Below are 55,840 nucleotides of genomic sequence, written 5' to 3' on the forward strand. Positions count from 1 at the left end.
GGTCCTGGCCAACATCGGGCGAGCGACGCCCACGTTCACCGACACCACGCGTCCAAGGCTCACCACCGCAACATAGCGTCACCACCGCGCGAGGACTTGGCATGCCGATCGGTCCCGATCGGCATGCCAAGCGCTCGGCGCCACGTCACCTCGGCTCGGAACCAGCGCACCGGGCAGGCAACCCGAGGTGTGACCGGGCGGTCGGCGTCGTCCCGGACAGCCGAGTCCGGAACGCGGGCCCCCGCTCAGTGCTCGTCGCCGGCGGTGTGCACGTTGAGGTTCTAGCAGTCCAAGCCCACGCCGGTGTCGATCACAGCGACGCTATACGCTCTCTACGGCGGCCTGGAGTTGGCCGGATCGCCGTTGGTGGCCAGCCGGATCACCCATGCCGTGGGAGGTCCGGACGCACCGGCCGACACCACGGCGGCGTCCGTCGTGGACGGCCGGCAGACCGTGGTGATGCACCACCGGCACTGACCTGCCCGAACGGGCCTCGACCACGTTCTCGTCGATCGCCGTACTCCCGCTTTCCTCCGACTCCTGCGGGCCCACAATCGCCTGCCACGAGGGGTGGAGGGAAGACCTCGGTGGTCAACGCCGAACGGTCACGCCCAACCCATCCGCGACCCGGGCCACGGCGGCACGCGCGGTGGGGCCCACACCGATCAGCGTGGCCGAGGCGGGGCCGGTCCAGTGGCCGTAGCCGAGCAGGTGCAAGAGCGGTTCGTCCACGGCTTGGGTGCCGGTGGTGGGGATGCGGCCGTCCGGGGCGCGCAGGCCGAGGCCGGCCAGATGGGCCAGCGACGGGCGGAAGCCGGTGGACCAGATGACCGTGTCCGCGGAGCGCAGGGTGTCGTGGTCGATCGGGTGGGCGGTGAGCAGGCCGCGGTCCCGGGCCTCCCGGACGGGTGGGACGGCGACGATGTCGCCCAGGGCGGCGACGCCGCCGGGGTTGTGGGTGGCGATGTCGAACAGGGCCTTGCCGTCGATCTCGTCGGGCAGGTAGTGGGGTGGGCGTTGGGTGAGCCAGGTGAGGTCGACGTGGCCGGCCAGGTCGGCGGCGATCTGGGCGCCGGAGTTGCCGCCACCGACCACGACCACCCGTTGGCCGGTGAACTGCGCGGGGTTGCGGTAGTCGACGGTGTGGAGTTGGCGGCCGGGCAGGCGCCAGGCCAGGGCGGGGATGAAGGGTCGCCACCAGGTGCCGGTGGCGCTGATGACCGCGTCGGCGTGGCGGCCGTCCACGTCGAAGCCGTCGGCGGTGCGCAGGACGGAGCGGACCCGGACGCCGTGTTCGACCGGGAGTTCGTAGCGCTTCTCGTAGGTCGCCAGGTAGTCCACGACGTGATCGGGGGTCGGGTAGCCCTCGCCGGGGAAGCGGGGCATGGGCCAACCGGGCAGCGAGCTGTGGCGGGTCGGGGAGAACAGGCGCAGCGAGTCCCAGCCGTGCCGCCAGGCGCCGCCGGGTTCGGGTTGCGCGTCGAGGATGGTGAAGTCGAGGCCGGCGCGACGCAGGTAGTAGCCGGCGGCGAGACCTGCCTGGCCGCCGCCGATGACGATGACGTTCAGCGGAAACCTCCACCCGACAGGGCGACGGCTTCAGGACCGGAGTGTCCGACCATGCGCTGTGCGGCCTCCCCCTTCGTCTGCCGGTCCGTTCCCCGGCATGGTCGCATCTCCATCGACGTCTGCCGGACGACGGGTTTCAGGCGACCGGGACGTCCAGTTCGGCGAGCAGGGCGCGGACCCGGCGTTCGAACTCGTCGCGCACCGCCCGGACGTCCTCGACACTCTTGCCCGCCGGGTCGTTCGATCCGCACCGGGGCCTGGTCAACGGGGTGCCGTTGGAGGAGGGGATCCGGGCCAAGGTGGTCGACGCCTCCGAGGACACCGCCGCGTCGCTGCCCGAGCTGTACCCGCCCAACCCGGTCGCCTGGGCCATGCTCACCGTCCTCGGGCACCCGGCCCGCCGCTGGTTCGGCACGACCGCCCCGGTCGGCACCGAGGACGAGGACGGGATCACCGCCTCGCTCACCCCCATCAGCTCGATCTGATCGAGCAGGCCCACCGCAAGGCACTCACCCCACGACGGTGACGCCACGCCTTCCCGGGCACGACATCGTCCGTGGTTCCCGGCCGTCCGTGGTCCTGACGTGTGGTGGGCGCGGTACGGGGCGGGCGACGAGGCATCCGTCCCGCACCGCGCAGCCAGACCGGCGCGAGCGCTGGTTGTTTCAACGTCACCGCGTCGAACCTGGCCGGGCCACCAGGTGGCCCTGCCGTGCTCCGCGCGGGTGCCGGCATCCCACGGTTACCCCGATGGGGCGACACCTACACGGTGCGTCACATCGCCGGATCATTTCGCCGGGACGACCGGTGCGGACCGCAGCGGGGTGGACCGCGGTGGGGCCGACAGCGGCCAGCGCCTCGGACAACGTCGGGAACAGCGCGAGGAACATCGTGACGCCCGTGACCTCCAACGGCCGCACCACCGGGCGGTGAACGGCGACGACGGCGAACGCGACCTGCCGGCGTCGGGCGCCCTGGTGCGCTTCCACCACCGTCGCGATGCCGCCGGAACCGAAGAACCGCACTCCGGACAGGTCCAGGATCACCGCGACACCGCGCTCGTCCAGGCTTCTGCGGATCTCGTCACGGATCGGTATGCAGGTGTGCATGTCGACCTCGCCACGGCGAAGAACTCACGTTGAGGTAGAGCGTTGCGCGGGCACGACCACCGGCCGTGACGACCGACCGTCCCACCACACCCCGGTCCACAGTGGACCCGACGCGGCCAGGTTCACCGGTTTTGGTGAACGCGGACGGGACCGCGGTCGCCGTGCGCCTGGGATGCTGTGGGGGCGCCTCACCGAAAGGGGCGGGTTCCGGACAGGGCGAGCGGGATGCCCGCATCACGGGACCCGCCCGGCGTTGGTTCGGCGGCACCCGGCCGGTCTGCGTAACCCGGCGGGCGCGCGCACGCCCGTGGCCCACAACGGACCCGGACGGGTTACCGCGGCGGTGCCGCCGAACCAGGACACAGCGCCGTGGCCGGGCCGGACAAGCACCGATGCCGGGCCGATGTCGGCCAGCCCCGGTCGGCACCACGCCCACCGACCACGACACCGACGCCCGGCGACAGCCCCACCCGCGAAGAACCCGATGCCCGGCTGCGTACCGGACGGCAGCGCCCGGACACCCCGGCCGGCAGTGAGCCGACCCATCCCCGGACGGGTGGAGTCGGGTGATTCGAATGCACCCTGTGCAGCGCGGGCCGCTAGCCTGGAAGGGCCGGATGCTCACAGATTCCGGTCCCGACAGGACATGGTGCGCCGTGGGCAACCGGCCCTTCGCCCGAGTCGCTCAGGTTCGTGTGACGACGGGCCGTTCAGGGAAGCCGGATCTCGCCCCAGACCGTCTTGTGGTCGCGGCGGGGTCGATGTCCCCGGTTCACCGCGAGCCGGTTGACCACCAGCAGACCGTGGCGGCGGGCGAAGGCACGGACGTCGTCGACGATCGCAGTGACGAGATCGGCCAGGTCCTCGGTATTGTGCTCGGTCGCCGAACTGCTGCCCTGCGGCGCCCATTCCGCCGACCAGCTCACCGGATCCTCCGGATCGGCGGCGAAGTAGCCCCGGTGCAACCCGACCTCGTACACCCGCTCCTGCCCGACCGTGACCGTGACCGTGCCGCACGGTCGTGGTCGGGTCCCGCAGGTGGAGTCGCGGCGCCGGATGCGGTGGTATGTCCGGGGTCTGCTCGGTGAGTTGGAGCGCAAGAACGGCTGGACGCTGGCGGAGGCGGCCGGTGACACGGGCCCGGAGGGCATGCAGCGCCTGCTGAACTTTTATGCCTGGGACACCGACGGGCTGCGTGACGTCCGGAAAGTGGTCGGCCTGGTTGTGCAGTTGGCCTCCAAGCGGTTGCGCCGCCACCGCGGCCTTCCCTTCCGGCGCCGCTCTCAGGCACCGCAGACAGGTCACCTCCGTCCCGCTTCGGCTGTAGATCCTCGCTGGCCCAACCCGCCACTCCGACGTGGCAGGCCGGGGCGGGCAATTCCACGCCGTCCCGCGGCGCTTCGACGCGGCCGCAACAGCGAACCGCCTGACGTCGTGTCAGGAGGGGTTCACTGCCGGGTCGGTGTCGGGGGCTTCGCCAGCCGGACCTGTGTGCTGAGCCTGCTGTCCCGGGGCATCCGGTGGTGCGGGTGCCCGGCTGCGACGCCAAGAGAGGGCGAGCCAGGTCGCGGCGGCCAATGCGATGACGGCGGAGCCGACCCAGATGACGGGGGACCAGGAGAACGGGGTGGAGATCTTGCCCGGTTGGATCACGATCTTGAGTTGGTCGCTGGTGTGGTCGGCGTAGTAGAGATCACCGTGGTGGTCCAGGGCCAATGAGTCGATGGTGCCGCGGCGGTTGTCGATGAAAGGGTTGTCCACGAGCCGGAGGATGGTGCCCTCGGGTGTGACACGGTGGATGCCCGCGGAACTGCTGATGAACACGGTCCCGGCCCCGGTGGCAGCGACGTCGGTGGGTGACAAGGTCGTCTCAAGGGCTTCGTCGGTGTCGTTGTCCTGCGGCGAGGACGAGTCACCGGTGCCCGCGATAGTGGTGCGCTCCCCGGTGGGGGTGACCCGGTAGACCTGACCTGCTTCCATCGCGGCGATGTAGACGTTGTCCGCCTCGTCTACGGCCAGGGCGTTCACCGCTCCGGCGCTCGTGTGGCGGTAGGTCAGGGCCAGCGTGCCATCTCCGGCGAGACGGTAGGCGCCGTCGTCGGTGGCGATGTGCAGGGTGCCGGTGGGGCTGAGCGCCAGGTCATTGATGACCTGCAGGTGAGCGATGGTCGCGGGCTGGCCGGGGTCGACCCGGTCGCCGCCGTCGTTGCCCGCGGGGCCGCCGCCCGCGACGCGGACCGGTGGTTCGTCCCCGGTGGCCCGGTAGACGATCCTGTCCCTGGCGAAATAGCGCGTGCCGTCAGGGCCTACGGCCACGGAGGTCACCCGGCTGAGGGCGGGATCGGTGGCATAGTGCCACTTCGATGTGCCGTCGACCTCGAGCGCGCGCAGTCCCCTGCCCTGCTGGGCCAGCAACAGCGCGCCGTCGTGGTCGACAGCGAGGTCCTGCACGCTCCACTCGTTCCCGGTCTCGTTCCCGGTCTCGTTCCCGGTCTCGGTCGCGGCAGGTTGCGGCGCCGGTGCGGCAACAATGCCTGCGGTCGTGGTGATGCCCCGCTCGATGCGGCGGATCCGGTCGCCGGTCAGGTTGACGGTGTGCAAGGCGCCACTCGCACCGACGCTCACCGCCTGCGGCTCGTCGACTCCGGTGGTCGTGGCGGGGCCGCCGTCGCCGGAGTCCGCGGCCTGACCGGTGCCCGCGACGGAGCTGATCACCCCCGCCGGGTCCACTGCCCGGATGCGGGCGTTGTAGGTGTCGGCGATGTAGAGGGTGCCGTCCGGGCCGACGGCGATGTCGTGCGGGTTGTTCAGCTCGGCCGCAGGCCCAGGGCCGCCGTCGCCGCCGAACCCGGCTTCCTCCGCGTCCCGGAAGCTGTCGCCCGCGACCCCACGGACGGTGCCCCGGGGGTCGATCATCCGCACGGACGGCCGGACCCCGTAGGGGCTTGCGTCGAGCACGTAGAGGGCTCCGTCGCGGCTGACCGCGACCGCCACCGGCTGGTAGAAGTCCGCCTCGGCGGCAGGGTGCCCATCGGCCTTCCACAGGTACCGCGCGCCAGCACCCGCGACCACCGTGATCGTTCCGTCGGGGGCCACCCGACTGACCCGTGAGTTCCTGCCTTCGGCGAGGTAGAGGCTGCCGTCCGGGCCGACGGCGATGTCGTCGGGCGACACGATCGCGGCGGTTGCGGGGCCACTGGCCGAGGTGTTGTTCGGGTGCCCAGGCTGACCGTTGCCCGCGACCGTGGTGATGACGCCCGTGGGATCCACCTTGCGTACCCGGTTGTTGCCGGTGTCGGCGATGTAGACGCTGCCGTCCGGGCCGACATCCAGCCCGGACGGGAAGCTCAGGGAGGCCCCGGTGGCCGCCGCGCCGTCGCCGCCGTAACCGCCCTCGCCGGTGCCCGCGAAGACTGAGCTGGTCCCGTCGGAGGCGAGCCTCAGCACGCGGTTGCCGGCGGCGTCGGAGTAGTACCGCGTTCCGTCAGGCCCCTCTGCGATCCGTAGCCTCGGCGGCGACATCGACTGCCCGGGTGCGGGAACCGGCGAGGACGAGATGTCTTTTGCTTCGGCCACCACGCGCACCGCGCCCGGTTCGGCGTCGGGGAATCGGGCGGGGTGGGCGGGCGCCCGGTCCTGGCGCGACGCGGGCGCGTCGCGTACCAACTTCTGGATGCGGGCGCCGCCTTGCACGTAGATCTCGCCGCCCGGACCGACAGCCAGATCGCTGCGGTAGGACGCGGCGCCCTCGACTGGGGCCACGGACCTGATGACGCCGTCGGTGCCGATGGCGCGGACCACGCCGTTGGCGCTGTCGTGGACGTAGACCGTGCCCGCCCCGTCCACGGCTACCCCGCCGAGCACGCGTCCCACCCGCGCCTCGGTCGCAGGACCGCCGTCACCGGTGAAGCCGGGCTCGCCCCCTCCCACCACGGTGCGCACCACGCCGTCGGTGCCGATCGTGAACAGGGTCGAAGTCTTCGTGTGCGAGAGCGAATCCGGATGCGTGACGACGTAGACGGTTCCGCGCGGGTCGACCGCGATCGAAAGCGTCGACGACTTGGTCCCCACCTCGGTCGCCGGTTTGCCCTCGGCGTTCGCCGGGTCGAGAGCCCCGTCGCCGGTGATGGTCGTGACCTGCCCGGCGGGATCGATTTTGCGGACCCGGCCGCGGGTGCTGACGTAGACGTTGCCGCCCGCGTCGACCGCGATGTCCTCGCCTTCGCGGACGGCATCGGTGAGCGTGGTCGAGGAACCGTCGGGCGCGACCCGTCGGACGGCCTCGCTGCCCGAGACGTAGAGGACGCCGTCCTTGCCCGCGGCGGCCGCCCACGGCCGGTCTACCGAGCCGTTCGCCGCCGGCCCGGCATTGTCCGGTGGCCGCACCGCCCGGGTGCCGGGCACGGTGTCGATCACCCCCTCGGGAGTGACTGCCCGGACCCGGCGGGAGAACCTGTCGGCGAGGTAGAGGGTGCCGTCCGCGGCGACGTCGATCGTGCCGTCCCCGCCGATCCGGGCATTCACGGCCGATTGGCCGTCGCCTGAGTAGCCCTTCTCGCCGGTGCCCACCACGGTGACGGCTTGGCCATACGTCGGATTCGCCGCAGATGCCTCCGCGGCGGCCAACGACCCCGCTAGAGCGCCGACACCACCCACAACGACCAGGCGACGCACCCACGTACTGAACGAACGCATTGCTCCCCCTCGACGATTCGCACCTGCTGTGCGACGAACACCGACGCGTGTCGGTTCCCCCAGGGTGAGCAGATCGCACTCATCCGGTTGCTCACGCTTCGATGCCGACCGACGTGGCCCAAGGATGTGGCGGGCAACGGGCACGGTGTGGGGTGCCAGAACTCTGCACTGGGGCACTGAGCTGCGGCAATCATGCACCATGGGCCCGTAGGGGCATGATCGTGAAGCGTGGCGTTGCGACTGCTGTACCTGATCTTCGTTCGGTTCGTCGGCTGGTTGGCTCTGCTCGGCCGGTCATCGGCGGCCGAGGACATGGAGTTGCCGGTGCTGCGACACGAGGTTGCCGTGCTGCGCCGGACCAATCCCCGCCCTCGGCTGGAGTGGACCGATCGCGCTGTGCTCGCCGCGTTGGCCACCACGACCAGACCGACCGATCGCAGAGCCGGACCGCACTTCCATACGTCGCCGACCACTTCTTGGCGGCCTGATCCACGACTACGAGCCAGCAGCGGCTTAACGCGCAGGTCAGGGCCACAGCGCCGACTTTCGGCACCCCACAGGCCCGGACACGCCGCGCACGCCGGTCTCGCACGAGGACTCCTCCGGTCCACGAGGTGCGCAGGCATGAACCCGACGGGGCCGGGCCACCACCGCCGTCACCGTGCTGCGCCGGCCTGTAGCGAGGCGTCAGGGCCAAGGGGCCTGCGGGGCGTCAGCACGGTGTCGAACAGGAAGAACGACCCGAAGCAGACCAGTGCCGGTCTGACCGGAGCCTCACGGGGCGGAAGGGTGTCAGGCATCAAGATCCACACCGGGCCGTTCCGGTGTCATTAGAAGGGTGTTCAGGTCTGTCGTCACAAACGGATCTTGAACACCCTTCGTCCGTCTCCGGCCACCGCCCCCGACTTCGGAATTACTCGTCTAGCACGATTCTGGACATCTCATCTCCCTGTCGGTCGATGATCGAACGCCGCTCAGCGTCGGGCTGGCGGAGTCCGCCACGCCAGACGTTTGCACCGAGGTCGAAACCTCACCCGATAGCAGGCAGCCTCCGCGGTCGACCCCCTCTGACATCGCCTCCGAGGCGCGCACGGAATAGCTTGTCCAGGTGACGAGCCACTACCGCGACGAACGGGCGGCGAAGCGTCGGCCGCCTCTGGTGCCCGTGTTGTCACAGCACGTGGACGAGGGATATCGGCTGGTTACTCCAGCCGGTGCGCTCACGCCGGTCGTGGAGCACGTGCAGTGGGTGGACAACCACACGGCCGGGCCGAACACCCACGCGGTGATCTCGTTCGCGGACGGCACCGATGTCGAGTTCCCGTTCGACGTGCCGCTGACCGCCGTCTGGCACGCCGAGCAACGCCCGGTCGATCAGGACCAGCTCGACTCCGCCGCCCCTGCCGCATGGGGCGCGGAACTGTAGTCGCGCGGCCGAAGGCCGCAGAGTGCTCGAATCATCCGCGAAGGACGTGAAGCCGGTTCAGCAGCAGGCTGGTCATGGCACGGACGCCGACCCCGATCGCCCGTTTCGTCGGCGGCGAAGTCCGGCGCGTGCGGCACGCCGTTGACGCCAGGGTCCGGATCGGCCACACCGTGCGAGGTGCCAGAAGTCGGTATTGATGCTCCGACCTGCGCGTTGGGCTGCTGCGGGTTTCGTACTCGTTGATCAGGCCGCATGGCCGACTTTAGGCACCCCACAGGGCGTGACAGGCTCTCCTCACGAGGAGCGTTGCCAGCTCTCGTACTTCGCGATCGCGGCGGCCAGGTCGTCGAGCGGCTTGCGGTCCTCTTCCACCTCGGCGGAACCCAGCGCGTGCAGGTCGCGGGCGCCGTCCAGGGCGGCAGCCCGGAAATCGTCCGCTGTGGACACGTCGACGACCTGCCCGTCGTGCCTGGTCTCGACCTTGGCCTTCTTGAGGGCGAAGGCCAGGGTGAAGGTCGAGTCCGCTTGCTTCCAGCCCTGCTTGGACGTGCCGTCCTCCATGCGCGGGGTGGCGCGGCACAGGGCGAGGCCGAACGGGTCGGCCCAGCTGAAGGGGTTGGGCACGTACCAGTTCGGGTTGAGGCCGCCGGCCAGGCCGAGCGGGTCGATCGAGGCGTACCGCCCGGCTTCCGGGTCGTAGTGGCGGAAGTAGTTGTGGTGCAGGCCCGTTTCGACGTCGTGGTACTGGCCGGGGAACCGCAGCGGGCAGCTCGCGCCCGGCGCGGGGCCGTCCGGCGCCTGACCCCACAGGGTGGTGCGGGCGCGCCACACCAGGTCGCCGTTCGGGTCGATCATCTCCGCCGGGGTGCCGGCGATGTCGGTGATCAGCGCGTAGAACTGCTCGTGTAGGCCTCGGCCTGCGTGCGGTACAGGTCGGCGTAACGTCCGCCGCGGGCCAGCAGTTCGTCGTGGCGACCGGCCTGGACGAGCTCGCCGTGGTCCAGCACGAGGATCTGGTCCGCGTCGGCCACGGTGGAGAACCGGTGCGACACCACGACGGTCACCGCACCGGTTCTGGCCGCCAGTTCGCGGGCGCGGGCCATGTAACGGGTGAAGATGGCGTGCTCGCTGGGGGCGTCCAGGGACGCGGTCGGTTCGTCGAGGACGAACAGCAGCGGCGCGGGGCGCATCGAGGAACGGGCGAGGGCCGTCTTCTGCCACTGGCCTTCGGACAGCTCGACGCCGCCGAAGTCCTGGCCCAGCTGGGTGTCGAGGCCGTGTGGCAGGCGGCCGAGGAGGACGTCCGCGTCGGCGGCGCGCACCGCCTCGCCGATGCGTGCGCGGTCGTCGATGTGCGGCAGGTCGCCCAGTCCGACGGTGGTGGCGAACGTCGTCTGGAAACGCCCGAAGTCCTGGAAGGCCGCGCTGGTGCGCTTCCGCCACTCGTCGGCGGGCAGGTCGTCGAGGTTCGTGTCGTCGACCCTGATCGTGCCCGAGCCGGGCGAGTAGAACTTGCACAGCAGCTTGACCAGGGTCGTCTTGCCCGAGCCGTACTCACCCACGATCGCCACCACCGAGCCCGCCGTCAGGTGGCAGCTCACGTCGGTGAGGGTCGGGCGATCGGCACCGGGGTAGGTGAAGCCGACCCGGTCGAAAGTGATCCCGCGCCGCAGTGCCGCCGGAACGGGCCGGGTGCCGCGCTGCGCCCGCGTGGCGGCCACGTGGTCCCGCAGCCACAGGTAGGGCTCGATCACACGGCCGCTCGCCGTCGAGTTGTTCACGTCGCGCAGGGTGTCCTGCACGGACTGCCGCAGGGTGAGCGCGACCGTGACGGCCAGGACGATGTCTCCGACGGTGCCCGTGCCCGTGGTGGCCTGCCGGATCACCAGGGCGAGGCCCGCCGTGAAGCCCGCCGTGAACAGCGTCCAGCCGGCCAGCTTCCAGCCGGCGGCCCGCACCCTGGCCCGCAGCCGCACCCGGAAGACCTCGTTCCACGCCGCCACCTGGCGGTCCACGACCTCGTCGCCCGCGCCCGCGATGCGGAGTTCCTTGCTCGTGGCGGGTTTGGTCGCGAGACGGAACAGGTGGCGCTGCAACCGGAAGTTCTCCGCGGTCTCGGTCTCGGCGGTGTTGACCGCGCGCTGCCCGCGGCGGTCGCACCACAACGGCGCGGCGGCGCACGGCAGCAAGGCGATCAGCCACGGGTTCGTCGTGGCGAGCAGCGTGACCAGCACCGCCAGCCTGATCACGTTGAAGCACGCTGCCACCGCGCCCCACATGCCGAACACCAGCTCCCACGAGGCACCGCGCAGCGTGGTGATCCGGTCCAGGACGTCGGGCCGGTCCAGGTGGTCCATGCCCGGCAGGCCGACCAGGTCCGCGTGCAGCCGGTGCTGCACGTGCAGGAGACCGACCCGTTCGATGAGCACGATCCACAGTCCGCCGTTGAGATCGCTCAGGTAGGTGCCTGCCGCGAACACGGCCGCGGCGGTCACGGCGCCGATGACCGCGGCTGTGGGGTCGGCCGCGATCACCCCGTTCACCGCCATCCGCAGGGCCAGTGCGCTCGCCGCGACCACGACGACCTGTCCGGCGTAGACCGCCAGCAGGCCGGAGGTCATCGCGGGGTACAGCCGCCAGGAGAGCGCGAGCAGCTCCGCCCACAGCCGGACGTACCGCTTCACCGCAATCGGCTTCTCCGTGCTCACAGCAGTTCGCCCTCCTCGACGCGGTCGTCGAAACCGCGCTTGAAGCGGTCGGCCTGGATCTCGAAGAGCTCGGCGTAGTCACCGCCGAGCGCCATCAGCTCGTCGTGGGTGCCCGACTCGCTGATGCGGCCGTCGCGCAGCAGCACGATGCGATCGGCCTGGCGCACCGTGGAAAGCCGGTGCGAGATCAGCACCACCGTCGCGTCCCCGTGACGCGCGGCGAGCCGGTGGAAGACGTCGAACTCCGTGCCGACGTCCAGATGTGCGGTGGGCTCGTCGAGCACCAGTACCTTCGCCCCGGTCCGCAGCGCGTACAGGGCCCTGGTGAGAACGAGCTGCTGCCACTGGCCTCCGGACAGGTCCGCCCCGCCGGCGCGTTCCCGGCTCAGCGGCGTCGCCCAGCCCTCCGGCAGCCGGTCGAGGACCTCGGTGAATCCCGAATCGCGGGCCGCCGCTTCGATGGTGGCCTGATCACGTGGTGCCGCGGCGTTGCCCAGCGCCACGTTGTCGGCGGCGGACAGGTGGTAGCGCACGAAGTCCTGGAACACCACCGAAACGCGCTCGCGCCACACGGCGGGATCGAGATCGGCGAGGTCGGTCCCGTCCGCGGTGACCCGGCCGGAGGACGGCGGGTAGAGCCCGGCCAGCAGCTTGATCAACGTCGACTTGCCCGCCCCGTTGAGCCCCACCACGGCGAGCAGCTCACCGGGCCGGATCTCCAGGTCCAGCCCGTCCAGCACCTTCCGCTCGCTGCCGGGATAGCTGAAGCCGACGTCCTCGAACCGCACGAGCGGAAGCGCGCTGATCTTCGCCGGGGACGTGAGGGCCGCGGCGGGCGCCGGTGTGCCCGGCAGCTCCTCGCGCAACCGCTCCAGTGCCTTCAGGACGACGAGAGCACCCCTCACCTCGCGGCTGTCGGCACCCGCGTACCCGAACATCGCCGAGCCCGCGGCGAAGACCGCGGTCGCGACGGCCACCGACACGGCACCTCCGGCGCCGGCCAGGGCGACCATCACGTAGACGATCGTCAGCGGCAGGAGCACCAGGAGGAACCTCCGCCACTGCCCGCGCATGTTCTCCACGCCGACGGCCCACACCGGTTCGAACATCGACCGCACGTGGGCGGTGACCCGCTCGACCGCCCAGCCGCCGAAGCCGAAGACCCGCAGTTCCTTGCCCTCCGCGGGGGCGAAGATCGCGTCCGCCCATACCTCCGCGCGCCGGCCCTGGTCGGTGCCGCCCAGCCACTTGTCGTACCACCGCATCGCGTTGCGCCGACCGATCATCGTGTGCGCCACGACGGCCGCGAGCAGCAACGGCAACACCCACCACGAGAACGCGACCAGCACCACGCTCAGGCCCACCAGACTGACACCGTGGGCCAGCAACTTGAGCTGGGTCAACGCGCCGTCCGCCGGTGTTTTCTCCGTCCAGTTGCCAGGATCGGCTCTGGCCTTCCACACCAGGTTTCGCACGTCCTCGCGTTCCAGCGTCGCGAACGCGGGGCTCGTCACCGCGAGCCGGGCGACCTCCGCCCGGTGTGCGCCGTCGATCCGCGCGGTGGCGAGGAAGAACAACGGCTCCTGCACCACCTCCAACGCGTGCCCGAGCAGCAGCGCGGCGCCGAACACGACCAGCGGAACCGCCGCGCTGGCCAGGAAGTCCGCGTTGGGCCCGTCCGCGACCCGCCCCACCAACATCGCCATCGCGACAGCGGAGACAGCGGGAACAAGGCTCGCGGCGACGGTCACCACGACGATCACCAGAAGCAGACCGGGCCCCGCCCCGGCCATGACGCGCAGCAACAGGGCACGCTCTCGGAGCGCGTTGTACATCTCAACCCTCACCTGTTGATTCGATTGACATCGACGACTGTCATGCAGGTGCACGGTATCGTCGTCGCAGTTTCCGGAAATGACAAGGCGACACCATCGTCGCGTTTGATTCGAATCCGCGGTGCAGACGACTTCGTCAAGAGTGAGCTGATGGCAAAATGTCGCAACGTCGTGGACACCGACACTGTCTTCTCGTCCCCAGAATCAGGTGTGCTCCACGAGCCATGTTGAGTCGAAGCGCTTCACCTGTCTGGAAGGTAGTCCTGCACTTTCGCGCCTGTCAACCCGTTTCTACGGCTGACGAACACTCGCCTCGCGCCGGCACTCCGGGTTTCGCAGGCTCTGGGAAGAACGGTGCGCCGGGCCCCACCCGTTTGAGGAGTGGTAAGAGTGAATTGAAGCTCGGCAGCACGGTGGTGTACTCGGTGCCGGCACCGAGCGCTTGCGGTACCAGCGCACAAGCCCGAGGTGGCGAGGGCACCGGCATCGGCTTCTCCGTGTCCAGCACGGACAATCCGTTCGTCGTCGCGACGACGAACGGTGTTTCGGGCCCCGCCAGCCGTCATCTGCCGCGTCGCTCGCGCAGCGCAGCATGAGATACAGCGCCGTCTCTTCACTACAACCACCGCCGCCCACCAAGCCCGACAACTCACACCGCCACGACCGGACCACCCAGTTCCGCAGTGGAACCGCACGTCGGTACGTCGCCGACAAGGCCTCGGCGGCCTGATCAACGAGTACGAACCCGCGGCAGCCTAACGCGCAGGTCAGGCCGTGTGGCCGACTTTTGGCACCCCACACGACTCTGTTGCCCAATTCGGCTATGCGGCGAGGTCGAGCCTGGCGAGGTGGCTGGTGCTTCGCTGGTCGGTTGATTTGCCGCTCCACCATGCGTCCAGGCGGATCAGGTTGAGGGCGGTGGCGGTGAAGACGTGGGCGAGGCCACCACCGCGGTCTGCTCGGGCACCTCCGGCCACGGGCAAGGCTGGACCGACATCACCTGCTCCTCCCGCGACCGGAACCGGCGCCGGCCGCAGTGGATCATCATCCACCGAGGTGATCACGCCATAGGAACCGCCCGTGACCAGCGCATACTCAATTGGGCAACAGAGTCTCACACGGGTGCCTCGGTGTGGGGCCTGATCGGTGCCGGGCTCGCCCTGCTGTTCGTCAGCGCGCTCCTGTTCCTGCCGGGACGCCGCCACAGGGCTCCTGGGAGGGAACGGCTGAATTTGAGCGAGAGTGGTCCCGGTTCGGCGAACCGGGGACCACTCTCGCTGTTGCCCACTTGGATCGGAGCGGCTGCGCCGGACTGTGAAGTCCGCCCGGGACAGCCGTCAACCCACGACGAAGGTCCTGATGCTGAGGGCCGGCAGCTGGGAGTCGAAGGAGCCGTTCGACATCGTGATGGTCTTGTCTTGAGCGAGGGTCCGTGCCCCGGTGGTCACCCAGGTCGGGATCGTCGCGGAAACGATGTCCCGGATGGTGAACGGCTGGTACACCGCCGATGAGTTCTTGTTGATGGCGACGATGACGATCTTGGACCCGCTCTTGAACGCCGTGATGTAGACGTTCGACTGTGGGTTCGCGGTCGCGGTGATCCGAGAGTAGCCGGGGCGGACCCACGTCGAGAAGTGGGCCATGTTGGCGCCGCGCTTGCTGATTTGCCCGTTCTCGCGCATCGGGCCGTACGAGCGGCGGATGTACCACCACACATAGGTTTGGAACCGGCCGTGGACCAGCGCGCGGTGGATGTGCTCGCCCACGTCGAGTGCCTGCGGCCAGAGGTCGGCCGAGTCGGTGCTGTTCGGGTGGTAGACCTCGGTCATCCACAGCTCCTTGCCGCCGCCCTTCTCGCGGAAGAGCGGGTAGGGGAAGTCCTCGGGCCTGGTGCCGTAGAGGTGGGCGCCGATGATGTCCACATTCGCCAGCGCGACAGCGTCGTTGAGGATGGGGTCTGAAGTGCTCTTGCGGTACTGGAACGACTCGGGCGCGATGACCCTGGTGTTGATCGAGCCGGCGTTCTCGCGCAGGAACCTCACCATCTCGCCGGGGTCCACGCCGTCCAGTCGTGCGCGTAGTCCGGCCCGTTCTGCACCGAGATCCCGTACAGGTTCACTCCGTTGTTCCTCATGAACGTGGAGAAGTCGTTCAGGTGCTGCGCATAGGCGCCGTAGGAGTCGTAGCGCAGCCGCTTGCCACCGGAGAAGGTCTCGGTCATCGAAGCCGGCGGGTCCCACGGCGAAGCGAAGACCTTGGCCCCGAGCTCACCGGCGCGCTTGGCCGTAGCGACCTCGCGGCTCCAGTTGGCGCGGTCCTCGGGAACGGGGATGCGCAGCACGGTGAAGCCCAGCTGCCCCGCGCCGTTGCCGAAGGCCGTCTCGCGCTGGGCAGCGGTGAGATCGCCGATCCAGCCGGGGTGGTTCATGCCGCCGAAGCCGAGGATCGTCTGCTGCACGATCGACGGTTCGACGACCACCCTGGTGGTCTGCGCTGAGGCAGGTGTCGCCACCGCCAGCACCGGCAGCGCCGCACCTGCCGCCAGCAATGACCGCCGCCGCAGCAGCCGCAAACCTGAGTCCTCGGATTGGTTTCGACGTGGTGCCATGGTTTCTCCACAAGGTTGATCTTGTTCGGGGTTGGCCGTCGTTGGATGCCGAGGAGGCGGGGCGGGGCTGACGGGTTCTTGCCGTTGGGGTGCTTCCGAGGCAGGGCGATTGCGCAGTCGGTTAGCGCATCGCCGACCAGGAATCTGTGGCGTGAACGGGTGCCGCTCGAAAAGTCATCGCTGCCGGTCACGCGACATGTCTGTACTCGTTGACGAGTCCGCTCAGGATCCGGGTGCGCAGCAGCCTGCGGTACCGGAATCGTGCACCGTGGTTGCGTGCTCCCGGGCCTCGGGTGGTAGTTGGTCGCGGGCTCGGTGGGGCCGATGCTTGTCGTAGTGGTTTTCGTAGGCCGCGAGGACCCGACGCGCGTAGGGCTCCCCCATGACGAGGACGTGGTCGAAACCTCGCGTCGGATGCTGCCGAATTGGGCTCGGGCTCGAGGCTGAGGACGTGAAAGCGCCGTCCGCCGGGCGACATGGCGGACGGCGCTGCGCCTGCTCGTTCCACAGGGGAGAAGCGGTGTGAGGAGGCGATTCAGAAAGTGTGCGTCAGACAGGCCAGCCGGTCACCCGCGGTGCCCGCCTTCCCCGGCTCGGTGTGCGTGTGCGTGGCGTGCAGGACGATCGCGTTCGCGTCGCCCTTGCGGAACTGCCAGTCCACGGTCGCCGACGAGGTCGCCGACCCCTTGTCGTCGGTGGTGAAGTCCAGCCAGATCTCGTTGTCCGGGCTCGCGTACTTCGGATCGACCGACGGCGACACCGGATCCTTCTCGTTCTGGTAGTGCGGACCCGCGTCCGCGGGCTTGGCGCCGCAGACCTTGGTGTGCACGTGCGCCCCGTACGCGGTTTTCGGCGGCAGGCCGGTGACCGTCAGAGTCACCGCGGTCCGGCTGTTCGCCACGGTGGCCGAGGTGGCCAGTTGTGCGCCGACCGGGACTCGCTGCGTGTTGTAGGTGATGGCCGCGGGTTGGTCGGCGGATGCCGCGGGTTCGGCGACCGGGGTGCCCGGCACCGGGGTGTCGGCGGTGGTGGCAGGCGCCGGGCTCGTGGCGTTGCCGGAAGAGCAGGCGGTGAGGCCGCCTGCGAGCAGGACAGCTCCCATGAGGACTGTCGCCGTCGTGCGCATGCTTCTCCTTGCGTTTCTCGCGTGAACTCATTGTCTTAAGTGGACAGTAGTCGAATGTCGCGTGCGAGCGATTTCTGCCAAGAATCGGCGGAGGAAGTTCCGCGAAGTTCTGATCGTGGCGCGGCCTCAGCTCGAACCGGCCGACCAGGTTGTGCGCAGCCGAAAGCCTCAACACACTTGGCGCGCCGACTTCAGTCGTCGCTTACGCAGGCCGCGGGCTCGCTGACGAAGTCGACCTGCACTCGTCCAGGGCCTCAACGAGGCGACGCCGGGGCGAACCGTCCCGGCCTTGTCTCAGTTACAGTCACGACGACCATCTGCTTGGCCTCGGCCAGGTCGATGGCGGCGATCGTGTTGCCGGCCGGCACCAGTGCCCGCAGGCGGGTCAGCCGGGCGTTGCGGTTGCGATCACCCCGGGACACGCCGCTACCGTTGCCCATGAACGTCCTCCTCCTGCGATGGGATACCAAGCCGACAGCGCATCAGGAGGTGTCAATCCCCTCAAATCGTGGAGACGGTGTTATGCCACTCCGGCCCTGAGCTGGTCCACTGACGTTGCCCGTGCTCGTGCCACCTCATGCTCGAACGGGATCGGAGCCAGACCGTCGTTGGCGCTGTGTCTCCGGGTGGTGTTGTAGAAGTCCGCGATCCAGGTCGCGACCTTGATGCGCGCCTCGGCGCGGGTCCGGAAGTGCTGCCGGTGCACGAACTCGACCTTGAGCGTCGAGTTGAACGCCTCGGCCGCGGCGTTGTCCAACGCGCATCCGACCCGACCCATGGACTGGATGACGCCCAGGGCTCGGCAGGCGGCGGCGGTCGTCGCGGCGGTGTATTCCATGACCGTCGACACCAACTCGGCTTCGTCGCCGACGACCGGCCGCAGGCTGCTTTCAGGGATGTCCGTCGGAACCGCACGGTGGGGGGCGGCGGGGCGAAGCCCGCGGATTGCGCTGAGGCTTCGATCGCGCCCGTCGCCCCCGCGCGTCAGGCCAGGCCGAACCGCTCGGCGTGCACCTGCCGGTGGGGAACCTTCAGCCTGCGCAGGGCGCTGAGCACGGTCGAGGTCATCGCGGGCGGGCCACAGACGTAGACGTCGCGTTCGGTTATGTCGGGAACCAGGGCGAGGAGGCTGTCGGGCTCGAACGGCGGGTTCGTCTCCCCCGTGCGGCCGGTAAGCAGGTGCAGCCGCCCGCCGCGGTCCGCGATCAGGGCTCGTACCTCGTCGACCAGCACGGCGTCGTTCTCGCTGCGCACCCGGTAGAGCACGACGACGTCGTCGCCCGGTTCCTCCTCCAGCAGGGCTCGGACCGGCGTGATCCCCACTCCTCCGGCGATCAGGAGCGCACCGGGCCGCGTTCGGTGCAACGCGGTGAATGCCCCGTACGGCCCTTCGATGAACGCGCGGCTCCCGACCGGGACGTGCCGCAGGCCGCCGCTGGCGCTGCCGACCGCCTTGGCGGTCAGGCGCAACGTGCGGCCGTCGGGTGCCGCCGACAGCGAGAACGGATTCGCCAGCCACCAGTGGTTGTGCCCAGGGAACCGCCAGATGCAGAACTGGCCGGCCCGGGCGGGCAGCCTGTCGAGGTGACGGCCGGTGACGCGCACCGACACCACGTCGTCCGACTCCCGCACCACCTCCGCGACCCGGAACCGGTGATAGGCGTTGCGCCACAGCGGCAGGACGATCCGCCCCGTGACCAGGGCACCGAACGCGAACAGCCACAGGGCCCACCAGTAGATCTTCGCGGGCGCGGAATAGCTGAACGTCGTGGTCTCCTGCAACTGGTGGACGAATGCCAGCCCCAACGCCAGGTACAACAGCAGATGCAGGCCGTGCCAGATCTCATACCGAAGCCGCCGTCTGACATTCCGGCCGGACACCGCGGCGACCACGACGATGATCGCCGCGGCTCCCATCCCGAGCAGCGAGGCGGGCACTCCGGCCAGTGAGAAGAACGTCGTCGTCATGGACGCGTTGTCCAACGTCGCGTAGCCGAGCACCACCAGCACGGCGTGGGTTAGCACGGTCCACAGCAGGGTGAAGCCGACCCACCTGTGCCACACCGTCAACCGATCCATCCCGATCCGCCGGTCCAACCACGGCAGCCGGGCCACCAGCAGCAACTGGAACATCATGATCAGCGCGGCGTGCACGCCGAAGAACTTGGCGACGGTGAGGACCTCGTTCTTGCCGGCGCCGGCGGTGAAGAACAGGACCTCGACGATCGCCACGTTGACGATGACAAACGTCCACAGCGCCCAGCGCGCCGCAACGACCGGAGGTATGGTGCCTGTCCGCACCTGTGTACTCGTCGCCTCCACCGCTTCCCCTTCATATGTCCATGTGACACGTTCGCGCCCGACCCCGCGAGGTCGCGAGGACCCGAGCGTCCTGATCTGGTACGGCCCCGATCGGGGCAGAAAAGGGAACTTGACGTAACGAGGGCTCTATTTGGCCTCGGCCGTTCTTGTTCCACGATCGGCACGCTGGTCGAGCGGACCACACCGTGTCTTACAGGCTTGCATTCCGACCCTTCATCACCGGGCACAGGATTCCCTGCTCGCGGAGACCTCTGACGCCCTGCCGACCGCCTGCGCCGGCGCGCTGCCCTGGGCTGTGGTGAACACCCGCCCGTTCAGCACCACGGTGGCCACCCGTACCGGGGCCGACCGGTCGCGGCCTGGACGGCCGTACCGAGGGAGCCCACTACGGGGCGCCCACCCCGGCCGCGGCCAGGAACGTACGCCGGTGCAACGGGCCGCCCGCGGATGCCGCGGAGGTGCCGCCGTGAACATCTGGCATCTGATCACTCCTCACCCGGCGGCGGTTCCGGCCGCTGTCGCCGGTAGGTTGAGTGATTAACGTCTTAACCACAAGCCGTCACAGGCTGTTGGGGAACACATGAGAAGCTCGCGTGTCTGGCAACGCCCCACGCTCGGTGCCGTGGCCGCACGGGCCGGGGTGTCCACGGCCACGGTGTCGAACGCGCTCAACGGCACCGGACGGCTGTCCGAGACGACCAGGCAGCGCGTGCTCGCCGCGGCACGCGAACTCGGTTACGCCCCGGCCGTCACGGGTTGACCGGCAGTCTCCACCGCAACGGCTGGAATCCCAGCCCTCCGGATCGGTGGTGCTGTCGTGACCGAGCGCCCCGTCCCTTGTTCGTTCCGCCCGCCACCCGGCTGAGGTCGACGCTCGCACCGCCGCCGGCGGCGGTGTTGCCCAGGTTTGAAGACGACCATGGTCTGCGGTTGGCGATCGCCCGCATCGACCACTCCGGCCGGGTCGGCGACCGTCGGCTGGCCGAACTGCTCGGCTGGCGGCCCGGCGGTCGGCACGACGTCAGGATGCTGCCGGACGGCGCGATCGTGTCGCGCACGCTGCTGGTGCACTCGACTTCGATGGTCGCGTCGCTGCTGTTCCGGCACTACGCCGCTCAGGGGGGTGTTCCATGCTTGACGAGGACAGGATCGAGCTGATCCGGCGTCCCTCGCGGAGCTGGACGTCTCGTGGTCTGATCTGCTGCTTCAGAACACGGTTCCGACTGTCGCCGAGTACATGCCACGGGTCGTGGCGGCCGCGTCGGTCGGGCAGGTGCGCAAGTACGCGGTGCACTGGCGCCGGGCCGTGGCCGCCTTTGGCGAGCACCGGATCGACGCAGTCACGGTGACCGACGTGCTGGCCTTGCAGCAACAGGCGACCCGAGAGGCGCAGGTGCGCTCGAACCACCGCAAGGGACGGCACGCGGGCGAGAGCGCGGTCCAGGCGATGCGGATGCTCTTCCGGCTGGCCGCCGCCGACGGTCTGCTCGGGCGCGGCGGCAATCCGGCCCTGGCGGTGACGTTGCCGCGTCGACTGCCCAACGTCCGTCGGGCGTTGACGCGCAAGGAGGTGCGCTTGATCAACGAGGTGGTGGTGGCCACCAGCCGGGACGCGGTGCTGGACGCGCTGTTGCTGCGGCTGCACACCGAGACCGCCTGCCGTCGATCTGGGGCACCGGGTCTGCGGCTGATGGACCTGGACACCGAATCGTGCGCGGTGCGGCTTCGCGAGAAGTTCGGCACGGAGCGCTGGCAGCCGGTCAGCCCGAGCCTGGCCGAGCACGCCGAGGCCCGCGGGGTGCGAGAGCCCGAGGAGCGGTTGCTGCGGCACGCGGACGGCACACCGCTGTCCGGGCGCCGCTACGACCTGCTCTGGAAACGGGTGAAGAACCACCTGCTCTGGGCGGCGAAGCTCGGCGTGTCCATGCACTGGCTGCGGCACACCACCCTGACCTGGGTGGAACGCCGCTACGGCTACGCCGTCGCCCGAGCCTATGCGGGACACACCGACACCAAGGGCGGCTCCACCCTGACCTACATCAAGGGCATGCCCCAGGACGTGGCGCGAGCCTTGTCGGCGTACACCGGTGAACCCCATCCGCTGATGGGGCTGGCGGTAGTGGCCCGACTGCCGGCGGACGGCGGAGCGGGCGGGAGCCCTGGTGCTCGATCTGGAACCGAACGCCGAGTTGCGCATCGCGCTGATCAGCCGCCGCGGCCCGCTGTCCCCGGCGGCGATGGCCTTCCTGGACGGAGCGCTGACGGAACCGCGATAAGGCCGGCTTATAAGGCGGCCTTATAAGGCACATCGGGATTGTGTCTTGGACGCGCTGCCCGGCCCGCTGCTGCAATCGACCGTATGACGATCCAGAACCACCGCATCGCCCTCATCCCCGGTGACGGCATCGGGACCGAGGTCCTGCCGCCCGCCCGGCGGTCCTGGACACCGTCGGCCGCCGCCACGGAATCGGCTTCTCCTACACCTCCTACGACTGGTCCTGCGAGCGCTATGTGCGCGAGGGCTCGATGATGCCCGAGGACGGCTTGGACCGGCTGCGCGAGGCGGACGCGATCCTGCTGGGCGCCGTCGGCTACCCGGGCGTGCCGGACCACGTCTCGCTGTGGGGGTTGCTGATCCCCATCCGCCAGTACGTCAACCTGCGGCCGATCCGGGTCTTCGAGGGCGTGGACAGCCCGCTGCGCAGCGCCGCCGCGGGCGAGGTCGATCTCGTCGTCGTGCGGGAGAACGTCGAGGGCGAGTACAGCGAGATCGGCGGACGGCTGAACCACGGCACGCGCGAGGAACTGGCCGTCCAGGAGGCGGTGTTCACCCGGGCCTGGTCACCCGGATCGCCGACTACACGTTCTCGCTCGCCGCCCGCCGCCGAGGGAAGCTCACCTCCGCCACCAAGTCCAACGGCATCATCCACACCATGCCGTTCTGGGACGAGCTGATCACCGAGCGGGCCGCCGCGCACCCCGGTGTCACCTGGGACCAGGAGCACATCGACGCGCTGGCCGCGAAGTTCGTCCTCGACCCGCCCGCTTCGACGTGGTCGTCGCCTCGAACCTCTTCGGCGACATCCTCAGCGATCTCGCGGCCGCGGTCGCCGGCTCCATCGGCATCGCCCCGGCGGCCAACCTCAACCCCGAGCGGGACTTCCCCTCGATGTTCGAGCCGGTGCACGGCTCCGCGCCCGACATCGCGGGCCAGGGCATCGCCAACCCACTGGGCGCGATCTGGTCCGCGGCCCTGATGCTGGACCACCTCGGCCACCCCGAGGCCGCCCAGGACATCACGGACGCGATCGCCTCGGTCCTGGCCAAGACCGATATCCGCACCCGTGACCTGGGCGGAACCGCGACCACCACCGAGTTCACCGACAAACTGATCGAGCTTCTCTGACCGTCCCGGCCCTTCGGAACCGCAGCCGAGTACACCGCCGTACCGGGATCTCGAGCCGGAACTCCGAGACAACGGACGGATGCGAGCTGTGGGCCCCTCAGGGCCCGGCTCCCGTCCAAACCACCTCGAATCGAACAGCCTCACGTCGAGGGCACAGCATGCGCACCGGCGATACGAAAGGAAAGTCCTGTGTCAGCTGAGAGGAAGCGCGTCGCCGTCGTCGGCGTCGGAACGATGGGCAGCCAGGCCGCCTGGCGGCTGGCGGCTGGCGGCGCGGGGCGCCGAGGTGGTCGGCTACGACCGGTTCGCCCCCGGCCACGACCGCAGTGCCGCCGGCGGCGAGACCCGGATCTTCCGCAGCGCGCACTTCGAGGACTCGCGGTACGTCCCGCTGCTCAAGCACGCCGACGTCCTGTGGGAGCAGCTCCAGCGGGAGACCGGCCATGAGCTGCGCCGTCTGACCGGGTGTCTGCTGATGGGGCGGACCGAGCACCACCAGATGGCCACCGTCCTGCAGTCCATCGCGGAGCACGACCTCGACCACGAGGTGCTGGACGCGGAGTCCCTGGCAAACGCTTCCCGCAGTACCGCATCGAGGACGGCGACGCGGCCGTGCTCGACCGCCGCGCCGGCTTCATCCGCCCGGAGTTGACGATCCAGACCGCCGCCCGCCGCGCCGAGCAGTTGGGCGCAGTGATCCACCGCTACTCCACGGTCCGCGAGATCGTGCCCGTCGCGAACGGCGTCGAGATCCGCACCGACGCCGGCAGCGAACGCTTCGACACCGCCGTCGTCACCCCCGGCCCCTGGGTCAACGACCTGCTGCCCGACCTGCCGTGGGAAGTGGAAGTCCGCCGCGACCGACATCGCCAAGGAGACCCTCGCCACCCGACGCGGAGTCGCCGAACCCTTCCTGGAGAAGGGCCTCTCGCCCGCCGACACCCTCGCCGAGCTGCTCCGTCCCGACGTCGTCGCGGGACCCGGTCAAGCCCTGGTGTGACGTGATCAAGCGCGACCTCGACTGACGTTCCCCCTCAACCACTCGTAACAGGTCAGGAATTCGCCATGTCTCGACCTCTCCGTGCCCAGACGCGGCCCGTCCCCGAGGCCGCAGTGCTGGAAGGGCTGCCTCCAGTCCGCGAGGTGAGCGCCGCGGAAGTGGCCGCCCGCATATCCGGTGGCCCCCGTCTCGTCGTCCTCGACGACGATCCGACCGGCACCCAGACGGTCGCCGACGTGCCCGTCCTGACTTCCTGGACGGTGGACGACCTGCGCTGGGCGCTGCGCCAGGACAGCGCCGTCTTCTTCGTCCTCACCAACACCCGCAGCCTGTCCCCTGAGGACGCCGCCGCCCGCAACCGCGAAGTGGTCCGCGCCCTGCACGCGGCGTCGGCGGCCGAGGGCACCGGTTACGTCCTGGCCAGCCGTGGGGACTCGACGCTGCGCGGCCACTTCCCGCTGGAGACCGATGTCCTCGCCGAAGAGCTGACCGAGATGGACGTCGGAGCTCCGGACGGAGTGGTACTGGTCCCCGCCTACATCGAGGCGGGCCGGCTGACCGTCGGCTCCCGCCACTGGATGCGGACCGCCGACGGGCTGCTCCCGGTCGGCGAGAGCGAGTTCGCCCGCGACGCCACCTTCGGCTACCGCAGCTCCTCGCTGCCCGAGTGGGTCGAGGAGAAGACGGGCGGACGCGTGCCTGCGGACGAGGTCCTGCGCATCACCCTCGACGACCTGCGCACCGGCGGCCCCGCGCACACCGCGCGACTGCTGTCCTCACTGCGCGGCGGACGCACGGCCGTGGTCGACGCGGTGTGCGACGACGATCTGCGGGTGCTCGCCCTGGCCCTCGCAGAGGCGGAGGAGAACGGCACGCGGCTGCTGTACCGGGTCGGGCCGTCCTTCGTCAGGGCCCGCGCCGGACAGGCGGCGCGGGCACCGCTCACCCCGGCGGAACTGCGCCCGCTGCGCGGGGACGCACCGCACGGTCTCATCGTCGTGGGGTCTCATGTCGCGCTGACGACACTGCAGTTGGACCGGCTGCGGGAGCGAGGCGGGATCGCCGAGTACGAGCTGGACGTGGCCCTCCTGCTCGACGAGGAGCGGCGTGACGCCCACATCGCCGAAGTCGCGACTGCGGCCGCCGGCGCGCTGGACTCGGCCGACGCCGTGATCCGCACCTCTCGCGTGCTGGTGACGGGTGCCGACGCGGACGACAGTCTGGCGATCTCCCGCCGGGTCTCCGCCGCGCTCGTGGAGGCCGTGCGCCAGGTCAACGCCACCCGGCGGCCCGCTTTCGTCGTCGCAAAGGGCGGTATCACCTCCAGCGACACCGCCACCCATGGCCTTCAGATCCGCCGTGCCTGGGCCCGGGGCACGCTGCTCCCCGGCATCGTCTCACTCTGGGAGCCCGCGGACGGCCCCGCGGCCGGCATCCCCTACATCGTCTTCGCCGGGAACGTCGGGGGCACCGACGCGCTCGCCGACGCCCTCGACCTGCTGAGGAGTGCCTGATGCTGCTGCACGGAACCGATGCTTTGAAGGAGGCCGCGGCCACCGGTCACGCCCTGCCCGGGTTCGTCGCCTACAACCTGGAGACGGTCCAGGGCATCACGGCCGCCGCCGAGGCCGCCGGACGGCCGGTCCTCATCCAGGCGGGCTCCAGCCCCTTCAAGCACGCCGGGCGCGACGCCCTGATGCGGCTGGCGCTGGACGCGGCCGGACACTCCGCCGCCCGCCTCGGTGTGCACCTCGATCACAGCCGGGACCTGGACGAGATCATCGCCTGCCTGGAGGCGGGCTACACCTCCGTCATGGTCGATGGCTCCCATCTGCCGTTCGCCGAGAACATCGCATTGACGAAGGAGGCGGTCCGGCGGACTCGTGACCACGGTGCCTGGGTGGAGGCCGAGCTCGGTGCCCTGCCGGGCGACGAGGACGTCTCCACCGACGCCGTCGCGCAGGCCGCGGCGATGACCGATCCGCAGCAAGCGGCCGAGTTCGTGGCCGCGACGGGCGTGGACGCACTCGCCGTCGCAGTCGGCAACGTCCACGGCTTCACCAAGCACCCGGTCCGCCTGGACCTGGAGCGGCTGGCCGCGATCCACGAGGCCGTACCGGTCCCGCTCGTCCTGCACGGCGCCAGCGGTCTGCCCGTCGAGGAGCTGCACGGCGCCCTCGCCCGAGGCGTCGCCAAGGTCAACGTCAACGCCGAACTGCGCCGCGCCTATCTGGAGGCCGTCCGCGTGACCATCCCGTCCGCGTTGCCCGGCTCCGACGCCGTCTCCCTGTGGGCGGCGGGCCGCGTCGCGGTCCGGGACGCCGCCTTGGACGTCATCGGTCGCCTGAGCCCCCGCGCCGAGGAGGGAAACCCGTGACCTGAGCTCAGCCCCGCTGAACCCGAGCCGCACCACACCGGCGGAACACAAGACCGTCGTACGCCCCCGGCCGTGCGCGTTGCGCGCGGTTCGCACCGCTCTGTCTCGCGCTCTCGTGCCCTCCTCGGCACGCGGGGCCTATACCGCATCCTGTTGGAGCCACCATGTCCACCACTGCCTCGATCGCCGTGTTGCACACCAGCCTGCTGTTCGTCACCGTCGATCCGGTCATCAACGACTGCCTCGCGGAACTCGCGCCCGACGCCAAGGTCCTGCACTTCGTCGACAGCGACGTGCTCGCAGCCGTGATGCGCGACGGTGGGATCTCGCCTGCCAGCACGCAGCGCATGGTGCACCTGGCCCAGGCCGCGGAGTCCGCGGGGGCCGACGTCATCTTCTCCGCCTGCTCCTCGGTCGGTCCGGCCATCGACGTGGCCCGACGCCTGGTCTCCGTCCCGATCGTCAAGATCGACGACGCGATGACCGCGTCAGCGGTCGAAACCGCGGACGCCGTCGGCGTCCTGGCGACGGTCCCCACGACGCTGCCGCCGACCCGTGCCCTCGTCGAGGAGAAGGCCCGGGCGGCCGGTCGCGACATCACCGTCCAGGAGCGGCTGTGCGAGGGCGCCTTCTCGGTGCTGATGTCCGGTGACCGCGACCGCCACGACGCGATGGTGCTGGACGGGGCGCGGGCGCTGGCCACCGAGGTCGACGCGATCGTGCTGGCCCAAGCATCCATGGCACGGCTGGCTCCCGCGATCGCCGAAGCCGTCGGCAAGCCCGTGCTCTCCAGCCCTCGCAGCGGAGCGGAGAACGCGGTACGTGTGCTGCACGAGCAGACGGCTGAACCTGTCCATGCCACAGAGAGTGCCTAGGCGGACCGCAGGACCGAGGAGATCTTCGGTCCGGTGGCTCCCGTCATCCCGTTCGGCAGGGAGGAGGAAGCCGTCCGCATGGCCAACGACACCCCGTGGGGTCTCGCGGGCTACCTGTTCACTCAGGACGTGGACCACGGCTTCCGTGTGGGCGAGGCCCTCGAAGTCGGCATGGTCGGCCTGAACACGGCATCGTGTCCAACCCAGCCGCGCCGTTTGGCGGGGTCAAGGCCTCGGGTCTGGGCCGTGATGGCGGCCGCGTGGCATCGACGAGTTCCTCGAGTACAAGTACATGGCGGTCCGCTCCGGGCATAATCCGCCGGCTGCGGCCGAGATGGCCAGAGCCCTGATCCCTCAGGGCCTGAGCGGGGCATTTGGCGCTGCTCAGGCCCTGAGTTCGGGGCATCCTCGACGAGCAGGCGGTCGACCGTTTCGACCCGCCCCGGGCGTTCAGCACGTTTCCCGACCTCGCCGTCGGAGCCGCAGCGGTGCTCACCACCAAGAAGCACGTCGTCAACCACTGACCGTGGCCGTCCCCGGCCGGAACACAGGAGCCAGCATGCCGAGGTTCGCAGCGAACCTGTCCATGATGTACAACGAGCACGATTTCCTCGACCGCTTCGCCGCGGCCTCGGCTGACGGCTTCCAGGCCGTCGAGTACCTCTTCCCCTACGCGTACGACGCCGCCGAGCTGCGCCGCCGGCTCGACGACCACGGCCTCGAGCAGGTGCTCTTCAACGCACCTCCCGGAGCGTGGGAGTCCGGAGAGCGCGGGATGGCGGCACTGCCCGGACGCGAGGCGGAGGTGCGTTCCGGGGTCGACCGGGCGCTGGAGTACGCGGCGGCGCTGGGCTGCCCGCGGGTGCACCTGATGGCCGGGCTGGTCCGACCGGACGCGACACCGGTCGAGCGGGCCAAGCACCGCGACACCTACCTGACCAACCTGGCCTGGGCCGCGGAACGGGCCGCCGCAGCGGGCGTCGACATCCTGATCGAGCCGATCAACGGCCGCGACATGCCCGGATACTTCCTGAGCACCCAGGCCGAGGCCCACGCCGTGGTGCAGGAGGTGGGAGCCTCGAATCTCAAGGTGCAGCTCGACCTCTACCACTGCCAGATCGTCGAAGGCGACCTCACTGTGACCCTGCGCCGCGACCTGGCAACCGGCCGGGTCGGTCATCTGCAGATCGCGGGCGTGCCCGACCGGGGTGAGCCCGACCGGGGTGAGTTCAACGTCCGCCACCTGCTCGACGTGGTCGACGAGCTGGGCTTCGACGGGTGGATCGGCTGCGAGTACCGCCCCCGCGCCGGCACGAGCGAAGGTCTCCGCTGGCTCAACGACTACCGGAGCCACCAAGGGGAAAGCGGATACTGATCCACCTCGCCGCCGCTGTCTCGGTCGAACGCGAGGCCGACTTCGACCTCGCTGCCGCTTGCGAGGCGTTGGAGAACCGGCGGCGCGCTTCGCCACTCATCGCCTGCGGGGCCGCGGGCCACGGAGGGACCCTTCGATCTGGGACTCTCCGTGCGCCCGCCTGCTTTCTGCGCGGCGACGCCGAGCTGTACGGATGGGACCGGGCGGCAGCCGCCGGTCTCATCGCCGCATACCCCATCGCTGAGCCGGATTTCCGCCACAGCGCGGTCCTCAGGCCGTCGAGGACATGTGCCTTCTGGGCAGGTTGCCCTCGCGGGAGGTCTCGACGACGACAGTGCCCTGAGGCATCGGCGTTACGACACGGTCAGGTAGATCTTGCGCACGGTTTCGATGGTCTTCCAGACACCGACGAAGCCCGGCTTCATGACAAAGCTGTCGCCTGCCTTGTAGACCACCGGCTCACCACCTTCCGGCGTGATTTCGACGACGCCTGAAAGGATGTGGCAGAACTCGAAGATCTCACCCTTGATCGAGCGCGTCTCGCCGGGCGTGGCTTCCCAGACACCCGTATTGATCGTTTCCCCGCGGGCGGCGTCCTGGGCCCAGGTCTTGTAAGTCGGGTCGCCGGAAATCAGGCGCTCCGGCAGCGGGCCGGACTCGCGGGGCGTGAAGGAGGGATTGGTATCGATGGTCTTCAGGAGCGACATGCTTTCCTCTACTGGTTTGGGAACGACGCAAATCTGGAGCGGACATACCTGCCCGGTGGTGGTGACGGCGTGCCGATCACCGAAGGCGACCTGATGGGCGACCTCGGCAATCACCGGATTGCCCTTGCCGGGCATGATGCTCGAACCGGCCCGCACCGCGGCGCGGGTGGTGCGACTGTTGCGGTCCATCGAGTATCTCCGACGCCCCGCACGGAGCCCACGCGCGATCCGTCCGTTGCGGGCACGATAATCGGACGTTGTGTCAAGCATGGGGCCGGGAGGCGGCACTCACGGCCCCCTCGGCCCAAGGAGATGCTGAAACCTCCGCCGTGTGCTCCCGCAGCGGTGCCCTTCCGGCCGGACTGCGCCGAGGCGGCGGAAGTGCGTGGCTACCTGGTCTTGAACCGGTCCGGACGCACGAAGTCCAGGCCTTCGATGGTCTGTGCGCCGAGCACCTCGTGTGCGGCGATGTGGCCATAGCCGGTGGCCATTTTGAAGCCGTGTCCGGAGAATCCGGTGGCGCAGTAGACCCTGCTGTTCTCATCCAGCCAGCCGAGGAGGGGATTCCTGTCCTCGGTGAAAAGGTCGGGGAAGGCGTCGGAGCGCACGATGGTGGGGATGAGGCCGGGGAAGAATTCGGTGACGATCTCGGTGGCCTTTTCGATTTCTTCCGGGGTGAGTTCTCTGGGGACGGAGTCCGGGTTGGGGGTTGCCCTTCCGCGTCCGTCCAGCGGTCCGTCCACCGATGCCTTGACCGTCACGCCGTCGACGGCGGGTGCGCCGTACATGGAGCGATCGTCGTACATCCGGCTGAACACGGGGAATTTCTCTGGCGAGAACTGCGTGCCGTCTTGGGCGATGAACCAGGTCAGGATGATCCGTTTGGTTTCCGTAACGGCCTTGAGGTGGTCGGGCATGAGTCTTCGGGACCAGCCGCCCGAGGCGACGATGACCTTCTCGAACGTCCAGGTTCTGTCGCCGGAGGCGACGACCACGCCGTGTCCGGTTTCGGTGATGCTGTCCACGGATGTGTTTTGAAGGACGGCGGCGCCGTTGGCCTGGGCCGCCGCGACTGCAGCGCTGACGGCGCGGTCGGTGCGCAGAACGCCGGCGCGGGGGTCGTAGATGGCGCAGTCGTCGGGGCGGAGGTTGTGCTGGGGATAGCGTTCCGCCATGTCCTCCCGGCTGAGGACGTAGTGCTCGGCTCCGGTGATGCGGGTTGTCTCGAGGACGCTGTTGATGTAGCTGCCGTTCGCCGTCCCGATGGACAGCCCCCCGGTAGGCGTGAGGATGTCCTGCCCGGTTTCCGCTTCGAGCTCGGCCCAGAGACTTCGGGAGCGTTCCATGATGGGGTAGTAATCGGGGTTCCCGCGGTAGATCATGCGGAACAGGCGGGTGTCCCCGCCCACGGCACTGCGGCCGTGGGCGGGGGTGGCGGCCTCGAAGCCCACTACCGAGTCGGACAGCCGGGAGGCCTGCCACAGGGCCATGCTCCCAATGCTGCCCAAGCCGATGACTGCGAGTTTTGCGTCCATGAGAGCAGTTTCTTTCCTTTACTCGTGAAGTCCGGCGAGTCTGCTGCCGAATTCGGCCAGCGGTGATGCCGTCGCTGTGGGGCGCGGATGCCACTCGCGGCGCTGCTGGTGCTCCCAGGTGCCGGGGAAGCCCTTGGCGTGGCTGTCGGGCCAGGCCTTGCGGATGGCCGGAGTGATGGTCACCCAGGCAGGAGGGCGGCGTAGACGGTGTCCGAGAGGCGTTCGACGAGTGTGGTGGCGGGTGGCCGGTTGCCCCGGTAGAGGACGACGAGTCGGTCGCGCATGTCAGGCTCCGACGGGGACGGCTATGTACTTGTACTCCAGGAACTCGTCGATGCCGACGCGTCCGCCTTCGCGGCCCAGGCCGGACTGCTTGACGCCACCGAAGGGCGCGGCGGGGTTGGAGACCAGTCCGGTGTTGAGGCCGATCATGCCGCTTTCGAGGCGTTCGGCGACGCACAGGGCGCGATCGAGGTTCTGGGTGAACACGTAGGCGGCCAGGCCGAATTCGGTGTCGTTGGCGGCGGCGACGACCTCGTCCTCGGTCTCGAAGGTGCGGATCGCGGCGACGGGGCCGAAGATCTCGGTGTCGATGATCGCCGACTCGGGGGCGATGCCGGTGAGGACGGTGGGCGGGTAGAAGCAGCCCGGCCCTTCGGGGAGTTCACCGCCGGTGAGGACGGTGGCGCCGCGCTTGACGGCGTCCCGCACCAGGTCGTGGGCCTTGCTGCGGCCGGCGATGTCGATGAGGGGGCCGACATCGGTGCCGGGTTCGGTACCGTGCCCGACCTTCAGAGCGGCCATGCGGGCGGCCAGGCGGGCGGCGAACTCCTCGGCGACGGAGGTGTGGACGAAGATGCGGTTGGCTGCGCAGCAGGACTCGCCCATGTTGCGCATCTTGGCGACCATGGTGCCCTCGATGGCCACGTCGAGGTCGGCGTCGTCGAAGACGATGAGGGGGGCGTTGCCGCCCAGTTCCATGGAGGTGCGGATGACGGTGTCGGCGCACTGGGCCAGCAGGATCCGGCCGACCTGGGTGGAGCCGGTGAAGGAGAGCTTGCGGATCTGCCCGCCGCGCAGGAGGGGTTCCACGACGCCGGCGGCGTCGGTGGTGGTGACGATGTTCAGCACACCGGCCGGCAGACCCGCTTCGGCGAGGATCTGCGCCAGGGCGAGGCTGGACAGGGGGGTCTGGGGGGCGGGTTTGAGGACGATGGTGCAGCCGGCGGCGATGGCGGGGCCGATCTTGCGAGTACCCATCGCCAAGGGGAAGTTCCAGGGGGTGATGAGAAGGCAGGGGCCGACGGGCTGACGGGTGACCAGCAGACGGTTCCTGCCGTCGGGGGCGGTCATCAACCCGCCGTCGACACGAACGGCTTCCTCGGAGAACCAGCGGAAGAACTCCGCCGCGTAGGCGACTTCGGCACGCGCCTCGGCCAGGGGTTTGCCCATCTCCACGGTCATCAGCAGCGCGAGGTCCTCGGTGCGCGCGATGATGATGTCGTAGGCGCGGCGCAGGATCTCGCTGCGCACCCGGGGCGCGGTGGCGGCCCAGGCGGCCTGCGCGGCGACCGCCGCCTCGACGGCACGCCGGCCGTCGGCGGGTGAGGCGTCGGCGACCTGGCACAGTTCCTCGCCGGTGGCCGGGTTGTCGACGGACAGGGTCCGGCCGGACTCGGCGTCCTGCCAGCCACCGCCGATGAACAGCTGCTTGGGAACATCACGGACGACGGTCATCGTGGATATCTCCTTGTATGTGCAGAGGGGCTGCCGACCGGTCAGCGGATGCGGTCCAGCGTCTTGTAGTAGGCGCCCGCGAAGGGCAGGAACCAGGCCGTGCCGTTGTAGAGGGGGATGCGGGGTGGGGCGATGTCGCGGACCGGGCTGACCTCGGGGTGGCCGTCCACCACCTCGGCCATGACCTGCCCCATGTGCGTGGCCATCTGCACGCCGTGGCCCGCGTATCCCATGGAGTAATAGACGCCGTCCTCGGTCTGCCCGGCGTGCACGATGCGGTCCATGGCGAAACCGACGGAGCCGCCCCACACGTACTCGACCTTCGTCCGGGAGAGTTGGGGGAAGATCTCGCACATCTCACGGGACAGGACCTGTCCGCTCTTCTTGTCCGAGGTGGGGTCGGACGGTGCGAAGCGGGCGCGGCCGCCGAACAGCAGTCGGTTGTCCGGGGTGAGCCGGAAGTAGTGGCAGACCTTGTTGGAGTCGACGATGAGGCGGGCCTTCGGGATGATGTCCCGGGCGAGCTCCTCGCCGAGCGGCTCGGTCGCGATGATGAAGCTGCCCAAGCAGACCTGCCGGCGGCGCAGCCACGGGAAGTTCTTGTCGGTGTAGGCGTCGGTGGCCATCATGACCTGCCCGGCGCGGATCACACCGCGCTCGGTGCTGACCTCGTAACGGCCGGCGGAGGTACGCCGCACTCCGATGGCCGCGTTGCGCTCGTGGATCTCGACACCGGTGCGCTCGCACGCCTCGGCCATGCCGCGCACGAAGCGGCCGACGTGCAGTGCGGCGCTGAACGGGTCGAGCAGACCGCCGTGGTAGGCGTCGGACCCGATCTCCGAACGCAGCTCGGACTTACCGATCAGAGTGGTCTCGTGTCCGAAGTGCTTGGCCAGGTCGCGCTGTTGGGCCTTCTTGCTCTCGAAGTGGGCGGGGCGGGATGCAACGCCCAGGCGTCCGACGCGCCGGAACTGGCAGTCGATGGACTCCTCTTTCACGAGCCGCTCGACGGTGTCCACGGCCTCGCCGTAGGAGTTGTAGATCTCACGGGCCCGTTCGAGTCCGTACCTGCGGATGGCCTGGCGTATGCCGATGGTGAAGCCCAGGTTCGCCATGCCGCCGTTGCGCGCGGAGGCACCCGAGCCGATCTGGCCCTTCTCGACGAGCGTGACGCGGGCGCCCTTGCGGGCGGTGTGGAGGGCGGTGGACAGACCGGTCAGGCCACCGCCGACGACCACGAGGTCGGTGTCCTCGGTCAGCGGCTTGCCGGAGCGGTCGGGAAACACCCCAGCGGTTTCAATCCAGTAGGGAATCGTCTTCATTTCGGGTCCTCTGCCGGGGTTTCGAAGTGGCGTGCGGCCGGGCACCATCGGGGGCCCGCCGACCGGGCTGCGGTCGCTGATCAGCGGGTGTGCGATCTGGATCAGCGGCGCGGAACGGTTGTGGACGCGGCGAGGAGGCCGGCCTGGCGCAGTCGACGCGCGATCAGGTCGACGAGTCGGCGCGGGATACAGCCCGACAGACCGGCGATGTAACGCCTGCCGTCGGTGTCCTCCACGTACGGGCCCTCTCCTCGCCGGACGACGAGGAGGTCCTCGCCCTCGGGGCCGAGCGAGCCGTTGGCGGTCATGTGCGGCAGCAGGTGCCGCTGAGCGGTGGCGACGTTGAGCTGAGCGGTGGCGGTTACGCGGCCTCCCCTCCGGGAGCGGCGGTGGCGGTCACGGTCTCGACCGAGAGCAGGGAGTCCTGCCGGCCGGAGCCGAGCCAGCGCACCAGGGCCACCAGGGCGAGGGCGAGGATCGCGAAGGCGATGAGGATCGCGCTGACCGCGGTCACGCTGGGGTCGATCTCGAAGGTCAGTGAGTTGTAGACCTGCACGGGCAGTGTGACGGTGTCGACCGAGGAGAGGAACTGGGAGATGTAGAACTCGTCCAAGCTGGTGATGAAGGAGAAGATCGCCGCCGCGATCATTCCCGGCGCGGCGAGGGGGAAGGTGATCCGCCGGGCGATCGTCAGACGGCCGGCGCCCATGCTGGCCGCGGCGTCCTCCAGCCGTTCGTCGATCCCGCGCAGGGTCGCGATCAGGATCAGCACCGCGATCGGCGAGGCCAGCACGGTGTGTCCCAGGGCGATCGCGAGCGGGCTGCCGAGCATCGTGGCGGGCTCGAAGAGCAGGAACAGGCCCAGCGCGGTGACGATGTTCGGGATGACCAGTGGTCCGAGAACCAGGGCGTAAACCGCGGAGCGCAGCGGCAGTTCGCTGCGAGTCAGGGCGGTCGCCGCGGTCACACCGATGATCAGCGAGAACACGGTGCTCAGGGCGGCGATCAGGGCGCTCAGTGACAGCGCGGCCGGCCACTTGCTGCCGTCGGCGAACAGCACCTTGTACCAGTTCAGCGTCCACGTGTCCGGGGGGAACGCCGCGAAGGCGTTGTCGCTGAAGGAGGTGACGAGGACGACGACGATCGGCAGGGCCAGGAACAGCAGGATCACGGTGGCGACCGCGGTCAGGGCGATCCGCCCGGCGACGGTCTTGCGCAGCCCGATCATGACGCGCTCCTTTTCTTCGCGCTGGCGCCGAGGGAGCTGATGAGCTTGACCAGCAGCAGTCCGGCGAGGGTGAGCAGCAGCAGGAGGACCCCCTGAGCGGCCGCCCCGTTCCACTGGTTTTCTTTCGTCACCTGCTGGTTGATGAGGGTGGCGATCATTGTCTGGTTGGGTCCGCCCATCAGGGCCGGGGTGATGTAGTAGCCCAGCGACAGGATGAAGCTGAGCAGTCCGGCACTGGCCAGTCCGGGGGCGACCAGCGGCAGGTAGACCCGACGGAAGATCGTCACCCGTCCCGCGCCCATGCTGGCCGCGGCCGCGAGCAGTCCGCGGTCCACGCCGCGCATCACGCCGTACAGCAGCAGCACGGTGTAGGGCAGCATCATGGAGGTGGTACCGATGACCACGCCCAGCTCGTTGTAGAGCAGGTGGTACGGCGCCCCCGGTGCCCAGGCCAGGGTCTCGTTCACCAGGCCCTTGTCGCCGAGCAGGATGATCCATCCGTAGGTGCGCACCAGGGCACTGATGAAGTGCGGGACGACGACGATCAGCATGGCCAGTCCGGCCCACAGGGGCCTGAGCCGTGAGATCGCGTTCGCCAGAATGAACCCGAAGACCAGGCTCAACAGCGCCGTCTCGGCGGAGATCCGCAGCGTGGTGATCAAAACGGAGAGGTTGACGCCCGTCAGCGCGTCGACGTACCAGTGCAGCGTCAGCGACCCGTCGGCGTTCTTCAGACTGAGGAACAGCGTGCTGATGATCGGGTAGACGAACAGCACCAGCAGGTAGACGACGACCGGCAGCGCGTAGAGGATCCCGACCCTGGTCTTGCGCGAGGCCAGGAGCTTGCGCGGACGGGCGGGGGCGGCGGTGAGAGCGGCCATGGCTCACCCTTCCTGTTCGCCGGCGAAGAGGTTGACGTCGTCCGGGTCGGCGGTGATCCCGACCCGCTCGCCGGCGACGGGGCCTCGGCCGGCCGGTACTTCCAGGCGCAGCAGCGGCGCGTCACCGCCATCGATCCGCACGCCGGCGCGGACCAGGGTGCCCACGTAGGTGGCGGTCTCCACCGTGCCGCTGCAGAAGCCGTCGTCGATGGCGCAGGCCCGCAGTCGGCCCGGCTGGACGGCGACCTTGACCGGGGTGCCGGAGGCCAGGTCGTGGCGGCGTGCCTTCAGCAGTCCGCCACTGCGGTCGAGGCGGACCAGGGTGTGCTCGTCGGTGTGCTGCTCGATGCGGCCGGGCAGGAAGTTGGCCGCGCCGAGGAAGTCCGCGACGAAGGGGGTCTTCGGCCGCTCGAACAGCTCCCGGGGGGTGTCGAACTGCTCGACCAGGCCGTTGCGCATCACCGCGATGCGATCCGACATGACCAGCGCTTCTTCCTGATCGTGCGTCACGTAGATGACGGTCAGGCCGAGCTCCTGCTGGATGGTCTTGATCTCGACCTGTAGCTGGTCGCGCAGTTTCTTGTCCAGGGCGCCGAGCGGCTCGTCCATGAGGATGACCGGCGGGCGGTAGACCAGTGCCCGGCACAGCGCCACCCGCTGCTGCTGACCGCCGGACAGCTCGCGAGGCTTGCGGCCGCCGAAGCCGGACAGGCCGGCGATCTCCAGCGTCTCCCCGACGCGCCTGCGGATCTCGTCCTTCGGCACGCCGCGCAGCGTGAGCGGGAAGGCGACGTTGTCGTGCACGGTCATGTGCGGGAACAGCAGGTACTGCTGGAAGACGAAACCGAGGTTCCGCTTCTGCGGGGCGAGCCTGGTGACGTCGCGGCCTCCGACGGTGATGGTGCCGGAGTCGGGTTCGCAGAACCCGGCGATCATCATCAGGGTCGTGGTCTTGCCCGACCCGGAGGAGCCGAGGAAGGTGACGAACTCCCCGGCCGCGATCTCCATGGACGCCTCGTCGACGGCGACGATGTCCCCGTACGTCTTGCGCAATGCCACTACCGACAGCGCCTTGCCGGTCGCGGTGGCGGGCTTGCCGCCGACCACCGCGACGGACGGCGTGATCACACCGAATTCAGCCACGAGCCCACTCCAACCAGCGCTGGGTGACGGCGGCTTCGTTCTTCAGCCACCAGTCGATGTCGGTGTCGAAGCCCTTGTCGTAGTACTGCGGCGCACCCGCCAGTGCGTTGCGCTCGTCCTCGGTGAGCTTCTCGTAGGCCACCGGGGAAGACGGGTTCGACGGGAAGGCCTTTGCCAGGTTGGCCTGGACCTCGGCACGCAACGAGAAGTCCATGAGCTGGTAGGCGGCGTCCACGTTGGCCGCGTCCTTGGCGATGGCGTAGCCCGAGAACTGACGGCGAATACCGTTGAGCTGCCTGGCGACCGGGACGCCCTGCTTCTGCAGATCGGCGATCCGGCCGTCCCAGACGGTGGACATCGTCACCTCCTGGCGGCTCAGCAGCACACCCGGGAGCGGGCCGCTGTCCCAGAACTTCTTGATCTCGGACCGCAGCCGGGTCAGCACCTTGAAGGCACGGTCCACATCCAGCGGGTACAGCTTGTCCATCGGGACACCGTCGGCCAGCAGCGCGAACTCCAGCTCCGGCAGGTCACCGTCCGGACTGCACATCGCACGGCCGCCCTGGAACGCCTTGGTGTCCCAGAAGTCCGCCCACGACTCGGGCTTGCGGCCGCCGAAGGCGTCGGTGCGGTACGCGATGCACTGGCCGTAGAAGCTGTGGCCGATGGCATGGTCGGTGATCTGGTTGTCGGGGATCTTCGCGCTCTTCAGGCTCGTGATCCGGTCGCGGTCCAGCTTCTCCAGGGCGTCCTGGCCCGCGTACTTGGCGTGGGACATCATCGAGTCGTTGATGAGGTCGCACTGCGGGCGGCCCTGCTTGATCTGGGCGAGCAGCGGGGCGTTGTCCAGGTTGAGCACCTTGACGCTGATGCCGGTCTCCTGGGTGAACGGCGTGTAGATCGCCTTCTGCAGGGCCGCACCGTAGGAACCGCCGCTGTCGCGGACGACCACCGTCTTGCCACCCCCGCCGCTGGACGAGACACGGCTGGTGCCGGTGCCGCAGGCGCCGAGGGCGGTCGCGGCGGCTACACCCGCCGCGACCCCTCCGATTCCTCGCAGGAACAGTCTGCGGTCAATTCGGGCGTCTTTCATCGTGTGCCTCCTGGTGGTGCCGGCCGCGAGATGAGGGGAGCGGCTGGGGACGTGGGAAGAGGGGCAGTGGGAGCTGGGCCGCGTGCTCGCGGCGGTCGGCCGAGTCGACGATGCGGCCGATGACTTCGCCCTCGGCCCGGTACTTCGAGTTCTGCGCGGGCGTCGCCGACAGCTCGGCGTGGAGGTCCTTCGGGGCTGTCCGTGCGGGACGGTGTGCGTCGCGGGTCAGATGCCGAGCATGCGGTTGAGCTCGTCCAGGGACTTCACCGTCACGTAGTCGTAGCCGTGGGTGACCGGGTCGCAGCCGCGGTCCAGGAGGACGAGGTTGCGGAAGCCCATGTCGTGCATCGGCATCAGGTCGTAGCGGGTGTGCGAGGAGACGTGCACGAAGTCCTCGGGGGACGCGTCGAGCTGGTCGAGCATGTACTCGAACGCGGCGTAGCGGGGCTTGTAGTAGCCGGCCTGCTCCGCGGTGTAGACCGCGTGGAAGTCCGCTCCGAGCCGGGGCACACTCTCCTCGAGGAAGGCGTCCTCGGCGTTGGAGAGGATCACCAGCTTGTAGTTCTCGCCCATCTTCTTCAGCGGTTCCGGCACGTCGGCGTGCGGGCCCCAGCTGCGGACGCCGTCGGCGAACCGCTTGCCCGCGTCCGGGGCGGCCTTCACGCCCCACTTGCGGCAGACCCCCTCGAAGGCGTCCTGCAGCGTCTGCTCGTAGGGGTAGTACTTGCCGAGGACCGAGTCGTAGCGGTAGCCGCGGAACTCCTTGACGAACTGGTCCCAGTGCTCGGCCGGGATCTGGTCGCCGACGAGTTCACGCGTGATGGGGGTCATCGGCCACTCGATCAACGTGCCGTAGCAGTCGAACGAGACGTACTTGGGGCGGAACTGGAACGAGGGAATGGGCATGGTGGTACTCCATTTCTTGCTTCGGGGGGACTGATTGCGGCCGGGTGCCGGTTTTTCGGGCATGCCTGTGGCAGGGATGCCGAGGTGAGGTGATGCCGTGGATGTCGCCGGGGTCAGACGGCGCGGACTCCTGCCGGAGCGAGGAAGTCGATGGGGTGATCAGTGCTGCCGTCGAGTGCCAGGTCGGCGGCGATCTCTCCCATCGCGGGCGAGAGCTTGAAGCCGCTGCCGGAGAATCCGGCCATGACGATGATGTCGTCCTCGCCGGGGAGATGACCGACGAGCGGGTTTCCGGACTCCGTGTAGCCCTCCATGTAGGCCGACATCCTGATGGGGTCGGGGTTCAGGTCGGGCATGAGTTCACGGATGAGCTCGTGGAACGTGCCGAGTTCTTCGGGGCGGACCGTCCGGTCGAGCCGTTCCGGATCGGGCACCGGCAGATGGCGTGCGAAGGAGAGACCGAGCTTGACGGAGATGCCGTCGGGCGACGGGAGCCCGAAGCAGTCGTGGGGTGTGCTGCGCACGAAGGGAGGGGCTCCGCCCGTGAACCAGTCGTGGCGGGTGGGCAGGTGCCAGGAGCAGATCACCCTGCGGACGTCGACGGTCCGTGGGAGGTCCGGGAGCAGTGTGTTGATCCAAGGGCCCACGGTCACCACGGCGGCGTCCACGTGGTCCGTGCCGTGGTCGGTGACGATCTGCACGCCGCCTCCCGCCGCGGGGACGACCTCCCGCACCGGGGTGTAGCGGTGCAGCCGGGCGCCCAGCTGTTCGGCGCGGGTGGCGGCCGCCTGGACCGACGCCTCGGGCCTGATGACGGCTCCCATCCGGTCGAGTACGGCGGTGTGTCCGTCCGGGAGACGGTGCTGCGGGTAGCGACGGGCGAGGGCGTCCCGGTCCAGTACCTCGTGATCCAGGCTATGGGCGGCGCTGGTGGAGAGGAGGAGACGCATGGCCGGTGAGGCGGCCTCTCCCATCACGAGGCTGCCGCTGCGGCGTCGCAGCGACCGGCCCGTCTCCGCCTGGAGTTGCTCCCACAGCGCGTCCGCGAGCCGCAGCAGCGGAATGTACCCGGGCTCGCCGAGGTGGGCGGCTCGGAAGATGCGGCTCTCGCCCCCAGCCGCGCCGCGGTCGTGACCCGGCGCGTACCGGTCGTAGCCGATGACCTCGGCTCCGCGGGCGGCCAGTCGCCACATGGCCTGGCTGCCCATGCTGCCGGCACCGATCACGGCGACGCGCTTCCGGATGCTCATGAGGTCGCTCTTTTCGATGGTGTGGTCTGGGTGGTGGTTGGGCTCCAGCACGGTGGGGATACCGTGCGAACCCTTCCGGTCCCGTTGGGGATGGCGTTCACTTTCGGCCCGGGAACCTGCAGGTCAACCCCCGCTGTATTCCACCTTGAGGCAGGGGGAGATGGCTCAGAGAAGCTCGATCAGTTTGTCGGTGAACTCGGTGGTGGTCGCGGTTCCGCCCAGGTCACGGGTGCGGATATCGGTCTTGGCCAGGACCGAGGCGATCGCGTCCGTGATGTCCTGGGCGGCCTCGGGGTGGCCGAGGTGGTCCAGCATCAGGGCCGCGGACCAGATCGCGCCCAGTGGGTTGGCGATGCCCTGGCCCGCGATGTCGGGCGCGGAGCCGTGCACCGGCTCGAACATCGAGGGGAAGTCCCGCTCGGGGTTGAGGTTGGCCGCCGGGGCGATGCCGATGGAGCCGGCGACCGCGGCCGCGAGATCGCTGAGGATGTCGCCGAAGAGGTTCGAGGCGACGACCACGTCGAAGCGGGCGGGGTCGAGGACGAACTTCGCGGCCAGCGCGTCGATGTGCTCCTGGTCCCAGTCGACCTGCGGGAACGAGGCGGCACGCTCGGTGACGAGCTGGTCCCAGAACGGCATGGTGTGGATGATGCCGTTCGACTTGGTCGCGGAGGTCAGGCGGCCGCCCCGCTGGGAGGCGAGCGTGAAGGCGTAGTCCAGCACGCGTGTGACGCCGGCCCGGGTGAACACGGCCTCCTGCACGGCGATCTCGTCCGGGAAGCCCCTGTTGAGCCGGCCGCCGACCTCGCCGTACTCGCCTTCCACGTTCTCGCGCACGACGACGAAATCGACCTCGCCCGGCCGTGCGCCGCGCACCGGACTGTCGATGCCTTCGAAGACGCGGATGGGCCGGAGGTTGACGTACTGGCGGAAGCTGCGCCGGATCGGGATCAGCAGCCCCCACAGCGAAACATGGTCGGGCACCCCCGGGTATCCCACCGCGCCCAGCAGGATCGCGTCCGCCTCGCGCAGCTGGTCGATCCCGTCGGCGGGCATCATGGCGCCCTCCCGCAGGTACCGCTCGCACGACCAGTCGTACGACGTGAAGGACAGGCTGAAGCCGTGGCGGCGGCTCAGAACATCGAGGACCTGCTGTGCCGGGGGCAGTACCTCGGTGCCGATGCCGTCGCCTGGGATCAGGGCGATGCGGTGGTTCGTCATGCCGACGATTGCAGCAAGGCGGTCCATGAGGCGTCCAAGACGCAAAGCGGATCACCCTTATAACCGGTGCCTATCAGCTGTCGGCGGCCGAGGTTGCGGCTGTGACGAACGCGGCGGCCGCGGGCGACAGGCTGCCGCGGCGGCTGACGAGGGCGATGTCCAAGGTGGCCTCCGGCTCGATGACCAGGACACGGGCGCCCAGTCGCCGGACGACGTCCCGCCACGCATCCGTGACCACCGCGAGCCCGACCCCGGCCAGGACCAGGGGCATGAGCGACACGCGGTGCTCGGTCTCGGCGGCGATGGTGAACTCGATGCCCTGGTCCCGCAGCGCGTCGACGTAGGCGCGCATCCCGGTACCCGACTGTCCGACGATCAGCCGCTGTCCCGCAAGCTCCCGGCACTCCACCTCCGTCCGATCGGCGAACGGGCCCTCGGCCGGCACCGCCAGCACAAAACGCTGCCGCCCCAGCGCATGTGAGGCCACCTCCTTGTCGGAGACCGGACCGGCGGACGCCAGAAGCCCCAACTCCACGGCACCCGTGCGCACCATGTCGATCACATCACGCGAGGTGAACGCCGCCTTGATGACCACCGAGACGCCGGGATACCGGTGGCTGAAGGCACTCACCAAGGTCGTCAGCGGCTCCACCGCCTGCGACGGCATGGATGCCACATCGAGGCGCCCATCACGCAGCTCATGCACCGCCGCGACACTCGCCCGCGCCGTCTCCAGACTCCGCACGGCCTCCCGGGCGGGCTCGATCAGGGCCCTTCCGGCCTCCGTCAGCACTGCCCTACGCCCGATGCGATGGAACAGTTCGGAGCCGAGGTCACGCTCCAGTGCCCGCACGGCCTGCGACAGCGACGGCTGCGACACGTACAGGGCCGAGGACGCACGGTTGAACCCCCCACGATCAACAATCGCAAGGAAGTACTCCAGCTGCCGAATGTCCATACGCGCTCTCTGCCCCTCAAGAAATCAACCGACGACTCGATTGATCCCGACCATGGTTGCGTGAAGGATCGCCTCGACGAAGTACGGACCACCGATACACTGGCCGTAATCGTCACCGAAGCGCGGTCACAGCTACAGAGGTTAAAAGAATGATGGCAGTTGACGCACTCATGATGTCGTGAAGGTCAGTCCGGTCTGGATGAGGCAGCCGTCGAGCAGGTGGGGCCGGTACTACTGGATCTTCTTGAGTTTGCGTTTCACCACGCGCGTCAGGTGGTCGAGGTCGGCCGCGGCGAAGTCGGCCAGTGGCCGCTTGAGCAGCGACCACACCCCTTCGCCCGGGTTCAGGTCCGGAGCTCAGGAAGACAGGTGGACCACCCGTAACCAGTCCCGGTTTACGGCGATGAACTCGGTCAGCTCGTGTGTCGAGTGAACGTTCAGGTTGTCCCAAGATCCGCCACGACCACCGCGTGCCCCCTCGACCAGCAGTTCGGACATTTCCCGCTGCCACAATCGCGACATGTGGCGGCCCTGATGCTCCGAGGTCGACATCCGCCCGTAGAACGCGAACCGCAACCCCGGGTGGGCGTGCGGTCCCGCGAACGCTTCCGCTCACCGTTGAGCTGCTTGGCCCGCAACCAGCCGTCCAGCAAATCCTGACCGTTCTCCGACACCACCACGGCCACCTTCGCGATCGGGGACAAGTCACCGCAGTGCCCACCGCTCCACCTCCTCATGACATGAAGTGACCCGGACGGCCCATTGTATACACCCGTATAGGCTAATTTTGATCATGAGAGGGTCGCCGAGAACACCACCCGCCGCCACCGCCGGGGCGGTGACTCGCGCCGCGCACACCCCTCACCCTGTGCCGCATGGGGTGCAGGGGTCGCCCGAGTGAGGGACTCGGTCGTCACGATCTTCTCCACCGGCGTGTCGACGTCCGCCTGCCGGTCGGAGGCCCCGGCTACCGTTACCGCATGTGTGCGCGAGCGCCGACCGTGATCAGCGGGGCGGCGTCGCGCGGGGGACACCGCCGATGACCGACCCGCACGTGTCCCCGTCCCCGGCGCGAAGCCCGGACGAGGTGGTGTTCGTGCTGTTGCCGCCGACCGGCGAGCTGGTGCCGCGCACCGTCTCCGGCACGATCGTCCCCGACGAACGGGGCACGCCCTACCAGCAGGAGCTGTGGTCGGCCGTGGCCGCCGCGGTCGATCCGCACCGGGGCCTGGTCAACGGGGTGCCGTTGGAGGAGGGGATCCGGGCCAAGGTGGTCGACGCCTCCGAGGACGCCGCCGCGTCGCTGTCCGAGCTGTACCCGCCCAACCCGGTCGCCTGGGCCGTGCTCACCGTCCTCGGGCGCCCGGCCCGCCGCTGGTTCGGCACGACCGCCCCGGTCGGCACCGAGGACGAGGACGGGATCACCGCCTCACTCACCCCCATCAGCTCGATCCGATCAACCGGGCCGAGGAGCCGTGCGGCCGGGTCGGGATCGGGTTCCGGACGGATGCTCACGCCGTGGCGCGGGGAACCGTGGCCCACACGGTCTTGCCGACCTTCCGCATGGTGGCGCCCCACGCCTTCGCGACCCTGTCGACGATCACCAGGCCCCGGCCGCGGTGGCGGGTCACCGTCGACCGGCCCAAAATCGGCGGTTCCGGGGACGTGTCGTCCACCTCGACCCGGACGAACGGCGGCTGTTCCGAGCGCAGGAACCGGATCTGACACGGGCGCTGTCCGTGGTCGTAGGCGTTGGTCAACAATTCGGTGGCGACCAGCATCACGTCGTACAGCTCGTCGTCGGACAGGTCGCTCAACGCCTCGGCGGCACAGTGGCGTACCTCGACGATCGAATACGGATGCTCGTGAAGATCGAGCACCAGGCGGTCGGTCCTACGCTGAGGCTCGTCACCGTGTCCCACTTCGATACTCCCTTCGGCTGATAACAACGACCCGGGGCCGGTTACCCGGACACGCCACACACCCAACCCCCGGCTCAGTCGATCACCGTCACGGGTGAAGACCTGCGAGCCTCCGACCACCTGCCGGAAGGTGGCCGGCTACTTCCCGGGCGGGAGAGCCACGGCGAACAACTCACGCTGAGGTAGAGCGTTGTGCGGGCACGACCACACCGGCCGTGACGACTGACCGTCCCACCACACCCCGGTCCACAGTGGACCCGACGCGGCCAGGTTCACCGGTTTTGGTGAACGCGGACGGGAGCGCGGGTCGCGGTGCGCCTGGGATGCTGTGGGGGCGCCTCACCGAAAGGGGCGGGTTCCGGACAGGGCGAGTGGGAGGCCCGCATCACCGGGACGCGCCCGGCGTTGGTTCGGCGGCACCCGGCCGGTCTGCGTGACCCGGCGGGCGCGCGCACGCCCGTGGCCCACAACGGACCCGGACGGGTCATCGCGGCGGTGCCGCCGAACCACGACACTGCGCGGCGCACAGCGCCGTGGTCGGGAAGAGGTCGGCCAGCCCGGTCGGGACCGTCGTTGTCACCAACTCATGGCCTCACCGGAGGGCCGGACATGACGAAGGCCCGGCGTTCGATGCCGATCGCGACCACGCCCAGGGCCTCGCGTTCAGGCGGGTAGATCTGGCGGATGTTGGCCAACTGCTCCTCGCGGGTCGCGGTGGGGTTGACCGAGGAGACCTGCTCGTGGTCGAACATCTCTTCGAAGCCGGTGTAGCGGGCCACGCGGGTGACGCGGGTCAGGACCGAGTCGCCCTGGCAACGGAACCGGATCAACGACCCCTTGCGGATCTTGCGGCGGCTGGAGTCGTTGACCCGGATCTCGGTGGTCTTGCGGCCGGTGGCGATCAGGTCGAAGTAGCGCTTGTAGATGCCCATCTCGTGTGCGCGGACGGCGGGTTCGGTGGGGCGTGAGGTCATGAGTCGGCCGAGTTCCTTGACGGTGAACGAGCGGAAGAAGTGCTTGGGGTCGGTCAGCAGCTCGCCGACCAGCCACACGAGGGCGTCGACGTAGGCGTCGACGCTGCCGGGCCAGGCGGTGGTGTCCAGCATCCACGGCTCGACGTCGGCGGGCACTGCGTCTCTGCCCTGTTCACGCAGCAGGGACTTGGACAGCTCGGCCCCGGTCGGGGCGAGCACCTGGGGTGTGAAGATCCGCACCGGCATGTGCCCCGGCGGGGTGTCCAGCGCGCCGAGGGCGCCGTCGACCAGTTGGCAGCCGAACACCCAGTCGCCATCCTTGAGCATCACGTGCAGCACGTCGGGGTCGCGGCCGAACGCGCGTTCCTTGACCAGGTTGCGGTACAGGGTGGCGAGGTCGAGTCAGGGTGCGCAGGAATTCCGCCCGGAAGCCCGGTGTGGCCTGTTGGTCGGTGTAGGTCTCCACCGCGTAGTCGGTGTCGGTGGCCTCCGACAGCGAACGGAAGAACGCCCGGTAGTAGCGGTCGATCAGCTCGTCGACCTGGTCCTTGCCCAGCGCGTGGTAGTAGGTCTGCTGGTAGGCGGTGTGGGTCTCCGGGTCCAGCACCACCTCGTACGGGGCGTTGTCCAGCGCGCCGAACCGCACCGCTGTGTCGATGGAGAACTCTCCCGCCGCGCGATCTTCGCGAGCAGGAACGCCGCGGTCTGCACCAGGTTCGTGCCCAGGTGCGGGGCGCCGTTGATCTGGGTGCCGACCACGAACTCGATCCGCTCCGGCCGGGCGCCCAGCACGCGCGGCCGCAGGATGTCGATCGAGCGCAGCAGCGCGTTGGCCAGGATGCTGTTGGGCGACAGCAGTAACGACGGTTTCCCGTTGCGCGACGCGGGTGATCACGCTCCTCTGCTGGGTTTGGGCAGGCACAGGTTGGCGCAGATGAAGTCCAGCCGCGCCGTGGCGGAGTCCGGGGCGACGAACACCGGCTCGTAGCCGGCGTCGTAGTAGCCCTGCACGATCAGCTCGTGCACCCGGCGGACCTCGCGGTCCTTGGCCCACACGATGTCGTCGGGGTCCTCGAAGGTGTCCAGCGGGTCCAGCACGAAGACCGCGTCGTAGCGGTGGAGGCGGGCAAGATCAGGGGCGCGATGCCGCGTACCTGTCGAGATGCGGCCGAGACGGGTCACGACACTCTCGGAACACGGTCGCGGCCCGTTCAAGGGCGAGGACGGCGGCTTGGCGGCCCTGCGCGGACTGCCCGCAGAGCTGGGTGTACGGGCTGCCGGTGGGCGACCTGTCGCACTCCCTGAGGTCCGTCATCAACAATGTCTGACGCACATGCCGGTGCCGTCGCCCCGCAAGCGCGTCCACGCGATGTGCTTGACGCAGCAGGCATGAAAGCAGGCGTGGCGACCACGGGAGCCGAACTGATCCGTGATGGAACGAATGCCATCTACCGACTGCCCGGCGAGGTGGTTGCCCGTGTCGGCCCTCCCGGGTCCGGCGGAATCGCCGCGCGTCAGATCATGGCTTCACAGTGGTTGGCCGATGCCAGCATTCCCGTTGTACGCGCACTGGACCATGTCGAACAACCAACGATCATCGACGATCGACCTGTCACGTGGTGGGCCCGATTGCCCGAGCATCGGCACGCCGACCCCGCCGAGCTGGGCGCGACACTGAGACGGCTCCACGCATTGGCCGTACCGGACTCTCATTCCTTTCCCATCGTCGACCCATTCGACGGCCTGAGCGATGCCATCGCCAGGGGAACGGTGCTGTCGGAGACGGAACGAACCTGGCTTCGACACCTTGCAGAACAACTGCACACGGAATACCAGGCCCTCCTTCCTCAGCTACCTCTGTGTCTCATCCACGGCGACGCCTGGCAGGGCAACGTCGTAGTTCCCTCCCGAGGCACCCCGGTGTTGTTGGACCTCGATCACATGGGTATCGGCCCTCCCCAATGGGACTTGGTTTCGCTGGCAGCTGACTACACCGACTTCGCCCGGATCACACAGTCGGACTACCACGCTTTCGTGGACGCCTACGGCGGCTACGACATGGTCCGGCTACCGCACACTGGCGACAGTCAGGGAGCTGCGCTGGGCCGCCTTCGTCCTCGACAAAGCCCGCATCAGTCCCACTGCGGCGGAGGAGGCTCGGCATCGAGTGGCCTGCCTGCTGGGCAAGATTGAGCGGCCGCGGTCATGGTCCGCATTCTGATATTGAAACGAAAGTGATCATTTGCCTGTAGGCAGATCGCTCTGCGGGCCCCGCCGGCGGACCTTCGGGGTTGCCGTCTCGACGCCGCTTGACCGGCTGCTCCGAACCCGCCCCGTTGATCGCTCGGACAGCGAACCGAATGGACATCACCGCCGACACCGGCCTGTTGCGGGGCGCGGACATCTCCTACGACGAGTGGAGCGGTGAGCCACTACTCCAACACCTGGAGAAGAGGGCTGGAATGCCGATGTTCCTCGTGGCGCAGACCTACAAAAGGGCATGACAGGCCGGGATGACCGCACTCATGGCCCTGACCGAGTCACGCGGCCGGTTCCACCACGGCAACCCCGTCGCCGAGTGGTGCTTCGACTCCGTCGAGGTCCGCCACCCACCCGGCGAACCCGACCTCATCCGCCCCGACAAGCCCGAACGCGGCAAGGCCGGCAAGCACATCGAAGACGTGCCCATGGCTGCCATGGCGGCAGGCGGTCGGAAGCTGCACGGTGCCCAAAGAATCGAGTCGTCACGAATGACGATTCCCGAACGAAGACGTACACAAAGAGTCACAATGCCGGTACGGCCACCGCGTCGATCAACCCCAGTTGGGTGTCACATTGATTGGAATCGGCCTCCAGTTCGATCCGAAGGGCTCCTGAAACATCCACTTCGACCGGTTCGACCTTTCCGACCCGAACGGTAACTCCACCCTTGACGACACCATCGGCTTTTACCTGGAATTCCGTCGCGATCGCCGGGTCGTAGTCGTCGCTCACACCAACCGACATCTTCAGCGATGCGTACCGCCGATCGGCCTGCAAAATAACCGGACCAAAGACACATGAAGTACTTTTACCCATGAGAAGGACGTTATCGTGGTCCACTGCGCCCACTCTGAGCGATCCGCCCTCAAAATTTCTTTGAGAGTTAGGGGCAATTGGGATCGACGAGAGGGGTACACCTTCGACCGGGCCGGTCGGACTTGAAACGACGGTCGCTCCCGTCGGGGACGCCCGGGGATCTCTTGCCTGACTCGAAACGTCCGAATCGACGGTCTCGCTTCCGGTTTTTAACCCGACCTGACTGGAAGGCGAACGGCCAGTTGCCTCGACGACCGCACCGGTGAGACTGTGATCGACCACTACCGTTATTGTAATCGAACCGGCAACTATGAGACCGAGGGCCGCCGCGACGCGAAACTTAGGCAGATTCCTTGCCATCTGCAGAAATAGCAGTAGACCTGTCAGCAACAGTAATGATCCTGCGACGGCCGCAAACAGCGGCCCAGGGCTGCCGATCCATGCGACAACCGCAGCCATGTCGGCGACAATGGCCAAGACACCCAGAACCTTGCTACTTAAACCGCTTTGCGGACCAGGCGAGTCGTCGGCCATTGCACATCCTCCAGTTTAACGCCTGATGATCAACCCGAAGGTCACCCAGTCGCACGATTCTGCCACATCGACTGCCGGCAGGTATTCGCATCTCATGAACTGCGCCTCTTGGCAGAGTGGTTGGCGGTGATCATTGGCCTTTTCATCGTGATGGTGCAGGTCACGGCGCAGGCTGAACGGCTGGATGCGGGAGGGACGAGGCTCCCGGCAAGACAGCAGTCGACCAAGATCCGATGCCCTGACCGGGAGCCTCGCCGTGCTGTCCTACCCTGCCGCGATGCGTCACGGCGTCGCCGCGCGTCGACGACAAAGCATGTCGTAGCGTCGGCGACGCGCTCACGGCGCTGGGTGGCGTCTTCCACCTCCGCGGTGGCCTGGCCGTCCACCGGCTCGTTTACAGCTCGATACAACTCGCGGGCCTGGTTGTCGGTTTCGCCCCGCCGATCCCGAGGAGGCGCAGCGGGTGCTCCGGGCCTTGGACACTGACCCGAAATTCAGCCGATCGATACCTCCTTCACATGGCTGTCCTTACTTACGTGGTGCGACTTCGTGTCGCACACTGAGCGTTTTCAGTTGGCCAGTTGAGCGCGATAGCCCGCCAGTTTGGCGCTCAAGCCAGCCTGGGTTCTCCGGCTGCAGCGTCCGCTCAGTAGCCGAGAGAAGGGTGGCAGGCTGCTCAGGCGCTGTCGTCGGCGAGGAGGATGTTGAGCTCGACGCGCCACTTGGTCTTCATGCGCTCGGATCGCGGGTCGGTGAGGTAGGCCTCGTACCGGCACGCGAAGTGGTCACCGGCGGCCCCGTCCCACCTGTCGAACGTGATGCCGTTGTCCCGCACCCATTCGAGCAGTGTGCGGTTCGCACGACGTGCATGGTTGACGTAGGTGAGGCCGGCGTACCGGCCCGCCGGCAGGACGCCCGCGCGGACACGATCGTCGCCCTCGAGCGCCTCTTGGGTGACGACACCGACCTCGACGTCCATCGGGCCGTCCATGTCGATCACGTGCAGCCGGAAGAAGGTGGGACCGATGTCGGGCACGCTCCGCCGGTCGAGCCAGGCGTAGAGTTCGTTCATCAGCTTGTCGCGGACGGCGAACATGCCTCGAAACGGTGTGACGACACGGATACCCACGTAGTGGCTCGCGGGTTTCGACACGATCCTTGGGCCGTCGACGATCTCCACGCGTGCACGCTAGCACTGCGGCAGTGTCCGCTCATGTAGCCGCTGATCGAGCGTTGTCGACGCCCTCACATGCCGACGTGCGGACGTGCGGACGTTCGACGCTACTGCTGGCCGGTCCCGCGACGACCGAACAGGAACGGCTTCAGGTCGATCTCGCCTTGTCCAGATTTGACCGGATCGTTCTGGTTGTGGGGTGGTCGGAACCCAACACCCGCTCGGCATCGGCCAACGTCGCCTCGAACAGCGGGATCGCCCGCCCCAGATCACCCGCCGACTCATAGGCACCGGCCAGATTGCTCCGCAAGGACAGTGTGTCCGGGTGGTCGGGGCCGCTGAGGCGGTGGTGGCTGTCGGTGGCGCGGGCGTAGTAGGCGATGGCGGTGCCGAGGTCGCCCTGGCCTTTGAGGTAGTGGCCCAGATCGTTGAGAAGTCGGCTGGTCCGGGTGGTGTCGGTGTCGGGTGGGGCGTGGTCGAGCAGGGTCAGTGCGTGGGGAAGGATCATCCGATAGGCAGGCCAGGCGACGGGATCGTGCGGGTGGTGTTCGGCGAGGGCGTTCACCAGGGTGGTCGTGGCGGTGTCGCGGGCGGTGGCGATGTCGGCGGGGCTGTCGGTGGGGGTCGGTCGGGTCGGGGGGTGCGGGTGACCGCCTGGACCAGGCGGTGCACGGCCACGGCGTCCATGGTGAGGGTGATCATGTTGTAGGCGGCCAGGCGGCCCAGTGCCTCGGACAGTTCCGGTTCCCCGACCGCCCCACTCCCGCCCAGCAGGGCGCGGGGGATGCCGTCGGGTGCGTACCACGCCAACTGCCGCAGCATCCGCCCCACGGCGGGGGTGTCGGTCAGGCGGTCGAGGGTGACGTGCCAGACCCGCGCCATCGTCCGCTGCGCGTCACCGCCCTCCGCCGTCGCGCAGGCGGCGCTGCCCGACCACAGCCTCGCCCGGCTGATGCGACAGGCCCTCATCGCCGGGTATCCACCGCAAGCACTGCGTTCGTTCTGCGAGGAGGCCCTGGACGCCGGTCGGGAATCGAGCCAACACACCGACACCTGATCGAGCCGGGTCGTCAGAGGCAATCACGCGACCGGTCGACTTCTCCCACGTCGAGTGCGCGGAGTTGAGGCTACCTCTCCAGGGCTGCCCCAGCGTGGGCACGGCCTGCCTCCGTGCGGGAGGGCCGAACGCGGAGTGCTCGCCTTCACAGGACCGTGCTTGTGGTCGCGACCCAGCTGCGGAGCAGGTCGAGGGCGTCGGCCGACGGGGTGCCCGGGTCGGCGAGGTAGACGATGATCCGGACGTCGGAGGCCGACGATCGACTCAGGCCTTTACAACCACGAACCCGACCCCACCGAACCCAGGGCACATCACTCAGTGACCAGCCGGCGCACCTGACTCGTCGTGATGACCCACCTCTCCCGGTGGTTCAGAACGTCCGCAGCTCGTCGCGCAGGCTTCGGGCGACCTGCGCCATCAGTGCTTCCGCGCCGGGTTGCGCCACGGCCGGCACCCGGGACTCGGTGAGGGCGGCGACGGCGAACGTCTGACCGTCGGCGTGCTCGACGACCCCGACCTCGTGCCGGAGGTTGAGCAGGGTGCCGGTCTTCGACGACCACCTCGACGCGTCGGAGGCGAAGTCGGGGGCCAGCCGCTGCCGCAGCACGTTGGCGCCCATCAGTTCGCGGACCCGTGCCGCCACCGATGGCGTGATCGTCGTCGGCCGCCACACGCCCTGCACGAGGTCCACGAAGGCCCGAGCGGTGCCGGTGTTCGCGCGGCTCACGTCGAGCTGGGCGACCAGGTGCCCGCGGCCCGCCGTCACCGCCGTGATGGCGAGGGCGTGGGCGAGGTGCACTTCCTCCGGTTCGAACCGCTCGGCCGGCGTCTGGACGAGGTCCTCGGTGAGGTGGCGGACCGCGATGCCGTCGTGGCCGAGCCGGCGCATCTCCGCGGCGACGTCGGTGGGCGGGGTGAGGGCGAACAGGGCGTCGGTCGCGGTGCCGTCGCTGATCGCGATGCTGAGGTAGAGCAGGTCGTCGAGCGCGATCGTGGCCGGGTGCCGGAACCTGCTCAGGCCGGTCGGGCCCGGCGTGGCGATGCGGCCGGGCTCCACCACGATCGGGGTGGCCGGGTCGAGTTCGCCCCGCGCGACGCGCTCCAGCGTGGCGATGGCGAGCGGGACCTTGACCAGCGACGCGATCGGGAACTCGAGGTCCGGGTCGAGCCCGAGTTCGTCGCCGGTGTCGAGGTCGCGCACGAGGAACGAGCCGCGCAGGCCGCCGTCGTCCAACGCCTCCCGCAGCTCCCTCAGGATCCTGGTCATCGCTCCTCCTGCAGGCAGCGGCCGATCGCGGCGGTCAACAGAGCCCGGATCCGCTGGGCGTCCTCGCGCAGCCCGGCCACGACGTCGTACCCGCGGGCCAGCTCCAGCTCCCCGATCGGCCGCCAGTGCAGGCCCAGTTCGCCGGCCTGGCTCCGCGAGCAGAGCAGCAGGTCGGTCGAGCCGAGCACCTCGGCCGAGGCGGCGACGAGCGAGGCGGCCACGGCCACCTGGGAGGGGCGCAGCCCGGCCGCGTCGCGCAGCCGGGTGACCTGGTCACGGATGTGGGGCACGTCGTCCTCCGGCTGGAGCCAGACGCGACGCCGGCGGGCGTCCCGTTCGGCACGGCTCGGCCGCAGAGTCTCCACGTAGGTCTTCGCCGCACGCGGCTCGTCGTGGCCGGCGAGCCCCAACGGCACCTGCCAGGTCCCCTCACCGGGCGGCACGGCGGCGAGCGCGGCACGCACCTCCAGGGTGCGGACCAGCTCCGCGCGCTCGCCGGGACCGGCCGGGTGCAGGTCGAGGGTCAGGCCGTGCCGCCGCCCGTCGGCGACGAGCCGGGCCAGCGGGCGCGGGCCGCAGACCGCGGGCACGCCCATCCGGAAGGGCCGGAGCTTGGCGCGTTCGGCGTCGTGCTCCATGGTCTCGGCGAGCTCCACCAGGCGCCTGGCCGACGGCAGCATCTCCCGGCCGAACGACGTCAGCGTGACGTTCCGCGAAGACCGGTCGAACAGCCGGGCGCCGAAGTGCTCCTCCAACGCAGCCACGCGCCGGCTGGCGACCGACTGCGGGATCCGGGCCGCGGCGGCCCCGACCGTGAAGCTGCCGTACCCGCTGACGGCCACGAAGGCCTTGCAGGCCGCGACGATATCCACGATCCCACTCTATGCCGAAACAGCATTGATACGCGCATTGCTGTCTTGGACAGCATGCGCGACCGGTCGGCAGGCTCTTGATCGTCAACCGACGAAGGGAACGTCAATGATCTTCAGGCGTGCTGCCCTGGCGGCCGCGGTCACGCTGGTGCTCGTCCCGCTCGGCGCCTGCCAGGCGGACGAGACCGCGTCTCCTCCGGGTGCCGCGACCACCACCACGTCGTCAACCCCGACCACCACGGTGGTGTCCAGCGACTTCAGCGGGCTGGAGGCCGAGTTCGACGCGCGACTCGGGGTGTACGCACTCGACACCGGGTCCGGCCGGGCGATCGAGCACCGGGCCGACGAGCGGTTCGCCTTCTGCTCGACGTTCAAGGCGCTGGCCTCCGCGGCGCTGCTGCGCAGGACGGAACCGGCGGACCTCGACCGCCGGGTCACCTACACCAGCGCCGACCTCGTGCCCAACTCCCCGATCTCCGGGCAGCACGTGGCCGAGGGCATGACGCTCCGCGAGCTAATGGACGCGGCGATCCGGTACAGCGACAACACGGCCGCCAACCTGATCTTCAACGAACTGGGCGGCCCGGCGGGTTTCGAGGAGGACCTGCGCGGCATCGGCGACCAGACCACCGAGTCCGACCGCATCGAACCCGGGCTCAGCGAGGCCGTCCCGGGCGACACCCGCGACACCACCACCCCGCGCGCCTTCGCCGCCAACCTGCGGACGTACGTCCTCGGCGACGTGCTCCCCTCCGACGACCGCACCCTGCTGACCGAATGGCTGCGCAACAACATGACCGGGAACGAAACGATCCGGGCCGGCGTGCCGGCCGGCTGGGTGGTCGGGGACAAGACCGGCTCGGGCGACTACGGCACCCGCAACGACATCGCCGTGGTGTGGCCGCCGGACGGTGCGCCCATCGTGCTCGCGGTCATGTCCGACCGCGACGAGAAGGAGGCCACCCGCGACAACCGGCTCATCGCACGGGCCGCGCAGACGGCCGTCACGGCACTTCGATGAAAGCGACGAAGGAGAAAACGATGACCATCGGCCGACGCCTGTTCCTGGGCTCCGCCGCGGCCTTCGCCGCTGTACCCGAGGTGGCTTCCGCCGCCCCTCGCCGCCGAGGTGCCGGTGGCCCCGCCGCCACGTTCCGCTGGCTGGGCACCTCCGGCTGGCGGATCGACATCGGCGCGAAGACCCTGCTGGTGGACCCGTACCTGAGCCGCTTCAAGACCGGGCTGTTCGAGCCGCCGTTCAACCAGGAGGCCGAGCTGACCGTCGACACCACCCGCATCGCCGATCACCCCGGCACACCGCAGGCGATCCTGGTGACGCACACGCACTGGGACCACTTCAACGACGTGCCGCACATCGCCGGCCGGTCCGGCGCCAGGGTGTTCGGCACGCTCACCGCGTACCACCTCGGACTGGCCTACGGGTTGCCCTCCGACCGGCTCAGCCCGGTCAAGGGCGGCGAGGTGCTGGACTTCGGCGACTACACCGTCGAAGTGGTGGCGTCGCTGCACAGCCGGAACGCTTCGTACTCGATGGCCTTCCCCGGCGTCCGGGTGGCGCCCCCGCCCAAACCGGCGACGATCGCGGACCTGCCCGAGGGCGACACGCTCGCCTACCAGGTGACCGTGCGGGGCGGCCCTTCGGTGTTCTTCATGGGCGCCAGCGACTTCGTCGAGCGCAACCTCGCCGGCCTGGCTCCCGACGTCGCGATGATCGCGGTGCCGAGCACCGACGTCACCCCCGCCTACGTGCCGCGCCTGCTGGCGGCGCTGGACTGGCCGGCCACGGTGGTGCCGGTGCACTGGGACAACTTCGAGACCGAACTGCACAACCCGCCGACGACCACACCCAAGGACCGGGACCGGCTGGAGAAGTTCCTCGCCGCCGTACGCCAGGCCGCACCCCGCACCCATATCGTGCTGCCCGAGTACCTAACGCCGTACACGTTCGCGAGGTAGGGATGCGGAGTCGCTTCGACGTCACCGTCGCGGTCACCGTGGCGGTGGCCGTCGGGATCGTCGCCTTCTTCCTCGCGGGCATGGTGGTGATCGTGTCCTCCACCTTGCTCGCGCCGTTCCTGGGACCCGTGCTGGTGAGTGCGGCGGCTCTCGGCGCCGTGTGGCTGGTGGTGCGGCGCGGCCCGTCCGCGAAGGGGTTCGGCACCGGCATGCTGGTCGGCTGGGCGCTGCTGGCGTTCTGGTCTTCGAGGATGAGCATCGGGTACTTCGGCTGACCTCACTCCAGCCACGAGAGCCGCCACGCCGGGGCCAGCGGCTTCGTCGACCTCGCCAGCCCCGTCCAGCACCCGACCGTCGGCGCCAACGCGTTCACCGGGCCGCACCGGGACGATGTCCCCGACCGCGAGGTCGGCGGTGGTGACGGCCTCCTCGTTCCCGTCGTCGGCCAGCCGGGTGGCGGTGGTGGGGGCGAGGTCGAGCAGCCCGCGCACCGCGTCCTGGGTCCGCGCGGTGGCCAGCGCCTCCAGCGCTGTGCTTGCCGAAAATGCTGTCCATGCAGGTCAGGCGGCGTGG

At 69.2% G+C, this 55,840-nt stretch carries 57 protein-coding genes and 8 pseudogenes (2 of these 65 only partly in view); 19 read left to right on the top strand and 46 right to left on the bottom strand.

Going from position 1 to position 55,840, the window contains the following annotated elements; translation table 11 throughout:
• A protein-coding gene (locus ALI22I_RS08650) for an MOSC domain-containing protein (protein ID WP_238598221.1) crosses the window boundary here: on the bottom strand, positions 1–63 show its 5' end (the start). The gene continues 585 nt to the left of window position 1, outside the view; 63 of the gene's 648 nt are visible here — the first part of the coding sequence; the start codon lies at positions 61–63; its stop codon lies off the left edge, out of view.
• A 240-nt stretch (positions 64–303) separates the two neighbouring features.
• On the opposite strand from ALI22I_RS08650, the gene ALI22I_RS50580 reads away from it, so the two are divergent.
• Entirely contained in the window at positions 304–477 is a 174-nt protein-coding gene (locus ALI22I_RS50580; protein WP_179118159.1) for a hypothetical protein, read from the top strand.
• 114 nt (positions 478–591) lie between these two features.
• On the opposite strand, the gene ALI22I_RS08655 is transcribed toward ALI22I_RS50580, so the two are convergent.
• Positions 592–1,569 carry an ArsO family NAD(P)H-dependent flavin-containing monooxygenase gene (locus tag ALI22I_RS08655; RefSeq protein WP_077004951.1) on the bottom strand — a complete coding sequence of 326 codons (978 nt, stop codon included), beginning with the start codon at positions 1,567–1,569 and terminating at the stop codon, positions 592–594.
• A 136-nt stretch (positions 1,570–1,705) separates the two neighbouring features.
• Positions 1,706–1,834 (bottom strand): hypothetical protein, encoded by a 129-nt coding sequence (locus tag ALI22I_RS54565; protein ID WP_274522777.1) that lies wholly within the window; start codon positions 1,832–1,834, stop codon positions 1,706–1,708.
• 4 nt (positions 1,835–1,838) lie between these two features.
• On the opposite strand from ALI22I_RS54565, the gene ALI22I_RS08665 reads away from it, so the two are divergent.
• Complete coding sequence (locus ALI22I_RS08665) at positions 1,839–2,054, top strand: hypothetical protein (protein WP_143532071.1); 216 nt, start codon at positions 1,839–1,841, stop codon at positions 2,052–2,054.
• 186 nt (positions 2,055–2,240) lie between these two features.
• Here the strand turns inward: ALI22I_RS08665 and ALI22I_RS08670 are convergent.
• A pseudogene (locus tag ALI22I_RS08670) lies at positions 2,241–2,681 on the bottom strand (STAS domain-containing protein); the annotation flags it as partial.
• 707 nt (positions 2,682–3,388) lie between these two features.
• Positions 3,389–3,658 (bottom strand): hypothetical protein, encoded by a 270-nt coding sequence (locus ALI22I_RS08675; protein WP_077004954.1) that lies wholly within the window; start codon positions 3,656–3,658, stop codon positions 3,389–3,391.
• 28 nt (positions 3,659–3,686) lie between these two features.
• Between ALI22I_RS08675 and ALI22I_RS08680 the strand changes: the two are divergent.
• Positions 3,687–3,893: pseudogene (locus ALI22I_RS08680) on the top strand (IS701 family transposase); the annotation flags it as partial.
• A gap of 222 nt (positions 3,894–4,115) precedes the next feature.
• On the opposite strand, the gene ALI22I_RS08685 reads toward ALI22I_RS08680, so the two are convergent.
• Positions 4,116–7,373: a hypothetical protein gene (locus ALI22I_RS08685; protein WP_179118160.1), complete on the bottom strand. Its 3,258-nt coding sequence runs from the start codon at positions 7,371–7,373 to the stop codon at positions 4,116–4,118.
• A 1,108-nt stretch (positions 7,374–8,481) separates the two neighbouring features.
• Between ALI22I_RS08685 and ALI22I_RS08695 the strand changes: the two genes are divergently transcribed.
• Complete coding sequence (locus tag ALI22I_RS08695; RefSeq protein ID WP_077004956.1) at positions 8,482–8,799, top strand: hypothetical protein; 318 nt, start codon at positions 8,482–8,484, stop codon at positions 8,797–8,799.
• A gap of 294 nt (positions 8,800–9,093) precedes the next feature.
• On the opposite strand, the gene ALI22I_RS53350 is transcribed toward ALI22I_RS08695, so the two are convergent.
• The 10 genes from ALI22I_RS53350 to ALI22I_RS08735 all read right to left on the bottom strand — a co-directional run bounded on the left by ALI22I_RS53350 (position 9,094) and on the right by ALI22I_RS08735 (position 19,377).
• Complete coding sequence (locus ALI22I_RS53350) at positions 9,094–9,654, bottom strand: RHS repeat-associated core domain-containing protein (RefSeq protein WP_238598222.1); 561 nt, start codon at positions 9,652–9,654, stop codon at positions 9,094–9,096.
• 29 nt (positions 9,655–9,683) lie between these two features.
• Positions 9,684–11,507, bottom strand: coding sequence for an ABC transporter ATP-binding protein (locus ALI22I_RS08705; RefSeq protein WP_202970878.1), 1,824 nt, complete (start codon positions 11,505–11,507; stop codon positions 9,684–9,686).
• Positions 11,504–13,354, bottom strand: coding sequence for an ABC transporter ATP-binding protein (locus ALI22I_RS08710; RefSeq protein WP_202970880.1), 1,851 nt, complete (start codon positions 13,352–13,354; stop codon positions 11,504–11,506). The genes ALI22I_RS08705 and ALI22I_RS08710 overlap by 4 nt, the downstream gene beginning before the upstream one ends.
• 809 nt (positions 13,355–14,163) lie before the next feature.
• Positions 14,164–14,547: a hypothetical protein gene (locus ALI22I_RS48930; RefSeq protein WP_143532073.1), complete on the bottom strand. Its 384-nt coding sequence runs from the start codon at positions 14,545–14,547 to the stop codon at positions 14,164–14,166.
• A gap of 132 nt (positions 14,548–14,679) precedes the next feature.
• Positions 14,680–15,402, bottom strand: coding sequence for a hypothetical protein (locus tag ALI22I_RS54570; protein WP_274522772.1), 723 nt, complete (start codon positions 15,400–15,402; stop codon positions 14,680–14,682).
• On the bottom strand, positions 15,381–15,950 hold the full coding sequence (locus ALI22I_RS54575; protein WP_274522773.1) for a hypothetical protein: 570 nt from the start codon (positions 15,948–15,950) through the stop codon (positions 15,381–15,383). The genes ALI22I_RS54570 and ALI22I_RS54575 overlap by 22 nt, the downstream gene beginning before the upstream one ends.
• A 535-nt stretch (positions 15,951–16,485) precedes the next feature.
• Complete coding sequence (locus ALI22I_RS08720) at positions 16,486–17,076, bottom strand: superoxide dismutase family protein (protein WP_077004957.1); 591 nt, start codon at positions 17,074–17,076, stop codon at positions 16,486–16,488.
• Between the two features lie 254 nt (positions 17,077–17,330).
• A complete protein-coding gene (locus ALI22I_RS08725) occupies positions 17,331–17,516 on the bottom strand; it encodes a hypothetical protein (RefSeq protein ID WP_077004958.1) in 186 nt (61 codons plus the stop codon).
• Positions 17,517–17,596: 80 nt separating this feature from the next.
• Positions 17,597–17,914 carry an integrase core domain-containing protein gene (locus ALI22I_RS08730; protein ID WP_202970882.1) on the bottom strand — a complete coding sequence of 106 codons (318 nt, stop codon included), beginning with the start codon at positions 17,912–17,914 and terminating at the stop codon, positions 17,597–17,599.
• 146 nt (positions 17,915–18,060) lie between these two features.
• Complete coding sequence (locus tag ALI22I_RS08735) at positions 18,061–19,377, bottom strand: ferredoxin reductase family protein (protein ID WP_077004960.1); 1,317 nt, start codon at positions 19,375–19,377, stop codon at positions 18,061–18,063.
• 601 nt (positions 19,378–19,978) lie between these two features.
• On the opposite strand from ALI22I_RS08735, the gene ALI22I_RS08740 reads away from it, so the two are divergent.
• From ALI22I_RS08740 to otnI, 10 genes and pseudogenes are all read left to right on the top strand, one after another.
• Positions 19,979–20,158: a LacI family DNA-binding transcriptional regulator gene (locus ALI22I_RS08740; RefSeq protein ID WP_202970884.1), complete on the top strand. Its 180-nt coding sequence runs from the start codon at positions 19,979–19,981 to the stop codon at positions 20,156–20,158.
• 170 nt (positions 20,159–20,328) lie between these two features.
• On the top strand, positions 20,329–20,556 hold the full coding sequence (locus ALI22I_RS08745; RefSeq protein WP_143532074.1) for a hypothetical protein: 228 nt from the start codon (positions 20,329–20,331) through the stop codon (positions 20,554–20,556).
• 79 nt (positions 20,557–20,635) lie between these two features.
• Positions 20,636–21,700, top strand: a complete 1,065-nt coding sequence (locus ALI22I_RS08750) for a tyrosine-type recombinase/integrase (protein ID WP_077004962.1) — start codon at positions 20,636–20,638, stop codon at positions 21,698–21,700.
• 63 nt (positions 21,701–21,763) lie between these two features.
• Positions 21,764–22,804, top strand: a pseudogene (locus tag ALI22I_RS08755) (tartrate dehydrogenase).
• 79 nt (positions 22,805–22,883) lie between these two features.
• A pseudogene (locus tag ALI22I_RS53355) lies at positions 22,884–23,809 on the top strand (FAD-dependent oxidoreductase).
• A 60-nt stretch (positions 23,810–23,869) separates the two neighbouring features.
• Complete coding sequence (locus ALI22I_RS08770) at positions 23,870–25,318, top strand: four-carbon acid sugar kinase family protein (protein ID WP_077004963.1); 1,449 nt, start codon at positions 23,870–23,872, stop codon at positions 25,316–25,318.
• A complete protein-coding gene (locus ALI22I_RS08775) occupies positions 25,318–26,181 on the top strand; it encodes a class II fructose-bisphosphate aldolase (protein ID WP_077004964.1) in 864 nt (287 codons plus the stop codon). Before ALI22I_RS08770 ends, ALI22I_RS08775 begins: the two co-directional genes overlap by 1 nt.
• A gap of 164 nt (positions 26,182–26,345) precedes the next feature.
• Positions 26,346–27,056, top strand: a complete 711-nt coding sequence (locus ALI22I_RS08780; RefSeq protein WP_077004965.1) for an aspartate/glutamate racemase family protein — start codon at positions 26,346–26,348, stop codon at positions 27,054–27,056.
• A gap of 15 nt (positions 27,057–27,071) precedes the next feature.
• Positions 27,072–27,357: pseudogene (locus ALI22I_RS08785) on the top strand (aldehyde dehydrogenase family protein); the annotation flags it as partial.
• Positions 27,358–27,615: 258 nt separating this feature from the next.
• Positions 27,616–28,431, top strand: coding sequence for a 2-oxo-tetronate isomerase (otnI, locus tag ALI22I_RS08790; RefSeq protein WP_077005004.1), 816 nt, complete (start codon positions 27,616–27,618; stop codon positions 28,429–28,431).
• A gap of 353 nt (positions 28,432–28,784) precedes the next feature.
• Here the strand turns inward: otnI and ALI22I_RS48940 are convergent, their stop codons facing one another.
• From ALI22I_RS48940 to ALI22I_RS08875, 21 genes and pseudogenes are all read right to left on the bottom strand, one after another.
• The gene (locus ALI22I_RS48940; protein ID WP_077005005.1) at positions 28,785–29,138 is read right to left on the bottom strand and encodes a cupin domain-containing protein; all 354 of its coding nucleotides are present in this window, start codon (positions 29,136–29,138) and stop codon (positions 28,785–28,787) included.
• A gap of 81 nt (positions 29,139–29,219) precedes the next feature.
• Positions 29,220–29,294: pseudogene (locus tag ALI22I_RS55075) on the bottom strand (lyase family protein); the annotation flags it as partial.
• 233 nt (positions 29,295–29,527) lie between these two features.
• Entirely contained in the window at positions 29,528–30,673 is a 1,146-nt protein-coding gene (gene solA / locus ALI22I_RS08800; RefSeq protein WP_077004966.1) for an N-methyl-L-tryptophan oxidase, read from the bottom strand.
• 18 nt (positions 30,674–30,691) lie between these two features.
• Positions 30,692–30,856, bottom strand: coding sequence for a hypothetical protein (locus tag ALI22I_RS52295; protein WP_202970886.1), 165 nt, complete (start codon positions 30,854–30,856; stop codon positions 30,692–30,694).
• Positions 30,857–30,958: 102 nt separating this feature from the next.
• Positions 30,959–32,410 (bottom strand): NAD-dependent succinate-semialdehyde dehydrogenase, encoded by a 1,452-nt coding sequence (locus ALI22I_RS08805; RefSeq protein WP_077004967.1) that lies wholly within the window; start codon positions 32,408–32,410, stop codon positions 30,959–30,961.
• Positions 32,411–32,451: 41 nt separating this feature from the next.
• Positions 32,452–33,732: an NAD(P)/FAD-dependent oxidoreductase gene (locus ALI22I_RS08810; protein ID WP_077004968.1), complete on the bottom strand. Its 1,281-nt coding sequence runs from the start codon at positions 33,730–33,732 to the stop codon at positions 32,452–32,454.
• Between the two features lie 101 nt (positions 33,733–33,833).
• Positions 33,834–34,040 (bottom strand): hypothetical protein, encoded by a 207-nt coding sequence (locus ALI22I_RS50585; protein ID WP_179118155.1) that lies wholly within the window; start codon positions 34,038–34,040, stop codon positions 33,834–33,836.
• Positions 34,041–34,093: 53 nt separating this feature from the next.
• Positions 34,094–34,960, bottom strand: a complete 867-nt coding sequence (locus tag ALI22I_RS08815) for an ABC transporter permease (protein ID WP_077004969.1) — start codon at positions 34,958–34,960, stop codon at positions 34,094–34,096.
• Entirely contained in the window at positions 34,957–35,841 is an 885-nt protein-coding gene (locus ALI22I_RS08820; protein ID WP_077004970.1) for an ABC transporter permease, read from the bottom strand. Before ALI22I_RS08820 ends, ALI22I_RS08815 begins: the two co-directional genes overlap by 4 nt.
• A 3-nt stretch (positions 35,842–35,844) precedes the next feature.
• Positions 35,845–36,984 carry an ABC transporter ATP-binding protein gene (locus ALI22I_RS08825; RefSeq protein WP_077004971.1) on the bottom strand — a complete coding sequence of 380 codons (1,140 nt, stop codon included), beginning with the start codon at positions 36,982–36,984 and terminating at the stop codon, positions 35,845–35,847.
• Positions 36,977–38,077: an ABC transporter substrate-binding protein gene (locus ALI22I_RS08830; protein WP_077004972.1), complete on the bottom strand. Its 1,101-nt coding sequence runs from the start codon at positions 38,075–38,077 to the stop codon at positions 36,977–36,979. Before ALI22I_RS08830 ends, ALI22I_RS08825 begins: the two co-directional genes overlap by 8 nt.
• Before the next feature lie 225 nt (positions 38,078–38,302).
• Positions 38,303–38,983, bottom strand: a complete 681-nt coding sequence (locus tag ALI22I_RS08835) for a haloacid dehalogenase type II (protein WP_077004973.1) — start codon at positions 38,981–38,983, stop codon at positions 38,303–38,305.
• Between the two features lie 113 nt (positions 38,984–39,096).
• Complete coding sequence (solA, locus tag ALI22I_RS08840; protein WP_077005006.1) at positions 39,097–40,233, bottom strand: N-methyl-L-tryptophan oxidase; 1,137 nt, start codon at positions 40,231–40,233, stop codon at positions 39,097–39,099.
• A gap of 165 nt (positions 40,234–40,398) precedes the next feature.
• Positions 40,399–41,454, bottom strand: coding sequence for a tartrate dehydrogenase (locus tag ALI22I_RS08845; RefSeq protein WP_077004974.1), 1,056 nt, complete (start codon positions 41,452–41,454; stop codon positions 40,399–40,401).
• A 73-nt stretch (positions 41,455–41,527) separates the two neighbouring features.
• A complete protein-coding gene (locus tag ALI22I_RS08850; protein ID WP_077004975.1) occupies positions 41,528–42,412 on the bottom strand; it encodes a LysR family transcriptional regulator in 885 nt (294 codons plus the stop codon).
• 168 nt (positions 42,413–42,580) lie between these two features.
• Positions 42,581–42,862, bottom strand: a pseudogene (locus ALI22I_RS55495) (transposase); the annotation flags it as partial.
• A gap of 555 nt (positions 42,863–43,417) precedes the next feature.
• A complete protein-coding gene (locus ALI22I_RS50590; protein ID WP_179118162.1) occupies positions 43,418–43,582 on the bottom strand; it encodes a hypothetical protein in 165 nt (54 codons plus the stop codon).
• A 3-nt stretch (positions 43,583–43,585) separates the two neighbouring features.
• The gene (locus ALI22I_RS08860; RefSeq protein WP_143532076.1) at positions 43,586–43,927 is read right to left on the bottom strand and encodes a hypothetical protein; all 342 of its coding nucleotides are present in this window, start codon (positions 43,925–43,927) and stop codon (positions 43,586–43,588) included.
• Positions 43,924–44,292, bottom strand: coding sequence for an ATP-binding protein (locus tag ALI22I_RS08865; RefSeq protein WP_238598223.1), 369 nt, complete (start codon positions 44,290–44,292; stop codon positions 43,924–43,926). The genes ALI22I_RS08860 and ALI22I_RS08865 overlap by 4 nt, the downstream gene beginning before the upstream one ends.
• Before the next feature lie 626 nt (positions 44,293–44,918).
• Complete coding sequence (locus tag ALI22I_RS53360; RefSeq protein ID WP_238598231.1) at positions 44,919–45,635, bottom strand: ASCH domain-containing protein; 717 nt, start codon at positions 45,633–45,635, stop codon at positions 44,919–44,921.
• 564 nt (positions 45,636–46,199) lie between these two features.
• Positions 46,200–46,490 carry a hypothetical protein gene (locus ALI22I_RS08875; protein ID WP_143532077.1) on the bottom strand — a complete coding sequence of 97 codons (291 nt, stop codon included), beginning with the start codon at positions 46,488–46,490 and terminating at the stop codon, positions 46,200–46,202.
• Between the two features lie 207 nt (positions 46,491–46,697).
• Between ALI22I_RS08875 and ALI22I_RS08885 the strand changes: the two genes are divergently transcribed.
• The gene (locus tag ALI22I_RS08885) at positions 46,698–47,501 is read left to right on the top strand and encodes a phosphotransferase enzyme family protein (RefSeq protein WP_238598224.1); all 804 of its coding nucleotides are present in this window, start codon (positions 46,698–46,700) and stop codon (positions 47,499–47,501) included.
• A 167-nt stretch (positions 47,502–47,668) separates the two neighbouring features.
• Entirely contained in the window at positions 47,669–47,812 is a 144-nt protein-coding gene (locus tag ALI22I_RS50600; protein WP_179118163.1) for a hypothetical protein, read from the top strand.
• 36 nt (positions 47,813–47,848) lie between these two features.
• On the opposite strand, the gene ALI22I_RS08890 is transcribed toward ALI22I_RS50600, so the two are convergent.
• From ALI22I_RS08890 to ALI22I_RS08920, 7 genes are all read right to left on the bottom strand, one after another.
• On the bottom strand, positions 47,849–48,031 hold the full coding sequence (locus ALI22I_RS08890) for a hypothetical protein (RefSeq protein WP_143532078.1): 183 nt from the start codon (positions 48,029–48,031) through the stop codon (positions 47,849–47,851).
• 61 nt (positions 48,032–48,092) lie between these two features.
• Positions 48,093–48,920, bottom strand: coding sequence for a hypothetical protein (locus tag ALI22I_RS48945; RefSeq protein ID WP_143532079.1), 828 nt, complete (start codon positions 48,918–48,920; stop codon positions 48,093–48,095).
• Between the two features lie 676 nt (positions 48,921–49,596).
• Positions 49,597–50,100, bottom strand: a complete 504-nt coding sequence (locus tag ALI22I_RS08895) for a GyrI-like domain-containing protein (protein ID WP_083751572.1) — start codon at positions 50,098–50,100, stop codon at positions 49,597–49,599.
• Between the two features lie 142 nt (positions 50,101–50,242).
• Positions 50,243–50,659, bottom strand: a complete 417-nt coding sequence (locus tag ALI22I_RS08900; RefSeq protein WP_077004981.1) for a tetratricopeptide repeat protein — start codon at positions 50,657–50,659, stop codon at positions 50,243–50,245.
• Positions 50,656–51,063, bottom strand: a complete 408-nt coding sequence (locus ALI22I_RS08905; RefSeq protein WP_143532080.1) for a hypothetical protein — start codon at positions 51,061–51,063, stop codon at positions 50,656–50,658. The genes ALI22I_RS08900 and ALI22I_RS08905 overlap by 4 nt, the downstream gene beginning before the upstream one ends.
• Before the next feature lie 458 nt (positions 51,064–51,521).
• Complete coding sequence (locus ALI22I_RS08915) at positions 51,522–52,418, bottom strand: serine hydrolase (protein ID WP_077004984.1); 897 nt, start codon at positions 52,416–52,418, stop codon at positions 51,522–51,524.
• Positions 52,415–53,290, bottom strand: a complete 876-nt coding sequence (locus ALI22I_RS08920) for a LysR family transcriptional regulator (RefSeq protein ID WP_077004985.1) — start codon at positions 53,288–53,290, stop codon at positions 52,415–52,417. The genes ALI22I_RS08915 and ALI22I_RS08920 overlap by 4 nt, the downstream gene beginning before the upstream one ends.
• A 106-nt stretch (positions 53,291–53,396) precedes the next feature.
• Here ALI22I_RS08920 and bla point away from each other — a divergent pair, with 106 nt between their 5' ends.
• From bla to ALI22I_RS53370, 3 genes are read left to right on the top strand one after another with little or no spacing between them, the layout of a single operon-like run.
• Positions 53,397–54,311: a class A beta-lactamase gene (bla, locus tag ALI22I_RS08925; RefSeq protein ID WP_077004986.1), complete on the top strand. Its 915-nt coding sequence runs from the start codon at positions 53,397–53,399 to the stop codon at positions 54,309–54,311.
• A gap of 20 nt (positions 54,312–54,331) precedes the next feature.
• Positions 54,332–55,267, top strand: a complete 936-nt coding sequence (locus ALI22I_RS53365; protein ID WP_077004987.1) for an MBL fold metallo-hydrolase — start codon at positions 54,332–54,334, stop codon at positions 55,265–55,267.
• A gap of 2 nt (positions 55,268–55,269) precedes the next feature.
• Complete coding sequence (locus ALI22I_RS53370) at positions 55,270–55,542, top strand: hypothetical protein (RefSeq protein WP_143532082.1); 273 nt, start codon at positions 55,270–55,272, stop codon at positions 55,540–55,542.
• 48 nt (positions 55,543–55,590) lie between these two features.
• Here ALI22I_RS53370 and ALI22I_RS53375 read toward each other — a convergent pair.
• A pseudogene (locus tag ALI22I_RS53375) lies at positions 55,591–55,758 on the bottom strand (P-type ATPase); the annotation flags it as partial.
• Between the two features lie 69 nt (positions 55,759–55,827).
• Positions 55,828–55,840, bottom strand: partial view of an integrase core domain-containing protein gene (locus ALI22I_RS08940; RefSeq protein WP_338013478.1) — the 3' end only. 323 nt of this gene lie beyond the right edge of the window; only the last 13 of its 336 coding nucleotides appear in the window; the start codon falls outside the window, past its right edge; its stop codon occupies positions 55,828–55,830.

It is taken from the genome of Saccharothrix sp. ALI-22-I (assembly GCF_001984175.1).
Taxonomy (GTDB): Bacteria; Actinomycetota; Actinomycetes; order Mycobacteriales; family Pseudonocardiaceae; genus Actinosynnema.

What these genes read in the sequence shown, in the direction of transcription:
- ALI22I_RS53350 (WP_238598222.1), bottom strand. Translation starts at nt 9,654, where the DNA reads ATGATCGACCCGAACGGCGACCTGGTGTGGCGCGCCCGCACCACCCTG.
- ALI22I_RS08805 (WP_077004967.1), bottom strand. Translation starts at nt 32,410, where the DNA reads ATGACCGTCGTCCGTGATGTTCCCAAGCAGCTGTTCATCGGCGGTGGC.
- ALI22I_RS08685 (WP_179118160.1), bottom strand. Translation starts at nt 7,373, where the DNA reads ATGCGTTCGTTCAGTACGTGGGTGCGTCGCCTGGTCGTTGTGGGTGGT.
- ALI22I_RS08810 (WP_077004968.1), bottom strand. Translation starts at nt 33,732, where the DNA reads ATGAAGACGATTCCCTACTGGATTGAAACCGCTGGGGTGTTTCCCGAC.
- ALI22I_RS08770 (WP_077004963.1), top strand. Translation starts at nt 23,870, where the DNA reads ATGTCTCGACCTCTCCGTGCCCAGACGCGGCCCGTCCCCGAGGCCGCA.
- ALI22I_RS50600 (WP_179118163.1), top strand. Translation starts at nt 47,669, where the DNA reads ATGGACATCACCGCCGACACCGGCCTGTTGCGGGGCGCGGACATCTCC.
- ALI22I_RS08830 (WP_077004972.1), bottom strand. Translation starts at nt 38,077, where the DNA reads ATGAAAGACGCCCGAATTGACCGCAGACTGTTCCTGCGAGGAATCGGA.
- ALI22I_RS53370 (WP_143532082.1), top strand. Translation starts at nt 55,270, where the DNA reads ATGCGGAGTCGCTTCGACGTCACCGTCGCGGTCACCGTGGCGGTGGCC.
- ALI22I_RS48940 (WP_077005005.1), bottom strand. Translation starts at nt 29,138, where the DNA reads ATGTCGCTCCTGAAGACCATCGATACCAATCCCTCCTTCACGCCCCGC.
- solA (WP_077004966.1), bottom strand. Translation starts at nt 30,673, where the DNA reads ATGGACGCAAAACTCGCAGTCATCGGCTTGGGCAGCATTGGGAGCATG.
- ALI22I_RS54575 (WP_274522773.1), bottom strand. Translation starts at nt 15,950, where the DNA reads ATGGCACCACGTCGAAACCAATCCGAGGACTCAGGTTTGCGGCTGCTG.
- ALI22I_RS08850 (WP_077004975.1), bottom strand. Translation starts at nt 42,412, where the DNA reads ATGGACATTCGGCAGCTGGAGTACTTCCTTGCGATTGTTGATCGTGGG.
- ALI22I_RS08820 (WP_077004970.1), bottom strand. Translation starts at nt 35,841, where the DNA reads ATGGCCGCTCTCACCGCCGCCCCCGCCCGTCCGCGCAAGCTCCTGGCC.
- ALI22I_RS08915 (WP_077004984.1), bottom strand. Translation starts at nt 52,418, where the DNA reads ATGACCAGGATCCTGAGGGAGCTGCGGGAGGCGTTGGACGACGGCGGC.
- ALI22I_RS08835 (WP_077004973.1), bottom strand. Translation starts at nt 38,983, where the DNA reads ATGCCCATTCCCTCGTTCCAGTTCCGCCCCAAGTACGTCTCGTTCGAC.
- ALI22I_RS50585 (WP_179118155.1), bottom strand. Translation starts at nt 34,040, where the DNA reads ATGACCGCCAACGGCTCGCTCGGCCCCGAGGGCGAGGACCTCCTCGTC.
- ALI22I_RS53365 (WP_077004987.1), top strand. Translation starts at nt 54,332, where the DNA reads ATGACCATCGGCCGACGCCTGTTCCTGGGCTCCGCCGCGGCCTTCGCC.
- ALI22I_RS08845 (WP_077004974.1), bottom strand. Translation starts at nt 41,454, where the DNA reads ATGACGAACCACCGCATCGCCCTGATCCCAGGCGACGGCATCGGCACC.
- ALI22I_RS08750 (WP_077004962.1), top strand. Translation starts at nt 20,636, where the DNA reads ATGCCACGGGTCGTGGCGGCCGCGTCGGTCGGGCAGGTGCGCAAGTAC.
- ALI22I_RS08885 (WP_238598224.1), top strand. Translation starts at nt 46,698, where the DNA reads ATGAAAGCAGGCGTGGCGACCACGGGAGCCGAACTGATCCGTGATGGA.
- ALI22I_RS08905 (WP_143532080.1), bottom strand. Translation starts at nt 51,063, where the DNA reads ATGAGGGCCTGTCGCATCAGCCGGGCGAGGCTGTGGTCGGGCAGCGCC.
- ALI22I_RS08720 (WP_077004957.1), bottom strand. Translation starts at nt 17,076, where the DNA reads ATGCGCACGACGGCGACAGTCCTCATGGGAGCTGTCCTGCTCGCAGGC.
- ALI22I_RS08740 (WP_202970884.1), top strand. Translation starts at nt 19,979, where the DNA reads ATGAGAAGCTCGCGTGTCTGGCAACGCCCCACGCTCGGTGCCGTGGCC.
- ALI22I_RS53360 (WP_238598231.1), bottom strand. Translation starts at nt 45,635, where the DNA reads ATGCTCAAGGATGGCGACTGGGTGTTCGGCTGCCAACTGGTCGACGGC.
- ALI22I_RS08815 (WP_077004969.1), bottom strand. Translation starts at nt 34,960, where the DNA reads ATGATCGGGCTGCGCAAGACCGTCGCCGGGCGGATCGCCCTGACCGCG.
- solA (WP_077005006.1), bottom strand. Translation starts at nt 40,233, where the DNA reads ATGAGCATCCGGAAGCGCGTCGCCGTGATCGGTGCCGGCAGCATGGGC.
- bla (WP_077004986.1), top strand. Translation starts at nt 53,397, where the DNA reads ATGATCTTCAGGCGTGCTGCCCTGGCGGCCGCGGTCACGCTGGTGCTC.
- ALI22I_RS48945 (WP_143532079.1), bottom strand. Translation starts at nt 48,920, where the DNA reads ATGGCCGACGACTCGCCTGGTCCGCAAAGCGGTTTAAGTAGCAAGGTT.
- ALI22I_RS08725 (WP_077004958.1), bottom strand. Translation starts at nt 17,516, where the DNA reads ATGGGCAACGGTAGCGGCGTGTCCCGGGGTGATCGCAACCGCAACGCC.
- otnI (WP_077005004.1), top strand. Translation starts at nt 27,616, where the DNA reads ATGCCGAGGTTCGCAGCGAACCTGTCCATGATGTACAACGAGCACGAT.
- ALI22I_RS08780 (WP_077004965.1), top strand. Translation starts at nt 26,346, where the DNA reads ATGTCCACCACTGCCTCGATCGCCGTGTTGCACACCAGCCTGCTGTTC.
- ALI22I_RS08730 (WP_202970882.1), bottom strand. Translation starts at nt 17,914, where the DNA reads ATGGAATACACCGCCGCGACGACCGCCGCCGCCTGCCGAGCCCTGGGC.
- ALI22I_RS08775 (WP_077004964.1), top strand. Translation starts at nt 25,318, where the DNA reads ATGCTGCTGCACGGAACCGATGCTTTGAAGGAGGCCGCGGCCACCGGT.